Annotated in this window: 31 protein-coding genes and 1 riboswitch (1 of these 32 cut by a window edge); of the genes, 21 read left to right on the top strand and 10 right to left on the bottom strand. The window is 67.2% G+C overall.

What is annotated here, in order from left to right:
* Nucleotides 1–534: 534 nt before the first annotated feature.
* The 3 genes from AC13GF_RS16500 to hemH form a co-directional block, all read right to left on the bottom strand.
* Nucleotides 535–2,640, bottom strand: a complete 2,106-nt coding sequence (locus tag AC13GF_RS16500) for a methyl-accepting chemotaxis protein (RefSeq protein WP_483005331.1) — start codon at nucleotides 2,638–2,640, stop codon at nucleotides 535–537.
* 290 nt (nucleotides 2,641–2,930) lie between these two features.
* Nucleotides 2,931–3,785: an alpha/beta fold hydrolase gene (locus tag AC13GF_RS16495; RefSeq protein WP_483005330.1), complete on the bottom strand. Its 855-nt coding sequence runs from the start codon at nucleotides 3,783–3,785 to the stop codon at nucleotides 2,931–2,933.
* On the bottom strand, nucleotides 3,782–4,744 hold the full coding sequence (gene hemH / locus AC13GF_RS16490; RefSeq protein ID WP_483005329.1) for a ferrochelatase: 963 nt from the start codon (nucleotides 4,742–4,744) through the stop codon (nucleotides 3,782–3,784). The genes AC13GF_RS16495 and hemH overlap by 4 nt, the downstream gene beginning before the upstream one ends.
* 165 nt (nucleotides 4,745–4,909) lie before the next feature.
* Between hemH and AC13GF_RS16485 the strand changes: the two genes are divergently transcribed.
* The 4 genes from AC13GF_RS16485 (at nucleotide 4,910) to tatC (ending at nucleotide 7,329) form a co-directional block, all read left to right on the top strand.
* A complete protein-coding gene (locus AC13GF_RS16485; protein WP_483005328.1) occupies nucleotides 4,910–5,803 on the top strand; it encodes a lipid-binding SYLF domain-containing protein in 894 nt (297 codons plus the stop codon).
* A 75-nt stretch (nucleotides 5,804–5,878) separates the two neighbouring features.
* The gene (tatA, locus tag AC13GF_RS16480) at nucleotides 5,879–6,106 is read left to right on the top strand and encodes a Sec-independent protein translocase subunit TatA (protein ID WP_005420453.1); all 228 of its coding nucleotides are present in this window, start codon (nucleotides 5,879–5,881) and stop codon (nucleotides 6,104–6,106) included.
* A 15-nt stretch (nucleotides 6,107–6,121) separates the two neighbouring features.
* A complete protein-coding gene (gene tatB, locus AC13GF_RS16475; RefSeq protein ID WP_483005327.1) occupies nucleotides 6,122–6,583 on the top strand; it encodes a Sec-independent protein translocase protein TatB in 462 nt (153 codons plus the stop codon).
* Complete coding sequence (gene tatC / locus AC13GF_RS16470; protein WP_032128455.1) at nucleotides 6,580–7,329, top strand: twin-arginine translocase subunit TatC; 750 nt, start codon at nucleotides 6,580–6,582, stop codon at nucleotides 7,327–7,329. The genes tatB and tatC overlap by 4 nt, the downstream gene beginning before the upstream one ends.
* Nucleotides 7,330–7,439: 110 nt before the next feature.
* Here the strand turns inward: tatC and AC13GF_RS16465 are convergent, their stop codons facing one another.
* Genes AC13GF_RS16465 through AC13GF_RS16455 form a run of 3 tightly spaced genes read right to left on the bottom strand, consistent with a single transcriptional unit; the run spans nucleotide 7,440 to nucleotide 10,955 of the window.
* Entirely contained in the window at nucleotides 7,440–8,351 is a 912-nt protein-coding gene (locus AC13GF_RS16465; protein WP_110714191.1) for a BPSS1780 family membrane protein, read from the bottom strand.
* 50 nt (nucleotides 8,352–8,401) lie between these two features.
* On the bottom strand, nucleotides 8,402–9,148 hold the full coding sequence (locus tag AC13GF_RS16460; RefSeq protein WP_049443849.1) for a glutamine amidotransferase: 747 nt from the start codon (nucleotides 9,146–9,148) through the stop codon (nucleotides 8,402–8,404).
* A complete protein-coding gene (locus AC13GF_RS16455) occupies nucleotides 9,120–10,955 on the bottom strand; it encodes a GspE/PulE family protein (protein WP_483005326.1) in 1,836 nt (611 codons plus the stop codon). The genes AC13GF_RS16460 and AC13GF_RS16455 overlap by 29 nt, the downstream gene beginning before the upstream one ends.
* Before the next feature lie 83 nt (nucleotides 10,956–11,038).
* Between AC13GF_RS16455 and glyQ the strand changes: the two genes are divergently transcribed.
* The 6 genes from glyQ (at nucleotide 11,039) to AC13GF_RS16425 (ending at nucleotide 25,995) form a co-directional block, all read left to right on the top strand.
* Nucleotides 11,039–11,950, top strand: a complete 912-nt coding sequence (gene glyQ, locus AC13GF_RS16450; protein ID WP_006403404.1) for a glycine--tRNA ligase subunit alpha — start codon at nucleotides 11,039–11,041, stop codon at nucleotides 11,948–11,950.
* Nucleotides 11,951–12,037: 87 nt separating this feature from the next.
* Nucleotides 12,038–14,113 (top strand): glycine--tRNA ligase subunit beta, encoded by a 2,076-nt coding sequence (gene glyS, locus AC13GF_RS16445; RefSeq protein WP_483005325.1) that lies wholly within the window; start codon nucleotides 12,038–12,040, stop codon nucleotides 14,111–14,113.
* A gap of 256 nt (nucleotides 14,114–14,369) precedes the next feature.
* A complete protein-coding gene (locus tag AC13GF_RS16440) occupies nucleotides 14,370–16,166 on the top strand; it encodes an autotransporter assembly complex protein TamA (RefSeq protein WP_099554341.1) in 1,797 nt (598 codons plus the stop codon).
* Entirely contained in the window at nucleotides 16,163–20,023 is a 3,861-nt protein-coding gene (locus AC13GF_RS16435; protein ID WP_483005324.1) for a translocation/assembly module TamB domain-containing protein, read from the top strand. Before AC13GF_RS16440 ends, AC13GF_RS16435 begins: the two co-directional genes overlap by 4 nt.
* A gap of 170 nt (nucleotides 20,024–20,193) precedes the next feature.
* The gene (locus tag AC13GF_RS16430; protein ID WP_483005323.1) at nucleotides 20,194–22,341 is read left to right on the top strand and encodes a S46 family peptidase; all 2,148 of its coding nucleotides are present in this window, start codon (nucleotides 20,194–20,196) and stop codon (nucleotides 22,339–22,341) included.
* Nucleotides 22,342–22,548: 207 nt separating this feature from the next.
* Entirely contained in the window at nucleotides 22,549–25,995 is a 3,447-nt protein-coding gene (locus AC13GF_RS16425; protein ID WP_483005322.1) for a hybrid sensor histidine kinase/response regulator, read from the top strand.
* Between the two features lie 163 nt (nucleotides 25,996–26,158).
* Here the strand turns inward: AC13GF_RS16425 and AC13GF_RS16420 are convergent, their stop codons facing one another.
* The 3 genes from AC13GF_RS16420 to acs all read right to left on the bottom strand — a co-directional run bounded on the left by AC13GF_RS16420 (nucleotide 26,159) and on the right by acs (nucleotide 29,907).
* A complete protein-coding gene (locus AC13GF_RS16420) occupies nucleotides 26,159–26,734 on the bottom strand; it encodes a manganese efflux pump MntP (protein WP_164222679.1) in 576 nt (191 codons plus the stop codon).
* A gap of 88 nt (nucleotides 26,735–26,822) precedes the next feature.
* A riboswitch (yybP-ykoY riboswitch) is annotated at nucleotides 26,823–26,912 on the bottom strand.
* A gap of 264 nt (nucleotides 26,913–27,176) precedes the next feature.
* The gene (locus AC13GF_RS16415; protein WP_006477308.1) at nucleotides 27,177–27,842 is read right to left on the bottom strand and encodes a response regulator transcription factor; all 666 of its coding nucleotides are present in this window, start codon (nucleotides 27,840–27,842) and stop codon (nucleotides 27,177–27,179) included.
* 121 nt (nucleotides 27,843–27,963) lie between these two features.
* Nucleotides 27,964–29,907 carry an acetate--CoA ligase gene (gene acs, locus AC13GF_RS16410; protein ID WP_135966351.1) on the bottom strand — a complete coding sequence of 648 codons (1,944 nt, stop codon included), beginning with the start codon at nucleotides 29,905–29,907 and terminating at the stop codon, nucleotides 27,964–27,966.
* Between the two features lie 245 nt (nucleotides 29,908–30,152).
* On the opposite strand from acs, the gene AC13GF_RS16405 reads away from it, so the two are divergent.
* The 4 genes from AC13GF_RS16405 to xth all read left to right on the top strand — a co-directional run bounded on the left by AC13GF_RS16405 (nucleotide 30,153) and on the right by xth (nucleotide 35,848).
* Nucleotides 30,153–31,580, top strand: coding sequence for a DcaP family trimeric outer membrane transporter (locus AC13GF_RS16405; protein WP_483005321.1), 1,428 nt, complete (start codon nucleotides 30,153–30,155; stop codon nucleotides 31,578–31,580).
* A gap of 94 nt (nucleotides 31,581–31,674) precedes the next feature.
* On the top strand, nucleotides 31,675–33,339 hold the full coding sequence (locus AC13GF_RS16400; RefSeq protein WP_088435990.1) for an MFS transporter: 1,665 nt from the start codon (nucleotides 31,675–31,677) through the stop codon (nucleotides 33,337–33,339).
* 213 nt (nucleotides 33,340–33,552) lie between these two features.
* Nucleotides 33,553–34,962 (top strand): coniferyl aldehyde dehydrogenase, encoded by a 1,410-nt coding sequence (locus tag AC13GF_RS16395; RefSeq protein ID WP_483005320.1) that lies wholly within the window; start codon nucleotides 33,553–33,555, stop codon nucleotides 34,960–34,962.
* A 103-nt stretch (nucleotides 34,963–35,065) separates the two neighbouring features.
* On the top strand, nucleotides 35,066–35,848 hold the full coding sequence (gene xth / locus AC13GF_RS16390) for an exodeoxyribonuclease III (RefSeq protein ID WP_279947924.1): 783 nt from the start codon (nucleotides 35,066–35,068) through the stop codon (nucleotides 35,846–35,848).
* Between the two features lie 103 nt (nucleotides 35,849–35,951).
* On the opposite strand, the gene AC13GF_RS16385 is transcribed toward xth, so the two are convergent.
* Nucleotides 35,952–36,203, bottom strand: a complete 252-nt coding sequence (locus AC13GF_RS16385) for a GlsB/YeaQ/YmgE family stress response membrane protein (RefSeq protein WP_005411656.1) — start codon at nucleotides 36,201–36,203, stop codon at nucleotides 35,952–35,954.
* 84 nt (nucleotides 36,204–36,287) lie between these two features.
* Here AC13GF_RS16385 and AC13GF_RS16380 point away from each other — a divergent pair, with 84 nt between their 5' ends.
* The 7 genes from AC13GF_RS16380 to AC13GF_RS16350 form a co-directional block, all read left to right on the top strand.
* A complete protein-coding gene (locus tag AC13GF_RS16380; protein ID WP_483005319.1) occupies nucleotides 36,288–36,887 on the top strand; it encodes a 4'-phosphopantetheinyl transferase family protein in 600 nt (199 codons plus the stop codon).
* A gap of 39 nt (nucleotides 36,888–36,926) precedes the next feature.
* Nucleotides 36,927–37,565, top strand: coding sequence for a 16S rRNA (guanine(527)-N(7))-methyltransferase RsmG (gene rsmG / locus AC13GF_RS16375; protein ID WP_483005318.1), 639 nt, complete (start codon nucleotides 36,927–36,929; stop codon nucleotides 37,563–37,565).
* Between the two features lie 112 nt (nucleotides 37,566–37,677).
* Entirely contained in the window at nucleotides 37,678–38,475 is a 798-nt protein-coding gene (locus tag AC13GF_RS16370; RefSeq protein ID WP_032976776.1) for a ParA family protein, read from the top strand.
* Nucleotides 38,475–39,398, top strand: coding sequence for a ParB/RepB/Spo0J family partition protein (locus tag AC13GF_RS16365; RefSeq protein ID WP_019338308.1), 924 nt, complete (start codon nucleotides 38,475–38,477; stop codon nucleotides 39,396–39,398). Before AC13GF_RS16370 ends, AC13GF_RS16365 begins: the two co-directional genes overlap by 1 nt.
* Before the next feature lie 125 nt (nucleotides 39,399–39,523).
* Nucleotides 39,524–40,258 carry a suppressor of fused domain protein gene (locus AC13GF_RS16360; protein WP_483005317.1) on the top strand — a complete coding sequence of 245 codons (735 nt, stop codon included), beginning with the start codon at nucleotides 39,524–39,526 and terminating at the stop codon, nucleotides 40,256–40,258.
* 44 nt (nucleotides 40,259–40,302) lie between these two features.
* On the top strand, nucleotides 40,303–41,268 hold the full coding sequence (locus AC13GF_RS16355; protein WP_483005316.1) for an NAD-dependent epimerase/dehydratase family protein: 966 nt from the start codon (nucleotides 40,303–40,305) through the stop codon (nucleotides 41,266–41,268).
* A gap of 89 nt (nucleotides 41,269–41,357) precedes the next feature.
* On the top strand, nucleotides 41,358–41,438 hold the start of the coding sequence (locus AC13GF_RS16350) for a glycosyltransferase family 2 protein (protein WP_483005315.1). It continues 642 nt past the right edge of the window; only the first 81 of its 723 coding nucleotides appear in the window; the start codon lies at nucleotides 41,358–41,360; the stop codon falls past the right edge of the window.

Here is a 41,438-nt window from a genome sequence, read left to right as displayed (position 1 = left end):
GCTGCGCCGATGGTAGTGTGGCTCAAGCCATGCGAGAGTAGGTCATCGCCAGGGTTTACACCCAAAACCCCGCTGCTCACGCAGCGGGGTTTTTCTTTGCGCGCAGTAAATGCGGGTAGTGCCGGCCGCTGGCCGGCAACCCGATGGCATTACATCGCCCGGTAGATCCACGCCATGCGTGGATACCCGCTGCGAGGAGCAGCGGTGCCAACCAAGGTTGGCCTCTACCAACAGCAGGCCCACACAGCGATCGATTGCCGGCCAGCGGCCGGCAACTTTGTGCGCGGTAAACACCGGGTAGTGCCGGCCGCTGGCCGGCAACCCGATGGCATTACATCGCCCGGTAGATCCACGCTATGCGTGGATACCCCCTGCGAGGAGCAGCGGCGTCAACCAAGGTTGGCCGCTACCAACAGCAGGCCCACACAGCAATCGGTTGCCGGCCAGCGGCCGGCACTACCAGGGGCAGGCCACGCATAAAAAGACGGCGCCCTGCGGGCGCCGTCTTGATCAGGATCGAATTGAAGGCCCGGATCAGGCGGCCCGCGAGACCTCGAGGGGTTCCTGCTGGCGGAATACCGAGACTGCTTCGGTCAATGTGCCCGCCTGCGACTGCAGCTCGCGTGCTGCCGCGGTTGCTTCTTCCACCAGCGCCGCATTCTGCTGCGTGGCCTGATCCATCTGCACCACGGTCTGGTTGATCTGCTCGATACCGATCGACTGCTCCTGCGACGCTGCGGAAATCTCGCGCATCAGGTGGCTGACATCCTCCACGCCGCCGACAATACCCTGCATGCGCTGGCCGGCGTCGGCCACCAGCTGGGCACCTTCGCCCACCTGCCGGCCCGCTTCGTCGATCAGCTTCTTGATCTCCTGTGCGGCCGCCGCCGAACGCTGTGCCAGCACGCGCACCTCGCTGGCCACCACGGCAAAGCCTCGGCCCTGCTCGCCGGCGCGTGCCGCCTCCACCGCTGCGTTCAACGCCAGGATATTGGTCTGGAAGGCAATGCCATCGATGACGCCGGTGATGTCGCCGATCCGCTTCGAGGCGCCTTCGATGGCCTGCATGGTATCGACCACCCGCTGCATGGCCGTATTGCCGTCACTGGCAGCGCTCTGCGTGGAGGCCGCCAATGCACTGGCCTCACGCGCATGGGCGGCGTTCTGGCGCACGGTGGCGGTCAGTTCCTCCATCGATGCTGCGGTCTCCTGCAGGTGCGCGGCCTGGCGCTCGCTGCGCTCGGACAATGCGCCGTTGCCGGCGGCAATCTCGCTGGCGGCGGTACTGATCGACGCCGCACATTCCTGGATCCGGCCGACCATGCGTGCCAACTGCCCGGCCGTGGCATTGGCATCGCGCTGGATGGCAGCGAAGGCGCCGTGATACTCGCCGTGCATGCGCCGATCCAGATCGCCGTTGGCCAGTGCCGAGAGCATCTGACGCACGTCGTTGACGGTGCTGCCGAGCGTATCGAGCAGCTGGTTGATGCCACCGGTCAGGCCATCGAGGAAGCTGGCGCCTTCAGTGGCCTGCAGGCGCTGGTCGAGATCACCGGCCGCTGCCGCTGCGACGATGCCGGCCACGGCGTTCTCCAGCGCGAGCTCGTGGGTGCGGTCATGCCACTCCACGGCGAAGCCCAGGCGCACGCCCTGCGCGTCGAACACCGGGGTGACCACCTGCGCGAAGTGCACCGGGCCGATCTGCACCTTGCCGTTGTGCGTGACCTGCAGACCGTTGAGGATCGCGCGGATGCGGTCCGGGTTGGCGTGGAAGCGATGGATGCTGCTGCCGACCAGGCGCTCGGCGTCGAAATCGGGGAAGGCCTGTCGCAACGTCGCCTGCTGGTTGCGCAGCAGTGCCACCACCGAGCGGTTCACGTAGCGGATCACATGGTCGTTGTCGGCGATCATCATTGCGGTGCGCGAGGCATCCAGCGCCTGGCGGATCTGCGCGTTCTCGGCATGCGACGCGGCTTCGCGTCCCCGCTGGGCCTGCACGTGGCGCGCAGTGTCGGCCAGGGCGTGGGCCAGTGAACCCGGCGCATAGGCGCCGGTATCGGCATGCGCGCCAAGATCGGCACCGGTGGCGATGTCGCGTGCAAGTGCGGCAAGCCGACGCGGGCCGTGGCCAAGGGCCTCGGTCTGCTGCCGAAGGCGCAGTGCGACCTGGCCGAGGAACAGGGTCAGGCCCGCGAACATGCCGGCCTGCAGCAGCGTCGACCACAGCGCGGCACCGCCCTGTAGCGGTGCCAGCAGGGCGAGCGTACCGACGCCACCGGCCAGCCACACCGGAAGGCGATCGCGGTGGCCCAGCAGTACGCCCAGCAGCAGGGCAATCGGCAATGCCGGTGACAGGCTGACGATCGCGCACAACACGGCCAGCTGCAGCGACAACAGCAGTGCCAGACCATTGCGGGCGATGGCCCGGCCTGCCTGGGGTCCACCCAACCACGCGGCTGGCAGCACGGCGACGGCCGCCAATGCGGCGGCCTGCACCTGCGGGCCACGCAGGGCCAGCACCAGGCCAGCCAGGGCCAGTACCGCGCTGCCGATCAGCAGGCGGCGGTCAGCGCGGTGCGCGAGCTGCTGCAGATGCGGCAGGCGGGCGGTATCGGGGGGACGGGAGGATGCAACGGACATCGGCGACTCCTGGATCAGCAAACGACAACGGCCACGCCGCGGCGCACGCAGGAGTGCGTGACCAGGGCGCGAGCCGGGAATTCGGGGAATGCGACGCGATCAGCGACGCGGAGACGGGACACCGTGGCCACATCCTGTGGGTGACGGTGCAGTGGAGCAGGCATGCGGACTTCCTTGCAGAACCAGACACACGCCGCAGGCCCGACCGGACCTGCGTGCTGCGGACGCAGGGGCCCGCAACTGATGTATCGGCCGCAGACGCGCAGAGTGAAGCGCGCCGGTGCCTTCGCTCAGCCCGCGTTGTCGTTGCTGAAGAAGCGCAGGATCACGCCTGCGATCTGTTCCGGATCTTCCATGTGCAGGTGATGGTTGCCGGGAAACACCGCCAGACGGCCATCGCGCAGATGCTGCAGGCGATCGCTGCGCATCGGTTCGGGATAGTACGACTGTGCCGGCGTGGCATAGATCACCTGCGTCGGGCAGGCGATGGCCTGCAGCAGGTTGTCGATCTGGCCTTCGCTGAGGCGGATCGCGGTGGGCAGCATCAGGCGCGGATCGCTGCACCAGCGGTAGCCGCCTTCGACCGGTTCCACGCCACGTTCGACCAGCAGGCGTGCGCAGCCTTCGCTGAGCTGGTTGGTCATCATCCGCGCGCGGATCGGCGCGGCGAGGTCGGGGAATACGCGCAGCTGCTTGCGTGCCAGGGCGCGCGTGGCATTCACATGCTCGCGCAGGCGGTTGGCGGTTTCTTCCTCGGGACCACGCAGGCCGCCGAGTGCTTCGATCGCCACCAGCCGTTCCACACGGTCGCTGACCGAGGCGGTGAGGCTGGCGATGCCGGCGCCCATCGAATGGCCGAGCAGGCTGAAACGGTCCCAGCCCAGTGCATCGGCGACGTCGAGTACGTGGCAGATCGCGGCGGCCGTGGTGTAGCTGGCACCGGCCGGCAGATGTGCACTGTGGCCATGGCCGGGCAAATCGATCGCCACCAATTGCAGCGATGACAGATGCGGCGCCAGCGGCACGAAGCTGGCCGCGTTGTCGAGCCAGCCGTGTAGGGCCAGCACGCGCGGGCCATCGCCGTGATTGCGCAGGCCGGCGACGCGCGCGCCACCGACCTCCAGTTCAAACGGTTGCAGACTCATGCCAGCGAGGCCACGGCCAGCCGCGCAAGCGCACGTGCGTGCTCCGGTTCGGCGTTGAGGCAGGGGATGTAGCGCATCGTCGCGCCGCGCTCGGCCAGCGTTTCGGTGAAGCCCATCGCTACTTCCTCCAGCGTCTCCAGGCAATCGGTGGCGAAGCCGGGGCAGACCACGTCGATCTGCTTCACACCGGATTCGGCCAGCGCCCACAGGCTGGGTTCGGCATAGGGCTGCAGCCAGCGCTCGCGGCCGAAACGCGACTGGTAACCCATCTGCCACTCGTCCCTGCCTAGCTCCAGCGCCTTGGCGATGGCCTGCGCACTGGCCTCGCAGCGCTGCGGATACGGATCGCCGGCATCGGCCAGGCGCTGCGGGATGCCATGGAAGGAGAACATCAGTTTCTGGCCGCGACCGTGCTGTTCCCAGTAGCGGCGGATCGAGCCGGCCACGGCGTCGACCCAGCCCGGATCGACCGAATAGTCGCGCACCAGGCTCACGGTCACGCCCGGATTGCGGCGCTGCCAGGCATCGACGCGGTCTTCGACCGAGGCGGTGGTGGTGGTGGAGTACTGCGGGTACAGCGGCAGCACCACGATGCGGCGCGCACCGTCGGCCGCCAGGCGGTCGAGCTCGCTGGCCAGCGCCGGTTCGCCATAGCGCATTGCATGGCGAACCTTCAGGGTCGGCAACAGCGCTTGCATGGCCTGCGCCAGCTGGCGCGTGTGCACCATCAGCGGAGAGCCTTCCGGCAGCCAGACCTGGGCGTACTTGGCTGCAGAACGGCTGCTGCGCAGCGGCAGGATCAGTCCACGCAGCAGCGGCTGCCAGAGCAATGCCGGGATCGAGACCACGCGGGGGTCGGACAGGAATTCAGCCAGGTAACGGCGTACGGCGGGGGCCGTCGGCGTCTCGGGCGTGCCTAGGTTGACCGCCAGCACGGCGGTATCGGGTGCGTCGAGCATGAGCGGTATTGTCGCCGATCCGGTGCCGCGCCGGGATGCAGGGTTCGGATTGCAGGCATAGCGCGCATCAATGTGAGCAGGGAACGCTCATTGGGGATTCATGACAACACTACTAATTTCAGTCACTTGCTATATCTTCCTATGGACTGACTTCTGGAGCCTGCCATGCGTCGCCCGATCCAAGCCCTGCTGATCGCCGCCAGCCTGCTGTCCAGCCAGGCCATGGCCGGACCGCAGGAAGACCAGCGTGCCCGCAATGCCGTGCGCGTGCTGGCTGAAATCCAGGAAATCCCTGAACAGGGTATTCCGGACAAATTGCTCGACGAAGGCCGCGCGGTCATCGTCATTCCCGACACGATCAAGGCCGGTCTGGTCATTGGCGGTCGTCGTGGCCATGGCCTGATGTCGGTACGCATGCCCAACGGCGCCTGGTCCAATCCGGTGTTCGTGAAGCTCACTGGCGGCAGCATCGGCTTCCAGGCCGGTGTGCAGTCTTCCGATGTGGTGCTGGTGTTCCGCAACGACCGCAGCCTGGACAACCTGGTCAACGGCAAGTTCACGCTGGGCGCCGATGCCGGTGTCGCCGCCGGCCCGGTCGGCCGCAATGCCGCTGCTGCCACCGACGGCCAGCTGAAGGCCGAGATCTGGTCCTGGTCCCGCGCCCGCGGCCTGTTTGCTGGCGTTGCCCTGGATGGTGCGGTGCTGCAGATCGATGATGCCGCCAATCTGGACGCCTACGGCAGCAACACCACGCCGCGCATGATCTTCGAAGGCCGCGCCGCCGGTTCGCCGTCGATGGATGTGGTCACGTTCCGCGACCGTCTGGAAGAGGCCACCTACGCCGCGCGCAACAACCGCAGTGGTAACGGCGGCAACGCGCCGCGTCCGGCAGCGGCCCCGGCGGTTGCTCCGGCGCCTGTTCAGGCAGCGCCTGCCGCCCCCGCCGAAGCCACCACCGCGCCGCTGCAGAACGTGCCGCAGACCCCGCCGCCGCAGCAGCAGGGCTTCCAGCCGGTCAACGACGGCGAAATCCGCACGGAAACGCTGGGCGGAAACTGACTTTCGTCACGCGCGCCGGCTAACACCCGGTGCGCTATGCTCGACAGCCTGATCACTAACGTAACGAGCGTCTTTATGGGCAGTTTCAGCATCTGGCATTGGTTGGTCGTGCTGGCCATCGTCCTGCTGGTGTTCGGCACCAAGCGCCTGACCAGCGGCGCCAAGGATCTCGGTTCGGCGGTCAAGGAATTCAAGAAGGGCATGCGCGACGAGGACAAGCCGAACGCGCAGCTGGGCGATGAGTCGCGCAGCCAGGACGCCTCGCGCACCGCGCAGGACGAGCACGACCGTAACGCTCGCTGATCCGGAGCGGTTGCGGTGTTCGATATCGGCTTCAGCGAACTGCTGGTGATTGCAGTGGTCGCCCTGGTGGTGCTCGGTCCCGAGCGCCTGCCCAAGGCGGCCCGCTTCGCCGGCCTGTGGGTGCGTCGTGCCCGCAATCAGTGGGATTCGGTGAAACAGGAACTGGAGCGCGAACTGCAGGCCGAGGACATCAAGCGGCAGATGCAGGACGTGCGCCAGGGCATGCAGGACACCGAGAACCAGCTGCGCGCCAGCGGTGAAGCGATCCGTCGCGAAGCGCAGGAGGCCCAGCAGCAGGGCGATACGCTGGCGCAGGAGGTTCGCGCACCGGCGCCTGCGGATCTGCCGCCGCATATGAGCGCTGCGCCCGACGCCGATGCGCCGGCATACGAGAGCGTTGCTCCCGAGCCGACGCCGGCGACGCCCCCTGAAGCCGGTGCACCGCCGCCGCAGAGCAGCCCGGAGCGCCAGCCATGAGTGAACAGGATTTCGGCGAAAGCTCGCTGGTCGAACATCTGGTGGAACTGCGCGGTCGCCTGGTGCGCGCGTTGCTGGGCCTGGGCGTGGTGCTGCTGGCGCTGCTGCCGTTTACCCAGAAGCTGTACAACGCGCTGGCCGAACCGCTGGTCTCGCAGCTGCCGAACGGGCAGACGATGATCGCCACCAATCCGGCCGGTGCCTTCTTCGCACCGCTGAAGCTGACCTTCTTCGTGGCCCTGTTCGTGGCGGTGCCGTGGCTGCTGTACCAGTTGTGGGCGTTCGTTGCCCCGGGCCTGTACGCGCGTGAGAAGCGCCTGGCGGTGCCGTTGCTGGTGTCGTCGGTGCTGCTGTTCTACGCCGGCTGTGCCTTCGCCTACTTCCTGGTGCTGCCGGCGGTATTCCACTTCCTCACCACCTTCAGCCCGGACGTGATCGCGATCACCCCGGATGCGAACGCCTATCTGGACTTCGTGCTGGCGATCTTCTTCGCCTTCGGCGGCAGCTTCGAACTGCCGGTGGCGATGGTGATCCTGGTGCTGCTGGGCTGGGTGACGCCGCAGCAGTTCAAGGAAGGCCGTGGTTACGCGATCGTCGGCATCTTCGTGGTGGCGGCGGTGCTGACCCCGCCGGACGTGGTCTCGCAACTGATGCTGGCGATCCCGATGTGCCTGCTCTACGAGCTCGGCATCCACGCCGCACGCTGGCTGGTGCCGTCGTCGGTAGTGAAGAAGCCCGCTGCCTGAAAAAGGGGACGGAGGGGATTAAGTCGTTTGCGCCACTGTGCGGCTAACGACTTAATCCCCTCCGTCCCCTTTTTCTATCCACGCATGGCGTGGATCTACCTGCGTTCTGGTCAGGCGTGGAACACGTCGCTGGAGGTCGGCGTGGTCGGAATCGGCGGGGCCGCGCGGCTGCCGCGATGCACGAACATCTGTTTCCAGGCGGCGTAGACCGCGCCGACATACAGCGGCATCAGCACCGTGGTCAGCACCAGCTGGGCGATGAAGGCCGCGGCCAGCGGGCCACCGATCAGCATCGCGATCTGGATCACGATCACGAACAGGATGTACATGCAGAACGCGGCGATCAGGCCGAGTACGGCGAACACGAACATCGCGCCGATGTTCTCGATGCAGCCCTGCAGGCTCAGGCGCAGCGCATGCATGCCGCTCTGCTTGTCGAACACCACCAGCGCCGGCTGGGTGAACATCGCCAGCGACAGTGCTACCGCGCTCAGGAACACCAGCAGCATCCACAGCGCGATGCGCTTGGCCGGGAGGTTGGCGACCAGCGCGGCGGCATCGTCTGGCTTGATCTGCTGGCCGCTGCGGCTGATCTCTTCCATCTTGGTCATGACCTCGCTGAAGGCGGTGAAGCCCTCGCGGCCGATCATCATGAACAGCAGTGCGCCCAGCAGCAGTACCGCCAGCACCTGGATCGCCAGCGGCACCAGCAGGTGGCTGACGCGGTGGTCGCGGATCGGTTGCAGCAGGTGCGAGGCCAGGCCCGGGCGGCCTTCGTCGATCTCGCCCACGGCGTACAACATGCCGCCGAACATGATCGGCGAGATGGCCAGGGTCATCAGCTGCACGGCCATGCCGGCGGCGCCGGGAATCAGCGTCGACAGCAGCGTGACCACCCAGCTCACCAGCAGCCAGGTCAGGCCGATCCGGGCCAGCTGCAGCGGCGCACGCCGGTACAGCGAGAACGTATCCAGCAACCACTGGGCGCCCGCCGAAGCCGGCAGCTTGCGAATCTCTTTCATGGACATCCGGGAAGGACAGGAGGGGGCCGGGCGGCTGCCCGTGCCGCCGATTATCCCTGTTTTGCCACCGGCTGGGCTGAAGACAGCCGCGCCTGACGGACGAAGCGGCGCAACAGCTGGCGGGCCAGCGGCGCGGCGCTGACCGCACGCTCGATGCTGCGGGCACAGCCACCGTGGCGACCGATGCAGTCGGCGCGGGCGCGCACGTAGCCGCGCATGTGGTGGGTGGCGAATTCCGGATGGAACTGCACGCCCCAGGCCTGGCGGCCCCAGCGGAAGGCGTGGCAGCCGTCCAGCGGCGAGCGTGCCAGCACTTCGGCGCCGTCGGGTGCGCGTAGCACGGTCTGCAGGTGGGTGGCGTGGGCGGCGAAATGCTGTGGCAGCCCCTGGAACAGCGGGTCCTGCGCGGCCTGCGGCTGCAGTTCCAGCTCGATCGTGCCGGACTCACGGCCGGCCGGGTTGTAGGCTACCTCGCCACCCAGCGCGTGCGCCAGCAGCTGGTGGCCGTAGCAGATGCCGAACACCGGCAGGTCTGCGTGGGCGGTCTGGCGCAGCCATGCGGCGCTGCGTTCGCTCCACTCGGCGTGGTCGGTGACGAAGGCGGCCGAGCCGGTCACCAGCACGCCAGCGAAGGCATGTGGGTCGGGCAGGGCGCCACCGTGTTCGACATCGACCACCACCGTCTCGTGCTCTTCCAGCCCGGCGGCAACGCGGATCCAGTGCGGAAAGCGCCCGTAGCGGCGCAGCGACGGTACCGGGCGGCCGGTTTCAAGGATCAGGAACGGGGCTGGGTTCATCCGGGGGCGGCAGGACTGACAGGACTTCCTCGATTGTAGTCAGCCCCTGCGCTACCTTTTCAAGCCCGGCCTGGCGGAGGGTTCGCAGCCCTTCAGCCCGTGCGGCACGGCTGAAACCGGCCAGATCCATGTCGGCGCGGATCTGCCCGCGCAGCCGCGAGCCCAATGGCAGCAACTCATACAGCCCGATGCGGCCGAGGAATCCGGTGCGCCGGCACTCCAGGCAACCGACCGGCCGACAGGGCGTGGCGGCATCTGGATATGCAGCATGGCTATCAGCCAGCACGGCCCAATCGGCGGCGCCGAGGCTGTGTGGCTGCTTGCAGTGCGGGCACAGCGTGCGCACCAGGCGCTGGGCGAGGATGCCGTTGAGGGTGCTGGCCAGCAGGTAGTGCGGCACGCCCAGGTCGAGCAGGCGGGTGACCGCCGAGGGCGCGTCGTTGGTATGCAGGGTGGACAGCACCAGATGGCCGGTCAGCGAGGCCTGCACCGCCATCTGCGCGGTTTCCAGGTCGCGGATCTCGCCGATCATGATGATGTCCGGGTCCTGCCGCAGCAGGGTGCGCACGCCGCTGGCGAAGTCCAGGTCGATGTTGGTCTGCACCTGCATCTGGTTGAACTCGGGCGCGATCATCTCGATCGGGTCCTCCACCGTGCACACGTTCACGTCCGGCGTGGCCAGCCGCTTCAGCGTGGAATACAGGGTGGTGGTCTTGCCCGAGCCGGTCGGGCCGGTCACCAGCACGATGCCGTGCGGGCGCTCGACCAGCGCATTCCAGCCGGCGGCCTCCTGCGGGCTGAAACCGAGCTGGTCGATGCTCTTGAACGCGGCATCCGGGTCGAAGATGCGCATCACGCACTTCTCGCCGAAGGCGGTGGGCATGGTCGACAGGCGCATCTCGACCTCGCGGCCACCTGGCGAGCGGGTCTTGATGCGGCCGTCCTGCGGGCGCCGGCGCTCGGCCAGATCCATGCGGCCGAGCACCTTGATGCGGCTGACCACGGCGGTCATCACTGCCGGTGGTACCTCGAACACCTTGTGCAGCACGCCGTCGATGCGGAAGCGCATGCGTCCCATCTCGCGGCGCGGCTCCAGGTGGATGTCCGACGCGCGCTGTTCATAGGCGTACTGCAGCAGCCAGTCGACGATATGCACGATGTGCTGGTCGTCGGCATTGACGTCGCCGGTGCGGCCCAGCTCCACCAGCTGCTCGAAGCTGGGCAGGGTGGTGTTGGCTTCGCCACGCACGTCGCCACGGGCGCCGCGCACCGAACGGGTCACCCCGTAGAACTCCATGGTGTAGCGGTGCAGGTCCAGCGGATTGACCACGGCCAACTCGATGCGGCGGCGGGTCAGGTGCTGCAGGTCGCGGCGCCATTCCTGCACCAGCGGCTCGCTGGTGGCCACCAGCACGCGCTCGGCATCCACCGCCAACGGCAGGAAACGGTGGCGGCGCGCGTAGGCGTGCGACACCAGCGCGGTCACCGCGGCGACGTCGACCCGGGTCGGGTCGATGCGCAGGTAGCGGCTGCCGGTACGCTGCGCCAGCCACTCGGTGAGGCGTTCCAGGGTCAGCTCGCCACCACCGTTGGCGGCCAGCTTGAGGTTGGACAGCAGCACCAGCGGGTGCACTTCACTGGCATTGCGCGCGCCCTGTGCGGAAAACCGCATGCGCTCGCGGTCCTGCTCGGCCACCAGGTCATCGGCGACCAGGGCCGCGGCAATCTGCTCGAACTGCAGGCGACCCCACGGCAGCGGTACGCCGCCAGCCTCGCCGGGCGTGCCCACCGGCAGCCGATGTTCCATCTGCCTGCTCCTCCCGGGTACGGAATGCCCCGCAGGTCGGCCGTTATACTAACGCACCCCCTTGCCGGCCAAGACTCGTACGCATGTCCGCGACCCCGACCGTTCCGATCACCTTCCAGGGCTTGATCCAGACCCTGAACCAGTTCTGGGCCCAGCAGGGCTGCGTGCTCATCCAGCCGCTCGACCTGGAGGTGGGCGCCGGTACCTTCCACCCGGCCACCTTCCTGCGCGCGATCGGTCCGGAAAGCTGGAACGCGGCCTACGTGCAGCCCTCGCGCCGCCCGACTGATGGCCGCTACGGCGAGAACCCGAACCGCCTGCAGCGCTACTACCAGTACCAGGTGGCGATGAAGCCGGCGCCGGACAACATCCAGCAGCTGTACCTGGATTCGCTGAAGGCACTGGGCATCGACCCGCTGGTGCACGACCTGCGCTTCGTCGAGGACAACTGGGAATCGCCGACGCTGGGCGCCTGGGGCCTGGGCTGGGAAGTCTGGCTCAACGGCATGGAAGTGACCCAGTTCACCTACTTCCAGCAGGCCGGTGGCCTGGAGTGCCGCCCGGTGCTGGGCGAGATCACCTACGGTCTCGAGCGCCTGTGCATGTACCTGCAGAACTGCGACAACGTCTACGACCTGGTCTGGACCTATGGCCCGGACGGCCAGCCGGTGACCTACGGTGACGTCTACCACCAGAACGAGGTGGAGCAGAGCACCTACAACTTCGAATACGCCGACGTGGAAGAAATGTTCCACCGTTTCGACGCCTGCGAGCGTGAAGCGCAGAAGCTGGTGGAAGTGAACCTGCCGCTGCCGGCCTACGAGCAGGTGATGAAGGCCAGCCACACCTTCAACCTGCTCGATGCGCGCCGCGCGATCAGCGTGACCGAGCGCCAGCGCTACATCCTGCGCGTGCGCGCGCTGGCCCAGGCGGTGGCCAAGGCGTACTACGAGCAGCGCGAGAAGCTGGGCTTCCCGGGTGCGAAGAAGGCCTGACGGCCCTCCCGCACCGACCCGCTTTTCATCAACTACCCGGGGCGCCGGACGCGTTGCGCGCTGCGCCCCCACCACAGGATCGAACCGATGAGCCAACTGTCCCCCCTGCTGATCGAACTGGGCACCGAGGAGCTGCCGGTCAAGGCGCTGCCGGGCCTGGCCCAGGCGTTCTTCGACGGTGTTGTCGAAGGCCTGCGCAAGCGCGGTGTCGCGCTGGAACTGGGCGATGCGCGCCCGCTGTCGACCCCGCGCCGCCTGGCCGTGCTGCTGCCGGGCGTCGGCCTGGAACAGCCGGAACAGCACAGCGAAGTGCTGGGCCCGTACCTGAACATCGCGCTGGACGCCGAAGGCCAGCCGACCAAGGCCCTGCAGGGCTTCGCCGCCAAGGCCGGGATCGACTGGACCGCACTGGAGAAGACCACCGACAACAAGGGTGAGCGCTTCGTGCACCGTGCGGTGACCCCGGGCGCGACCACCGCCAGCCTGCTGCCGGAGATCCTGCGCGAGGCGATTGCGGCGATGCCGATTCCCAAGCCGATGCGCTGGGGTGACCACGCCTGGGGCTTTGCGCGCCCGGCGCACTGGCTGGTGCTGCTGCACGGCGCCAACGTGGTCGAAGCCGAGCTGTTCGGCCTGCAGGCCGGCCGCGTCAGCCGTGGCCATCGCTTCCACCACGACCAGGCCGTGTCGCTGGCACAGCCGCAGGACTACGTTGAAGCCCTGCGCGCTGCGTTCGTGCTGGTCGACCCGAGCGAGCGCCGCGCGCGCATCGTCGCCGAGGTCGAGGCCGCTGCGGCCAAGGCCGGCGGCAGCGCCCGCATCACCGAGGACAACCTAGAGCAGGTGGTGAACCTGGTCGAGTGGCCGTCGGCGGTGTTGTGCAGCTTCGAACGCGCGTTCCTGGCGGTACCGCAGGAAGCGCTGATCGAGACGATGGAGATCAACCAGAAATTCTTCCCGGTGCTGGATGACAGCGGCAAGCTGACCGAGCAGTTCATCGGCATCGCCAACATCGAATCGAAGGACGTGGCCGAAGTGGCCAAGGGCTACGAGCGCGTGATCCGCCCGCGCTTCGCCGATGCCAAGTTCTTCTTCGACGAGGACCTGAAGCAGGGCCTGGTATCGATGGGCGAGGGCCTGAAGACGGTGACCTACCAGGCCAAGCTGGGCAGCGTGGCCGACAAGGTGGCACGCGTGGCCGCCCTGGCCGAAGTGATCGCACCCCAGGTCGGCGCCGACGCCGCGCAGGCCAAGCGGGCTGCCGAGCTGGCCAAGAACGACCTGCAGTCGCGCATGGTCAACGAATTCCCGGAACTGCAGGGCATCGCCGGCCGCCACTACGCCGTGACCGGTGGTGAATCGCAGGAGGTGGCGCTGGCCATCGACGAGGCCTACCAGCCGCGCTTCGGCGGTGACGACATCGCGCTGTCGCCGCTGGGCAAGGTGCTGGCCATTGCCGAGCGCGTGGACACGCTGGCCGGTGGTTTTGCCGCAGGCTTGAAGCCGACCGGCAACAAGGACCCGTTCGCCCTGCGCCGCAACGCGCTGGGCCTGGCCCGCACGATCATCGAAAGCGGCTTCGAGCTGGACCTGCGCGCGCTGCTGGCCAGCGCCAACGCCGGCCTGGCCGCGCGCAACGTGCAGGCCGACGTCGGTGAACTGTACGACTTCATCCTCGACCGCCTGAAGGGCTACTACGCTGACAAGGGCGTGCCGGCCACGCACTTCAACGCCGTGGCCGAGCTGAAGCCGGCCTCACTGTACGACTTCGACCGCCGCGTGGATGCGATCGGCACCTTCGCCGCGCTGCCGGAAGCCGAGGCACTGGCAGCGGCCAACAAGCGCATCCGCAACATCCTGCGCAAGGCCGAGGGCGACATTCCGGCCCAGATCGACCCGGCACTGCTGCAGGAAGATGCCGAGCGCGCGCTGGCTGAGGCGGTCACCGCAGCGATCGACGACACCGGCGCCAGCCTGCAGCAGAAGGATTACGTGGCCGTGCTGGCCCGTCTGGCCCGCCTGCGCCCGCAGGTCGACGCCTTCTTCGATGGCGTGATGGTCAATGCCGAGGATCCGGCGCTGCGTGGCAACCGCCTGGCGCTGCTGACGATGCTGGGCGAGCGCCTGGGCAAGGTGGCAGCGATCGAGCATCTGTCGAGCTGACGCCCGTATCGGTAGTGCCGGCCGCTGGCCGGCGTTGCCACCACGTATCGAATCGATGTGTGGGTTGCCGGCCAGCGGCCGGCACTACCGGATCACCGTCGGCGGATGTCCATCGGGGTCATTGCCGGCATCGCGCACGATGCCGGCATCCTCGGCTGCGATCACGACGATCGCCACAAAGGCGCGTATTTTGACCGCCACTTAACAACCGATCCCCAATGACGTGATGCATTTCGCATCGTCACCTCCGGTCGGTATGCTGTGCCGCATGCAGCCAAAGAAATACGCCCTGCCGCTGATGGTCCTGTCGCTGGCCGCCACCTCCGTGGCCCACGCGCGCGGCACCATCGACAAGGTGGACATCAAGGGATTGGACAAGGGCGACGACGCCGCAATCATCGAGAACATCCAGGAATCGCTGTCGCTGTACGACACGATCGGCAAGGAACAGGGCGAATCGCGCCTGGAGTACCTGCTGTCACAGGCCGAGCGTCAGACCCGCCAGGCACTGGAACCGTTCGGGTACTACAACCCGGTGATCAAGGTCGAGGCGCCGCGCGAGGACGAGCACGTCCGCGTGCTGATCCATGTCGACAAGGGCACCCCGGTCACCGTCCGCCGCGAACACATCGACATCACCGGACCGGCGATGTACGACCAGTACCTGCAGGACGACCTGGCCGCGTTCAAGCCCCGCAAGGGCCAGCGTTTCGAGCACACGCAGTACGAAGCCAGCAAGATCACCGTCACCCGTCGCCTGGCCGAACGTGGCTATTTCGATGCCGACTACACCCAGCGCCAGGTGCAGATCACCCGTGCCGACAATGCGGCCGACATCGACCTGACCTGGGACAGCGGCCGCCGCTACAACATGGGCCCGGTGCGTTTCGAGCAGGATTACTTCGTCGACAAGCTGTTCGACCCGCTGGTGTACTGGGAACAGGGTAGCTACTTCCACGAGGGCAAGCTGGACCGGCTGCGCGAGTCGCTGACCAAGCTGGACTACTTCAGCGTGATCGACATCCAGCCACGGCCCGACCAGGCCGATGCGAATGGCGAAGTGCCGGTGGATGTGAAGCTGACCCGTGCCAAGCGCACCATCTATACCGCGGGTCTGAGCTACGGCAGCGAGAGTGGCCCGGGTGTGCGCGGTGGCATCGAGCGGCGGTGGCTGAACAACCGCGGCCACAAGATGAACACGCAGCTGGACTATGCGCAGAAGCGCAAGAGCCTGGTCACCAGCTACCGCATTCCGGCCTTCAACTGGCTTGATGGCTGGTACACCTTCGCTGCCAGCGCCTACGACGAGCAGACCGACTACATCGACCTGCGCAACTTCAAGCTGATCGCCAGCCGCAGCGGCGAGATCAACGAACACTGGACCGCGATCGCCTCGATCAACGCGCTGCGCGAGCGCTGGCGCTATGCCTCCGGCACCGAATTCACCGACGCGGTCTACAACACCTCGACGCTGGTCTACCCGCAGCTGGTCGCCGACTACGTCAACGTCGATGACGAACTGTTCCCGCGCAAGGGCATCAGCGGTACCGCGACGATGCGCGCCGGTGTGGAGGGCGCGGGTTCGGACACCAGCTTCGTGCAGGCCAACGCCGTGCTGCGCTGGTACATCCCGGTGGGCGAAAGCAACCGCCTGATCCTGCGCGGCGAGGGTGGCACCACCTGGACCAGCGACCTGGTGGCGATGCCGCCGAGCCTGCGCTACTTCGCCGGTGGCGACCGCAGCATCCGCGGCTATGCCTACCGCGAGGTGGGCCCGCGGACCCCGGCACCGGACAAGTACGCGCTGGGCGCCAAGAACCTGGTGATCGGCTCGGCCGAGTATGAACACTACTTCAATGGTGGCCCCTGGGGTGCGGCGGTGTTCGTCGATACCGGCAGCGCCTTCGACAACACCATTGATCTGCACACCGGCGTCGGCTTCGGCGTGCGCTGGAAATCGCCGGTGGGCCCGGTGCGCGTGGATATCGCGCATGGCCTGAACAACCCGGATTCGCAGTTCCAGCTGTACCTCAACATCGGAGCGGACCTGTGAGTACGCCCGCACCCACTCCGAACCCGACCACGCCGCCGCGCGTGCGCTTCTACCGCCGCCGCCGCTTCTGGGCCTGGTCCGGTGTGGGCGTGCTGGGCCTGGTGCTGCTGGCCCTGCTGGCGGTGTACTGGCTGCTGCAGACCGTGGCCGGCCGTGACGTGCTGCTGGCACAGGTGGTCGCACGGCTGCCGGTGGGCGCCAGCTTCACCTGGGACAAGGTGGAAGGCCCGGTGGCCGGCCCGCTGACCCTGTACAACGTCGACTTCCGCTACGACGACATCCATTTCCATGCCGAGCGTGCGCACCTGGAGCCGGACCTGCGCCCGCTGCTGGGCCGCAAGCTGCTGCTGGACAAGCTGGAGCTGACCAACGCGACGCTGAACCTGGCCAAGAGTGACGAGCCGTTCAAGCTGCCGTCGTGGCCGGATTCGCTGCCGCAGATCGAGATGCCGCTGGCGATCCAGGCCGATGCCATCGCCATCGACGGCTTCCGCATCAGCCAGGCCAACGAGCCGGTGATCGACATCAGCCGGGTGCGTGGTGGCATCGAGATCGCCAACGGCGAGTTCCAGGCGCACAAGCTGGTGGTGGACAGCGACATGGGCAATTTCACCGCCCAGGGCCGCTACATCCCGGCCAAGGACTACGACACCGACGTGACCGTCACCGCGGTGCTGCCGGCGCCGCGTGGCCGCACGGCCGCCACCGTCGGCCTGGTCGCCCGTGGTGACCTGTCGCACATGGAAGTGGCCGTAGCCGGGCGCGCGCCGAAGCCGTTGCACGCGATGCTGGTGTTCGATGGCCGCACCGATCCGAGCTGGAGCGCCAGCATCCGCAGTGACGAGCTGGATCTGGCGCTGCTGTCGCCGGCACTGGCCAGCTCGGCGATCGCGCCGCTGGCGCTGGACTTCACCGCTGCCGGCAAGGGCGGCAACGCCAACCTGCGCGGCAAGGTGAAGCAGGGCGATCAGGAACTGGAACTGGCACCGTCGGTGGTGTCGCTGCAGGACCAGGTACTGAAGGTCTCGCCGCTGCTGGTGAAGGGCCTTGGTGGCGAAGCACGGCTTGAGGGCACCGCCGATTTCAGCCAGGAAGACCAGCAGAAGCTCAACTTCTCGGTGGTCGCACATGATCTGACCTACGTGCCAGCGGCGGACCCGAACACCGCCGGCAGTGCACCGGTGCCGGTCACCTTGAAGGAAGCACGCTTCGGCCTGGCCGGAACCCTGAAGGCCTGGGCCGCGATCGGCCGCGCCGAGGTCGAGCGTGACGCGCAGAAGGCGCAGCTGCACTTCGATGTGCGCGGCAACGACCAGGCCGCGTCGATCCACCAGCTGCAGGCGCAGACGCCGGGTGGCCAGCTGCAGGTGGAAGGCAAGGTGGCGTGGGCACCGCAGCTGGACTGGGATGCCAAGGCCACGCTGAAGGACTTCGACCCCGGCTATTTCGTGCCGGGCTGGAATGGCCGCCTGTCCGGCAACCTGGCCTCCAAGGGCCGCCAGCTGCCGCCGCCGGCAAACGCGCCGCCGGGCACCGCCGGCACGCTGGAAGCCACCGTCGATCTACCCTCGCTGAAGGGCGTGCTGCGCCAGCGCAATCTCGATGCGCAGGGCAAGTTCGCGCTGCAGGGCGCGCAGGGCCAGGGTGACCTGAAGCTGGCGCTGGGCAGCAGCCGGGTGACCGCTTCGGGCAAGGTCGGTGATCGCCTCGACATCGATGCGCGCTTCGAGCCACTGCAGCTGAGCGATCTGCTGCCGGGCGCCGATGGCGGCCTGCGTGGGCAGGTACAGGTGAAGGGCCCGCGCGATGCGCCGGACATCACCGCCGACCTGGTCGGCAACAACCTCAACTGGGACGGCTACGGCGCCGAGAGCGTGAGCATCAAGGGCCACCTGCCGTGGCGCGGCGACAGCGGCACGCTGGCGATCCAGGGCCAGCAGGTCAATGCCGGCATGCTGCTGGAACGCTTGAACGTGGATGCGCAGGGCAGTGTCTCCAACCTGCGCCTGGCCGCGCAGACCCGCAACGAAATGGGCGCGATCGAGCTGCAGGGCAGCGTCCGCCAACAGGGCGCGCAGTGGCGCGGCGAGCTGGCCGCGCTGCGCATCGCACCGGTGAAGGGTGATGCCTGGTCGCTGCGTGCACCGGCGGCGTTCGCGATCAATGGCAGCAACTACACGCTGGGCGAAGCCTGCCTGGCCGCTGCCAGCAGCGGCACACTGTGCGCACAGGCCAACTGGCCGCGCGAGGGCCTGGTGGTGCGCAGTGATGCACTGCCACTGGCGCTGGTGCAGCCGTGGTTGCCACCGCAGTCCGGCCGCCGCATCTACCTGCGTGGCGATGTCAGCCTGGACGCGCAGATCCGCCCGCGCGGCAATGCCTGGGAAGGCCATGTGGAAGTGCGCTCGAAGGAAGGCGGCGTACGCCTGGGCGAGAATCGCAACACTGTGGGGGACACCACCCGCGGCGAGCTGGTGCGCTATGACCAGTTCTCGCTCAAGCTCGACATGACCCCGGCCAGCATCAAGGGCTATCTGGGCATGGGCTTCCAGGGCAACGGCTTCGTCGATGCCAGGATGCAGACCGGCTGGGAAGCCAGCGCGCCGTTGAACGGCGAGCTCTATCTCAACATGTCGCGGCTGTACTGGCTGGAGCTGTTCTCGCCGGACATCGTGCGCCCGACCGGCCTGATCGAAGGCCACGTCAGCCTGCGCGGCACGCGCGGCCAGCCCTCGCTGGGCGGCGACGCGCAGTTGAGCAATTTCAAGGGTGAATTCCCGGCGCTGGGCCTGACCTTCGACCAGGGCAAGGGCAGCTTCGTGGCCCAGCCCGACGGTTCGGCCAAGATCACCGCGCAGGCCAATTCGGGCCAGGGCACGCTGTATGTCGATGGTGGCCTGTCGTGGTTTGGTGATGCACAGCCGCTGCAGTTGAAGATCCACGGCGACAACGTGCTGCTGTCCAACACCAGCGAGCTGCGCATCGTCGCCAACCCCAACCTCGACTTCACCCTGGCCAAGGCGGCGATGGAACTGCGCGGTACCGTGCACGTGCCCGAAGCCGACATCGACCTTGAGCGCCTGGACCGTGGCACCTCGGTGTCCGAAGACGTGGTGGTGCTGGACCCGGCTGATCCGGAAGAGTCGCGCACCTCGCCGTTGGACATGGAGCTGGTTGTCAGCCTAGGTGACAAGGTCAAGATGACCGGCTTCGGCCTGAAGGGCGCGCTGACCGGCAAGATGCAGGTCTGGGCCAAGCCTGGCCGTGAAATGACCGCCAATGGCGGGCTGGAAGTGAGTGGACGCTACAAGGCGTATGGGCAGGACCTGACCATCACCCGTGGCAACCTCACCTGGAACTACAACGCGGTGTCCGACCCGCGCATCAACATCCGTGCCGAGCGCCGGATCGGTGATGTCACTGCTGGTATCGACGTAACCGGGCGTGCGCAGCAGCCGCGTGCGGACGTGTGGTCCGATCCGGCGATGTCGCAGTCCGAAGCACTGGCCTACCTGGTGCTGGGCCGCAGCCTGACCGGCGCCAGCAGCGACCAGACCCAGCAGGTCAACGCGGCCTCGGCGGCATTGTCGGCCGGCAGCGGCCTGCTGGCCTCGCAGCTGGGTGCCAAGCTGGGCCTGGACGACGCCGGCGTGAGCCAGTCGCGCGCGCTGGGTGGTTCGGTGATCGGTGTCGGCAAGTACATCTCGCCCAAGCTGTACGTCGGCTACGGCGTGTCGCTGGTCGGTGCCGGTTCGGTGATCACGCTGAAGTACCTGCTGCGTCGCGGCTTTGATGTGGAAGTGGAGTCGAGCACGGTGGAAAACCGTGGGTCGATCAACTGGCGGCGGGAGAAATAACGATGCGGTAGTGCCGGCCGCAGGCCGGCAACTGCACCGTATCTCCCGAGTTCCGTGGGTTGCCGGCCAGCGGCCGGCACTACCGTGCGCGTCGCCCCAACCATCGGCCGTTGCCCCATCCGCCCCCAGCGGCTATGGTCCCGGGCTGTTCTGTCGTACCGGATTGCCTCATGTCACCACGCAAAGCCCTTCCCACCGCCCTGGCCCTGGGCCTGACCCTCGCCGCCGGTGCCCACGCCGATGAAGGCATGTGGATGCCGACCCAGCTGCCGGAACTGGCCAAGCCGCTGCAGGCTGCAGGTTTCAAGGGCAATCCGGCCGACCTGGCCAACGTCACTGCGCCGCCGCTGAGCGCGGTGGTGCGTGCCGGTGGCGGCACCGGCTCGTTCGTGTCCGCCGACGGCCTGCTGCTGACCAACCACCACGTGGCGATGGGCGTGATCCAGTACAACAGCTCGCCCGAGCACGACCTGATCAATGGTGGCTTCATCGCCAGGGACCGCGCAGATGAGCGCCCGGCCAACCCGGACTTCCGCGTGCTGGTCACCGTCGGCTTCGACAAGGTGACCGACCAGGTGCTGGCGCAGGCGCGTGGCAAGACCGGCCGCGCCTACTTCGATGCCGTCGATGCGGCCAGCAAGCAGATCGTGGCCGAGTGCGAGAAGGACGGCAGCGTGCGCTGCTCGGTGGCCAACATGTACTACGGCACCGACTTCTACCGCATCGCCCAGCTGGAACTGAGCGACGTGCGTCTGGTGTACGCGCCGCCGCGTGCGATCGGCAATTACGGCGATGAGATCGACAACTTCATGTGGCCGCGCCACACCGGCGATTTCACCCTGCTGCGCGCCTACGTGGGCAAGGACGGCAAGCCGGCCGCCTACAGCAAGGACAACGTGCCCTACCGGGCGCCGGCGCACCTGCAGATGTCGGTGGAAGGCCCGAAGGAAGGCGACTACGCGATGCTGGCCGGTTACCCGGGCATCACCTACCGCCACCGTACCGCGGCCGAATTCGCCGGCCAGATCGATACCGTGCTGCCGCGCCGCGTATCGGTGTTCCAGCAGATGATCGACACCATCGAGGCCGCCAGCGCCAAGGATGCGCAGGCGCGCACCCGCTACGCCTCGCAGCTGCAGTCGCTGAAGAACAACCGCAAGCGTGCCGCCGGTGAGCTGGAAGGCCTGCTGCGCAGCGACGCGAAGGCCCAGCGTGCCGCCGACGAGACGGCGATGCTGGCTGCCACCGACCGCAAGTACCAGGGCGACATCAAGGCGCTGCTGGCCAACCTGTCGCAGGGCGCGGCGGTGGGCGAGCGTGACCTGCTGCTGGACCAGATGGCCGCGCAGAGCCAGCTGCTGCGCTCTGCGCTGCTGCTGGAGCGCCTGCGCATCGAATCGGCCAAGCCGGACGCGCAGCGCGAGAGCGGTTTCCAGCAGCGCGACCAGGCGATGATCGAAGGCGTGCTCAAGCAGGTCCAGCGCCGCTACGCGCCGGAGGTCGAGAAGGCGCTGCTGACCACCCTGCTGACCCGCTACCAGCAGCTGCCGGACGCGCAGCGCGTGGCCGAGTTCGACGCGGCCTTCGGCCGTACCCCGCAGCAGCTGGCCAAGGCATTGGACACCCTGTATGCCGGCACCCAGCTGGGTGACGAGGCGCAGCGCCTGTCGCGCTTCGCTGCTGCACGCGAAGGCAAGGCGCTGGCTGCCGATCCACTGATCGCCGTGGCCGGCCCGCTGGTGGCCGCGCAGCTGCGCATCGAGAACGAAAGCAAGACCCGCGAAGGCGAGCAGCTGCGCCTGCGCCCGGCCTACATGCAGGCGCTGTTCGCCTGGCGTGCCAAGCAGGGCCGCGCCGTGTACCCGGATGCCAACCGCACCCTGCGCATCAGCTACGGCAAGGTGGAGGCGCTGCACCCGCGTGATGGCGTGACCTACTCGCCGGTGACCACCGTGGCCGGCATCGTCGAGAAGAACACCAACGCCTATCCGTTCGATGCCCCCAAGCCGTTGCTGGCAGCCATCGCCAAGGGCGACTTCGGCAGCACCGCCGATCCGGCGCTGAAGACCCAGACGGTCAACTTCCTGACCAACCTGGATACCACCGGCGGCAACTCCGGCTCGCCGGTGCTCAACGCCAAGGGCGAACTGATCGGCCTGAACTTCGACAGCAACTGGGAATCGGTCAGTGCCAGCTGGTGGTTCGACCCGCGCTACAAGCGTGCCGTGCACGTGGACATGCGCTACCTGCGCTGGCTGCTGGCCAAGGTCTATCCGGCGCCGGAGCTGCTGAAGGAAATGGGCGTGCCGGCCCAATAACGCCGGTGCCTGGCAGGTGCCCACCGCTTCCTGGTGGGTGCCCATTGATTCCCGGTAGGTGCCCACTGTTAGTGGGCACGGATGTCCCCGTCACGACCAACGGTCGTGACCCACCAGACGGACCAACGGTCGTGACCCACCGCCATGACCTACCCTCACGACCAACGGTCGTGATCTACTGGCCCCTGCCCTGAGGGAAACGCACGCGTGGTCTCCAGCTGGATCCTGCTGCTGGTCTCGGTTGCCTATGCCGCGCTGCTGTTCGGCGTGGCGTGGTGGGGCGACCGTCGGCCGATGTACCCCGACCGGCCGTGGCTGCGGCCGGTGGTCTACAGCCTGGCGCTGGCCGTGTACTGCTCGTCGTGGACCTTCTACGGCGCGGTCGGCACCGCCGTGCGCAACGGCGTGGGCTACCTGCCGATCTACATCGGCCCGCTGCTGCTGCTGCTGTTCGGCTGGCGCATCATCGAGCGCCTGGCGCTGATCGCACGCAGCCAGAACGTGGTCTCCATCGCCGATTTCATTTCCTCGCGCTTCGGCCGCTCGCGGCGGTTGGCGGCACTGGTGGCGATCATCGCGCTGATCGGCATCATTCCGTACCTGGCCCTGCAGTACAAAGCGGTGGCGATGAGCCTGCAGGTGTTGACCGGCAACACCGGCCCGACCGGCTTCTTCACCGATCCGGCGCTTTACGTGGCGCTGCTGATGGCGTTGTTCGCCACCCTGTTCGGTACCCGCCAGGTCGATGCCACCGAGCACCACCACGGCATGATGCTGGCCATTGCGCTGGAGTCGGTGATCAAGCTGGTGGCGATGGTGGCGGTGGGTGTATTCGCCTACGTCTGGCTCAGCGACCGCAACGAGGCAGTGGTGGAGTCGGTGCATACGCTGTTCACCGGATTGCCGCCAGTGGGTTTCATCTCGCAGACCCTGCTCAGCTTCCTCGCCATCATCTGCCTGCCGCGCCAGTTCCATGTGGCGGTGGTCGAATGCGGTGATGTGCGCGATGTACGCCGTGCACGCTGGATGTTTGGTGGCTATCTGGTGCTGATTTCGGCGATGGTGCTGCCGATCGCCACGGCCGGTGTCAGCCTGTTCGGCGTGGGCAGCGGCGTTGCCGATGACTCGATGGTGCTGGCGCTGCCGTTGGCGGAAGGCCGCAACGCGCTGGCGCTGATCGCCTATGTGGGCGGCTTCTCCGCGGCCACCGGCATGGTCATTGTCTCGTCCATCGCGCTGGCCACCATGGTCAGCAACGACCTGGTGATGCCGGTGCTGCTGCGTCGCAGTGGCGACCACCAGGAAGCGGCCGACGTCGCCTCGCGGGTGCTTTGGATCCGACGCCTTGCGATCCTGCTGCTGGCGCTGATGGCGTACAGCTACTACCGCAGCAGCAGCAATGACAGCACCCTGGCCTCCTACGGCCTGATGGCGTTTGCAGCGGTGGCGCAGTTCGCGCCGGGCCTGATTGGCGGCCTGTACTGGCGCGGTGCCAGCCGCCGCGGTGTCGAGACCGGCATGCTGCTGGGCTTTGCCACCTGGTTGTATACGCTGTTGCTGCCGGCGATGACCATGGCCGGCTGGATGGATGCTGGCTGGGTGCAGGACGGCCCGTTCGGCATCACCTGGCTGCGCCCGCAGCAGCTGTTCGGCATGACCGGGTGGGACCCGCTGACCCATGGCACGTTCTGGTCGCTGCTGGTCAATGCGGCGACGATGATGCTGGTGTCGGCACGCTGGCGGCCGGGCGTCGACGAGCGCCTGCGCGCCGCACCCTTCCTCGACCCGTATGCCGAACGCCCGTCGGTGGCGGGTGGTTGGCCCGGTCACGTGCATGTGGGCGACCTGCTGGCGCTGGCCTCGCGTGTGGTCGGCGAGCGCCATGCGCGGCGCTCGTTCTTCGAGCAGGCGCAGTCGCTGGGCCGTGAGCTGCAATCTTCGGCGCCTGCGGACCGCCCCTGGGTGCAGTTCACCGAGCGCCTGCTGGCCGCGTCGATTGGTGCGGCCTCGGCGCGCCTGCTGCTGACCAGCCTGCTGCGCGGCTCGGGCATGGACCTGGGCGAAGTGGTGGCGGTGCTGGACGAAGCCGGACAGGAACTGCGCTTCAACCGCGAGATCCTGTCGACCACACTGGAGAACATCAGCGCCGGGGTCAGCGTGGTCGATCCGGACATGCGGCTGACCGCGTGGAATCGTCGCTACCAGGACATGTTCGGCTACCCCGACGGCATGCTCTACGTGGGCCGCCCGGTGGCCGACCTGATCCGCTACAACGCCGAGCGCGGCGAGCTGGGCGAGGGCGATATCGAAGTGCAGATCAACCGCCGCATCGGCTACATGCGTGCCGGTTCACCGCACGTGTTCGAGCGCACCCGCAGCGACGGCAAGGTGATCGAGATGCGTGGCCAGGCGCTGCCCGGCGGCGGTTACGTGACCAGCTACAACGACATCACCGACTACAAGCACGCGGAAAAAGCACTGCTGGAAGCCAACGAGACGCTGGAACAGCGCGTGGCCGAGCGTTCGCATGAGGCCGAGGTCGCACAGCAGTCGAAGACCCGCTTCCTGGCGGCGATCAGCCATGACGTGCTGCAGCCGTTGAATGCGGCGCGCCTGTTTGCTTCCGCGCTGCGCGACAGTGATCACGTGAGCGACGAGCAGAAGCATCTGGCCGAACGCGTGGATGCGTCGCTGCGCGCGGCCGAAGAACTGCTCGATGGCCTGCTGGATGTATCGCGTCTGGATGCCGGTGGCCTGCATCCGGTGATCGGCGAGTTCGACGTGAGCGCGCTGATGCGCGAGTTGGCCGCGCAGTACACCCCGGTCGCCGCCGGCCGTGGCCTGCGCCTGGACCTGTTCGCGCGCCCGGCGTGGGTGCGCAGTGACCGCCGCCTGCTGCGCCGCGTGCTGCAGAACTTCATGGCCAATGCGCTGCGCTACACCCGCCAGGGCCGCATCGTGCTGGCCGTACGCCAGCGCGGTGACGAGGTGGAGCTGCAGGTCTGGGATACCGGCCCCGGTATTCCCGAGCATCACATGCGGCAGATCTTCGAAGAGTTCCACCGCTACCAGCAACCGTTCGATTGGGGTGAGCAGGGGTTGGGGCTGGGCCTGTCGATCTGCCAGCGCATCTCGCGCCTGCTCGACCATCGCCTCAATGCACGCAGTCGCGTGGGTCGTGGTTCGATGTTCTCGATCATCCTGCCGCGGGTGGCGCCGCTGCCGGGCTACACCGAGTTGGCCACGCCGGTACAGGCCGTGACTGCACCATTGCGCAGCGATTCGCTGGCCGGCCTGCGCGTGCTGTGCGTGGACAACGACGAAGAGATTCTCGACGGCATGCGCGCCCTGCTCGGCCGCTGGCAGGTGCAGGTGATCACCGCTGCCACCGTCGACCAGGCGCTGGAGAAGATCGCCGAGCGCCCGCAGGTGATGCTGGTGGATTACCACCTGCACGATCGCATGGACGGCCTGGACGCGCTGGTGGCACTGCGCGAGGCAGCCGGTTACCCGCTACCGGGTGCGCTGCTGACCGCCGATGGCCGCGACGAGCTGAAGCGGATGGCACGCGAACGCGGTTACCGCGTGCTGACCAAGCCAATCAAGCCGGCCTCGCTGCGGGCCTTCCTGGGCGCACTGCGCGACGCGCAGTAGTGCCGGCCGCTGGCCGGCAACCACGACGTGAAACCATGCCAGGCAAGCCTGGCATCTACCAAAGCTTCATCGGCCTGGCAGTAGATCCACGCCATGCGTGGATGTGACGTCAGGTAGTGCCGGCCGCTGGCCGGCAACCACGCAATCGCTCGCTTTCGACGCGTTACCCCACGCCGTGCAGGTGCTCGTAGAGAATCGTCGCGCCGATGATCACCAGGATCACGCCGCCGATGATCTCGGCACGCTTGCCGACCATGCTGCCCAGCACGCGGCCGAGCATGATGCCGGCGGTGACCATGGTCAGCGTGCACAGGCCGATGACCGCGGCCATCACGCCGATATGCACGTCCATGAAGGCCAGGCCGATGCCCACCGCCATCGCGTCGATGCTGGTGGCGAATCCGGTCAGCGCCAGCTTCCAGAAGCCGTGGTGCTGCGAGGGATCTTCATCTGCCTCGCCGCTGTCCGGACGCAGGCCGTTGTAGATCATGTGGATGCCCAGCGCGCCGAGCAGGCCGAAGGCGATCCAGTGGTCGAAGGCTTCGACGTACTGCAGCGCGGCGCGGCCGAGCAGCCAGCCGATGATGGGCGTGATCGCCTCGATGACGCCGAAGATGATGCCGGCACGCAGTGCATCGCGGAACACCGGCTTGCGCATGGCCGCACCCTTGCCGATCGCCGCGGCGAAGGCATCGGTGGACATGGCAAAGCCGATCAGGAGGATCGAAATGGGGGACATGGGCGGCTGCTGAGGTCGGGCTAGGACGGACGCACGGCCTGCGCTCGCGCCCAACCTGACGTTGCGCGCGCGGGCCGCTGGTCTCGCCAACCATCATGGTTGTCCACGCCACGGCGCACTGGCCGAGTATGTTGACGTGGACGATTCCTGCGTAGGAATCCGGCTACTCCCCAAGGGGACGCGAAGCTTAGCACCGCGATTCGCGCGTGGCGCATTTCCAGCGAAACGCGCAGGCAGGGCTGGTTTGTATAGCGATGGCTATAACAGGGCGAAGCAAAGGCGTGCCAAGCAAGCTTGGCACCCACCGGAGATGCGGTGGTGCCGGCCGCTGGCCGGCTTGCGTAATGCCGAGAGCGTGCCAAGCAAGCTTGGCACCTACCAATGTGGTTTCAGGTGATTTCACGCGTTTCAGGCCAATGCCGGCCAGCGGCCGGCACTACCTTCAGTCTTCTTCCGGCGGCAGCACGATGGCGTCGTCGTCGATCGCCAGCTTGCCGGCCATCAGCACGGCCTGGGTGCGGTTGGTCACGCCCAGCTTGCGCAGGATGGCGGTGACGTGGGCCTTGATCGTCGCTTCGGAGACGTTGAGGTCGTAGGCGATCTGCTTGTTCAAGCGGCCTGCGCCCAGCATCTGCAGCACGCGGAACTGCTGCGGGGTCAGCTCACGCAGGCGCTGGCCGACTTCGCGTTCTTCGCTGCCGGTGGGCGGCACGTTGTGCGCTTCCGGCGGTGCCCAGGTCTCGCCATCGAGGATGGTGCCCAGTGCGTGGCCGATGGTGTCCGAATCCGCAGACTTCGGAATGAAGCCCAGCGCGCCGTGGTCGAGCGCGCGGCGCATCACCGTGGCTTCTTCGCGCGCGGACACCACCACCACCGGCAGATGCGGGTGCAGCGAGCGCATGTGCACCAGCGCGTTGAAACCCTGCGCACCGGGCATGTTGAGATCCATCAGGACCAGGTCGGCGTCGTTGTGCTGGTCGGCCAGCGCGTACAGCGCTTCCACGCTGTCGGCCTCGAACAGCTGCACGCCAGGGATGACCCGCTGCACGGCCCCACGCAGGGCTTCGCGGAACAGCGGGTGGTCATCGGCAATCAGGAGGGTGGTCATGGGTCGAGCTTATCGATCAGGAAAAAGAGCGACGTGATGGCAGGTGCAGGACGGGTCGGACACGGCCGGGTCCCTCCTCCCGGCCACGTCCCTGGCGCGTCCTGCGCCTGCAGTCACGCCATCAGCGCACCTTGCGCTCGTCCACCAGCGACGCCACCACCGACGGATCGGCCAGGGTCGAGGTGTCGCCAAGCTGGTCCGGTGCGTTCTCGGCGATCTTGCGCAGGATGCGGCGCATGATCTTGCCCGAGCGGGTCTTCGGCAGGCCCGGCGCCCACTGCAGGTGGTCCGGCGTGGCGATCGGGCCGATCTCCTTGCGCACCCAGGCAACCAGTTCCTTCTGCAACTCGTCGCTCGGTGCCTCTTCGGCCACCAGGGTGACGTAGGCGTAGATACCCTGGCCCTTCACGTCGTGCGGGAAGCCGACCACGGCCGCTTCGGCCACCTTCGGGTGCGAGACCAGCGCGCTTTCCACTTCGGCGGTGCCGATGCGGTGGCCGGACACATTGATCACGTCATCGACGCGGCCGGTGATCCAGTAGTAGCCGTCTTCGTCGCGGCGGCAACCGTCGCCGGTGAAGTAGCTGCCCGGGTAGGTGCGGAAATACGTATCGATGAAACGCTGGTGGTCGCCGTACACCGTGCGCATCTGGCCCGGCCAGGAATCACGGATGATCAGGTTGCCCTCGGTCGGGCCGTCCTGGATCTCGCCATCGGCATTGACCAGCGCCGGCTGCACGCCGAAGAAGGGCAGGGTGGCCGACCCCGGCTTGAGGTCCATCGCGCCGGCCAGCGGCGAGATCAGGATGCCGCCGGTCTCGGTCTGCCACCAGGTATCGACGATCGGGCAGCGGCTGTCGCCGACCACCTCGTAGTACCAGCGCCAGGCTTCCGGATTGATCGGTTCGCCGACACTGCCGAGCAGGCGCAGCGACGCGCGCGAGGTCTTCTTCACCGGCTCCTCGCCTTCGCGCATCAGTGCACGGATGGCGGTCGGGGCGGTGTAGAAGATGGTCACCTTGTGCTTGTCGATGACGTTCCAGAAGCGCGAGGTGTCCGGGTAGTTCGGTACGCCTTCGAACATCAGCGAGGTCGCGCCGTTGGCCAGCGGCCCGTACACGATGTAGCTGTGGCCGGTGACCCAGCCGACGTCGGCGGTGCACCAGTAGATGTCGTCCTCGCGCAGGTCGAACACCGCTTCATGAGTGTAGGCCGCGTACAGCAGGTAACCGCCGGTGGTGTGCAGCACGCCCTTCGGCTTGCCGGTGGAACCGGAGGTGTAGAGGATGAACAGCGGGTCTTCCGCGTTCATGCGTTCCGGCTCGCAGGTAGCCGGCTGGCTGTCCACCACATCGTGGAACCAGCGGTCGCGCGGGGCCTGCATGTCCACCGCGCCGCCGGTGTGGCGCACCACCAGCACGGTTTCAACCGTGTTCGTGCCCGGCAGCTTCAGCGCGGCATCGACGTTGGCCTTCAGCGGAATCTTGCGGCCACCGCGCAGGCCCTCGTCGGCGGTGATGATCAGCTTGCTCTGGCAGTCACTGACGCGGTCGGCGATCGAGTTCGGCGCGAAGCCACCGAACACCACCGAGTGGATCGCACCGATGCGCGCGCAGGCCAGCATGGCCACCGCGGCGTCGACGATCATCGGCAGGTAGATGGTGACCCGGTCGCCCTTCTTGACGCCGAGGTTGCGCAGCGCGTTGCCGAGGCGGCAGGTGCGCTCGTACAGCTCGCGATAGGTCACGTGCTGGGCCGGTGCATCCGGACCGTCCGGCTCGAACAGCAGGGCGGTCTTGTCGCCGCGCGTTTCCAGCTGGCGATCCAGGCAGTTCACGCTGGCATTGAGCTCACCATCCTCGAACCACTTGATGTGGAAGTCGGACAGGTCGTAGCTGACGTTCTTGATCTTGGTCGGCTTGCGCATCCATTGCAGGCGCTCGGCGGCCTTGCCCCAGAAACCATCCGGGTCGGTCACCGACGCCTGGTACTGCTGTTCGTACGACGTCTTGTCGATGCGTGCCTTGGCGGCGAACTGCGGATCGACGGGGTAGATATCAGCCATGGCACCCTCACTTGCACGTTGACTTTGTATGTGCGGTCGCAGCATCGCGGCGACCGATCCCCTTCAGTTTGCCCCATCCACCCCCGGCCGCGTCACCACCTTGGTTAGACCATGGTCGAAAGTGAGCGCCCAGCAGGGCCGGGTTCGACCAATGGCCAATAGCCGCTGTGCGTGAACGCCCCGCAGTCTCGGCTCGACCGTGCCCCACGCGCGGCATCACCTTGCCACTTGGGAGAGAGGGCAACATGAGCCACCGTACGTTGAAAGCCGTGCGCAAACCTTTGGCGGCCTGCCTGTTGGTCGCCCTGGTCGCACCGGGCATGGCGTTCGCAGAGACCGCCAAGGAGAAAGCACTGGAAGCACGCGTTGCCGAACTGGAACGCCAGGTCCAGCTGCTGCTGTCTTCGCAGCAACAACAACAGACCCAGATCAGCCAGACCCAGCAGGCGGTGACCGAAGTCCGCACGGTGCAGGCCGAGCAGAAGCCGGTCGCACAGGTGCCGGCCGGCAAGCAGCCGATCCAGGTCACCACCATCACCCCGGGCGCCGCGCCGGGTACCACGGTCAAGATCGGCGGCTTCATCAAGGCCGACTTCCTGGCCACCCAGACCAGCGATGGCCAGTTGGCCGACGACGCTACCGGCCGCTCGCTGTACCTGCCGGGCCAGACCCCGGTGGAAGGCGCCGGTGGCAGCGGCAAGCGTTCGGGCACCGACTTCAATGCCCACGCCAAGTTCTCGCGCTTCAACCTGGGCATCGACAACGTGAGCGAATCGGGCAACAAGGCCGGTGCGTTCTTCGAGATGGACTTCTTCGGCAACTCGCTGGGCAACCAGACCGCCACCAATACCTACGGTGTGACCCTGCGCCACGCCTACATGTACTGGAACAACTGGATGGCCGGCCAGACCTGGTCCAACTTCATGGACGCGGCCGCACTGCCGGAAGCGGTCGACTTCGTCGGCCCCACCGACGGCGTGATCTTCGTGCGCCAGGCTCAGGTGCGCTACACCCAGGGCGGCTTCAGCGTCGCGCTGGAAAACCCGGAAACCACCACCCTCACCGGTACCCGCAATCCGGTCACCGGCGCGTGGACCAACGCCAGCGCCAACTCCGACCGTGGCAGCCTGCCCGATCTGACCATGCGCTATGGCTGGAAGGGCGACTGGGGCACCTTCGGTGTCGGCGGCATCGTCCGTCAGCTGAAGGTCGACAACCAGGCCACCGGTGCCAAGGCCGACAAGGTGGCTGGCGGCCTGACCCTGGGCGGCAAGTGGGTGATGGGTGACAGCGATTCGCTGCACTACCAGCTGACCGGCGGCGAAGGCATCGCCCGCTACATCGGCCTGGGCATCACCGCCGACAGTGCCTACGACGTGGCCCGCGACGAGCTCAACCCGACCGGCGTGCTTGCCGGCTACGTGGGCTGGCGGCATTCGTTCTCGTCGAAGCTGCGCACCAACCTGATCTACGCGCGCAGCGACTACGACAACGACAGCATCCTCGGCCCGCTGGTGACCAAGAGCGTGCAGAGCATCCGCGGCAACATCTTCTACTCGCCGCTGCCCAAGGTCGATATCGGTGCCGAGCTGATGTACGGCCGTCGCGAAGTGGAGAACGGCAACAAGGGTGACATCACCCGATTGCAGTTCACCACGAAATACAGCTTCTAAATGAGTGCCGACCAAGGTCGGCACCTACAGAGATTGTGTGCCGACCAACGGTCGGCACCCACCAACAACGATTGCTTCGGAGGGGAAGCGTCTTATGTCCAGCACTGCATCAAGCCCGCACAATGCGGCGGGCACCCTGACCAAGGGCCACAAGAAAGTCATTTTCGCCTCGAGCCTCGGCACGGTGTTCGAATGGTATGACTTCTTCCTGTACGGCTCGCTCGCGGCCATCATCGCCAAGCAGTTCTTCAGTGGCGTCAATGAAACCACGGGCATGATCTTCGCCCTGCTGGCGTTCGCCGCCGGCTTCTTCGTGCGTCCGTTCGGCGCGGCCTTCTTCGGCAGCCTCGGCGACCGCATCGGCCGCAAATACACGTTCCTGGTCACCATCCTGATCATGGGCATCTCGACCTTCCTGGTCGGCGTGCTGCCCAACTACGCTTCGATCGGTTTCGCCGCACCGGTGATCCTGATCATCCTGCGCCTGGCCCAGGGCCTGGCGATGGGCGGTGAGTACGGCGGTGCCGCCACCTACGTGGCTGAGCACGCGCCGGACGACAAGCGTGGCCTGTACACCAGCTTCATCCAGTGCACCGCCACGCTCGGCCTGTTCATGTCGCTGCTGATCATCCTGGCCTGCCGTTACTTCCTCGGCAACGAAGCCTTCGAAGCCTGGGGCTGGCGCATTCCGTTCCTGGTCTCGATCCTGCTGCTGGGCGTGTCCGTGTGGATCCGCCTGCAGCTGAGCGAGTCGCCGCTGTTCCAGCAGATGAAGTCCGAGGGCAAGGGTTCCAAGACCCCGTTCCGTGACAGCCTGAAGGGCGGCAACCTGAAGCTGATGCTGCTGGTCCTGCTCGGCGCCGCGGCCGGCCAGGCCGTGGTCTGGTACGGCGGCCAGTTCTATGCGCTGTTCTTCCTCAGCAGCATGCTGAAGGTCGATGCCACCACCTCCTACCTGCTGATCGCGGCCGCGCTGGCGCTGGGCGTGCCGTTCTTCATCTTCTTCGGCTGGCTGTCCGACCGCATCGGCCGCAAGAAGATCATCCTGGCCGGCTGCCTGCTGGCGGCTGTTACCTACATCCCGATCTTCAAGGGCCTGACCCACTTCGCCAACCCGGCCATCGAAGAAGCCCGCAGCAGTTCGCCGGCCCTGGTTGTGGCCGATCCGAACACCTGCTCGTTCCAGTTCGATCCGGTGGGCCTGCGCAAGTTCACCAGCTCCTGCGACGTGGCCACTGCCGCGCTGACCAAGGCCGGTGTGCCGTACGACGTGCAGCCTGCCGCCGCCGGTTCGCTGGCGATGGTGAACGTGGGCAGTGCCAGCGTTACCTCGTATGAGGCCGCCGGCCTGACCAAGGAAGAAGGCAAGGCCAAGGCCGATGCGTTCGGTGCGGAACTGAAGACCGCCCTGACCACCGCCGGCTACCCGGCCAAGGCCGATGGCGCCCGCATCAACATCGCCGGCACCATTTTCATGCTGTGGCTGCTGGTGCTGTACGTGACCATGGTCTACGGCCCGATCGCCGCCTACCTGGTCGAACTGTTCCCGACCCGCATCCGATACACCTCGATGTCGCTGCCGTACCACATCGGCAACGGCTGGTTCGGTGGCTTCCTGCCGGCGATCTCGTTCGCGCTGGTGGCCGGTACCGGCAACCTGTACTACGGCCTGTGGTACCCCATCATCATCGCGCTGATGTCGGTGGTGATCGGTGGCCTGTTCCTGCGCGAGACCAAGGACGTGGATATCACCAAGTAACCGGTGTGCCGACCAACGGTCGGCACCCATCGGGTTTCAGGGGCCGCGGTGCAGACCGCGGCCTTTCTGTTTGTGGGCCGTGCCCACTCGGCTCGCATTCCGGTAGTGCCGGCCGCTGGCCGGCAACCTCATGAATCTCCGCGGACATGAAGCCGTTGCCGGCCAGCGGCCGGCACTACCATTGCGTTGCGCAGCACGCCGTATAGTCAGCCTATGACCACCACCACGCCGGCAGACCTCCCCGCCATCCTGCACACCCTGCGCAGCACCTGGCAGGCCCAGCGCCCTTCGCTCGACCAGCGCGAGAATGACCTGCGCCGCCTGCGCGAGGCATTGAAGCCGCGCTTGGACGAAATGGCGCAGGCCATCGCCGAGGACTTCGGCCATCGCGCCCACGTTGAATCGAAACTGGCCGATGGGATGAGTGTGCTGTCGGCCATCGACCACCTGCGCCGCCACCTGCGGCGCTGGTCGAAGCCGCAGCGCGTCGGTGCCGGTTGGCGGCTGTGGCCGGCGCGCGCGCAGCTGCGGCCGACGCCGCTGGGCGTGGTCGGGGTGATCTCGCCCTGGAACTACCCGGTCACGCTGGCGCTGGTGCCGCTGGTCACCGCGATTGCCGCCGGCAACCACGTGCTGTTGAAGCCCTCCGAACACACGCCGCGCACCAGCGCGTTCCTGTCCGATCTGCTGGCCAGCGTGTTCCCGCCCGATCGGGTGGCGGTGGTGCAGGGCGGGGCGGACGTGGCGGCGGCGGTGTCGTCGCTGCCGCTGGACCATCTGCTGTTCACCGGCTCGACGGCCGTCGGTCGCAAGGTGATGGCGGCCGCGGCCGAGCATCTGGTACCGGTCACGCTGGAACTGGGCGGCAAGTCGCCGGCGATTGTCTGTCGCGATTTCCCGCTGGATAAAGCCGCAGCGCGGCTGGCCACTGGCAAGTGGTTCAACGCCGGGCAGACCTGCATCGCGCCGGATTACGTGCTGATCGATACCGTGCGCCAGCGTGAGTTCGTGCAGGCGCTGCAGCAGCAGATACACGAGCGCTACGGTGATTTCAGCAGCGCCGACGACTACACGCGCATCATCAACGAAGGCCAGTACCGGCGCCTGCAGGGCTATCTGACGCAGGCGCGCGAACGCGGTGTGCCGGTCATTCCGCTGGCGCAGGTGGATGACGCGCGCGCCGACCGCGAGCGCCTGCTGGTGCCGACCGTGGTGCTGGACCCGCCGGACGACCTGGACCTGATGCGCGAGGAGATCTTCGGGCCGATCCTGCCGGTACGCGCCTATCCGGATCTGGAGGCGGCGCTGGCCGAGGTGCTGTCCCGTGACCGGCCGCTGGCGCTGTATCCCTTCAGCCACGACACGGCGACGGTGGAACGCATCCTCGGCCAGGTGGTGGCCGGTGGGGTGACGGTGAATGACACCCTGCTGCACTTCGCCGCCGATGGCCTGCCGTTCGGTGGGGTGGGGGCCAGCGGCATGGGCGCGTACCACGGCCGTGCCGGGTTCGATGCGATGAGCAAGCGGCTGCCGGTGCTGTGGCAGTCGCGCTGGGCGGCCAGTGACCGGCTGCGGCCGCCATATTCGAAGATTGCGGGGTTGTTGAAGCTGCTGCTTCGGTAGTGTCGGCCGCTGGCCGGCAAATGCAGGGTCTCGCCGAGGGTTCATGGGGTTGCCGGCCAGCGGCCGGCACTACCGGGCCAGCCCACCCGGTTAGAATGCCCCCATGAAGATCGCCTCGTGGAACGTCAATTCGCTCAATGTCCGCCTGCCGCACCTGGAGCAGTGGCTCAAGGAGTTCGGCCCGGACATCGTCGGTATCCAGGAAACCAAGCTGGAGGACCACAAGTTCCCCGATTCGGCGCTGATCGCCGCGGGCTATCGCAGCGTGTTCGCCGGCCAGAAGACCTACAACGGCGTGGCGCTGCTGTCGCGTGAGCCGGCGCAGGACGTGCAGATCGGCATTCCCGGTTTCGAGGACGAGCAGAAGCGTGTCATCGCTGGTACCTTCGGCGACCTGCGGGTGATCAACCTGTACGTGGTCAACGGCCAGGACATCGGCACCGACAAGTACGACTACAAGCTGCGCTGGCTCGAGGCGGTGCACGCCTGGATTGCCGAAGAACTGCAGCGCCACCCGAAGCTGATCGTGATGGGCGATTTCAACATCGCCCCGGACGCACGCGACGTGCACGACCCGGAGGTGTGGAACGAAAACCACATCCTGACCTCCACCGCCGAGCGCGGCGCACTCAACAAGCTGCTGCAGCTGGGCCTGCACGATGGCTTCCGCCTGCACAATGACGAGGCGGGCACCTTCAGCTGGTGGGATTACCGTGCAGCCGGCTTCCGCCGCAACCTGGGCCTGCGCATCGACCTGACCCTGGTCTCCGACGCGCTGAAGGGCAGTGCGGTGGCCTCGGGCATCGACCGTGAGCCGCGTACCTGGGAACGCCCGAGCGACCATGCGCCGGCGTGGGTGGAAGTAGAGTCGAGCTTGCTCGACTGATCTCCCATGCAGTCGAGCAAGCTCGACTCTACAGAACGGGGCCCGACGATTGCCGGGCCCGTTGTGATGCGTCTGCCGGCCAGCGGCCGGCACGACTGCCGCGTCAGCGTATGCTCTTGCGGGTGAACAGGTTGACGATCGCCAGCAGGATCACCGCACCGATCAGCGAGAACAGGAAGGTGCGGATGGTGATCGCTTCGTTGATGCCGCCGCCGAACAGCCAGCCGGAAATCAGCGCGCCGACGATGCCGACCACGATGTTGAGGATGATGCCCTGCTGGGCATCGCGCTTCATGATGATGCTGGCCAGCCAGCCTACGATGCCGCCGACGATCAGCCAGATGATGATGCCCATGATCGAACCTCCGGTGGGGAACTGTGACCAGTTGACGCGCAGGGCTGTGAACCCGTCGTGGAATTGCGTGATGGGCGCGTGCGGATGAGCCTGCCAGCCACCCTCGATGGCCCGTGGCGCTTCGGTCCGGTGACGGTCTGGCGCTGCCCGCACGTGCCGGGCCACCGCGGTGAGCCGCAGGCGCGGCAGGTGCTGGCGCAGGCATTGGGTACCGCCCCGGAGACGCTGCCGCTGGTCCGCGATGACAAGGGCCGGCCGGAACTGAGCGGCGCACTGGCCCATTACGGCACCGGCTGGAGCCACAGCGGCGAGGTGCTGCTGGTGGCGCTGGGCGAAGGCGTGCGGCTGGGCGTGGACCTGGAGCTGCTGCGGCCGCGGCCGCGCCTGCTGGAGATCGTGCAGCGCTTCTTCCACCCCGAGGAGGTGGCCTGGCTGCAGAGCCTGGACGAGGCCGGGCGCGAGCACTGGTTCTTCCGCGTGTGGTGCGTCAAGGAGGCCATCCTGAAGGCGCATGGCCAGGGCATCTCGTTCGGCCTGCACCGGCTGCAGCTGGCGCCGGGGGCCGATGGTGCCCTGCATCTGCGCTGGTGCGACCCGGAACTGGGCGAGGCCGCGCGCTGGCACCTGCACGAATGGCAGGCCAGCGGCCAGTTCCGTGCGGCATTGGCCTGGTATCCGCACTGAAGCGGGGAATCAGCGCGCAAAACCGGCGATAATGGCGGCATGAGCGAACACCCACTTCCCGCCAGCGTGGATGCCACGCTGGAACAGGGCCTGGCCAGCATGGGCCTGGACGCCGCGCTGGCGCCGCCGCTGCTGCGCTACCTGGCCCTGCTGCACCGCTGGAACGGCACCTACAACCTCACCGCCATCCGCGACCCGCAGGAGATGGTCACCCGCCACCTGCTCGATTCGCTGGCAATGCAGCCGTTCGTGGCTGATGGCAGCCTGGCCGACCTCGGTACCGGCCCCGGGCTGCCCGGCATCCCGCTGGCGATCGCCTGCCCGGGCCTGCAGGTCACCCTGGTCGAGAGCAACGGCAAGAAGGCGCGCTTCATGCGCGAGGCCGTGCGCCAGCTCGGCCTGGACAACGCCCGCGTGGCCGAATCGCGCGCCGAGGCGCTGGACGAGGCCGGCCGTTACGACCAGCTGACCGCGCGCGCGATGGACACCCTGGCCGGCATCGTCCGCGTCGGCGGCCACCTGCTGCGCCCCGGCGGCGTGCTGCTGGCCATGAAGGGCGTCTACCCGCATGAGGAGATCGCGGACCTGCCGGCTGGCTGGCAGGTGCGTGAGGTGACCCCGCTGAGCGTGCCCGGCCTGGCCGGCGAACGCCATCTGGTCACTGTTACAGGTCCCTGATTCCCGCCGCCAGCCCCTTGTGGAACAACGGGTTGGCGATTCACGATTTCCGCAAGGGGCCGGTTGTACGCATAATGACCGGTCCCAGCACACGTCGACGAGGCACACCCGCATGGCCCGCATCATCGCCATCGCCAACCAGAAGGGTGGCGTCGGCAAGACCACGACCGCCGTCAACCTGGCCGCTTCCCTGGCCAACGCACCCAAGCGCGTGCTGTTGGTCGACCTGGATTCGCAGGGCAACGCGACCATGGGCAGTGGCGTGGACAAGCGTGAGCTGGTCTCCTCCACCTACGATCTGCTGCTGGGCGAGTCCAGCGCCGCCGATGTGCGCGTGCAGACCGCCGAAGGTTACGACCTGCTGCCCGGTAACATCGACCTGACCGCGGCCGAGATCCAGCTGATGGCGCAGAGCGAGCGCGAGCAGCGGCTGAAGCGCGCGCTGGCACCGATCCGCGACGAGTACGACTACATCCTGATCGACTGTCCGCCGGCGCTGTCGCTGCTGACGCTCAACGCACTGGCCGCCGCCGATTCGGTGATCGTGCCGATGCAGTGCGAGTACTACGCGCTGGAAGGCCTGAGCGCGCTGGTGGAAACCATCGAAGCGCTGCGTGCCAACCTCAACCCGGCGCTGGAGATCGAAGGCGTGCTGCGCACCATGTTCGACGTGCGCAACAACCTGGCCAACGCGGTCTCGGCCGAGCTCACCGAGCACTTCGGTGACCGCGTGTTCCGCACCATCGTGCCGCGCAACGTGCGCCTGGCCGAGGCGCCCAGCCATGGCCAGAGCATCGTCGGCTACGACCGCGCCTCGCGCGGTGGCGTGGCCTACCTGGGCCTGGCCGGCGAGATCATCCGCCGCAACAACGAACGCAACAAGGCCAGCAAGGCCGTGGAGACCGTCTGATGACCAGCAGCAAGCCGGCAGCCAAGAAGCGAGGCCTCGGCCGTGGCCTGGACGCGCTGCTGGGTCCCAAGGGGGCGGTCAGCCAGGTGCAGGCCACCACCGCGGTGATCGAGCCGCTGCCGGGTGAAGTGCTGCGCAAGCTGGCCGTGGGCCAGCTGCAGCCGGGCAAGTACCAGCCGCGCCGGGAGATGGACGAGGGCAAGCTGTCCGAGCTGGCCGACTCGATCAAGTCGCAGGGCGTGATCCAGCCGATCCTGGTGCGCCAGCTGCCGGCGGGCAACTACGAAATCGTCGCCGGTGAGCGCCGCTGGCGCGCATCGCAGCTGGCCGGCCTGGACGAAGTGCCGGTGGTGGTGCGCGAGCTGGAAGACCGCACCGTCATCGCGATGGCGCTGATCGAGAACATCCAGCGCGAAGATCTCAACCCGCTGGAAGAAGCCGAGGCGCTGCAGCGCCTGATCAGCGAATTCACCCTGACCCATGCCGAGGCCGCCGAGGCCGTCGGCCGCTCGCGCGCAGCGGTGTCCAACCTGCTGCGCCTGCTGGAGCTGCCGGTGGCGATCCGCCTGCTGCTGGAAACCCGCCGCCTGGAAATGGGCCACGCCCGCGCGCTGCTGACCCTGGCCCCCGAGCTGGCCGGCAAGCTGGCGCAGGAAGCGGCCGATGAGGGTTGGTCGGTGCGTGAAGTCGAGCGCCGTGCGCAGGCCTTCGCCGCCGGCAAGGTGCCGAGCAACCGCCCGGTGGCCACGCCGAAGGTGCAGCAGGCCGACATCGCCTCGCTGGAAACCGAACTGTCCGAAGCGCTGGGTGCCAAGGTGGCGATCAGCCACGGCCGTGGCGGCAAGGGCAAGCTGATCATCCACTACACCGATCTGGACACCCTGGACGGCGTGCTGGAAAAACTGCGTACGCGCCAGGGCTGAGCCCGGCGCAGCGCCAGGGGTGCGGCCTGTTCCCGCCGCGTCCTGCAGATGACAGGGAACGCACCGCCGCGCGTGCCGGGGGATGCACTGCTCTCCGGTCCGTGGCCTCATCCAGGGAACAGGACATGAGCAACGCATTCGAAGACGTCAGCCCGGACGGCACCCAGATACTGGTACATCGCCGCGAAAAGGACTTCGCGCTCGCCATCGGCGAAGAACAGCACATCGAGGCAATCAGCGCCCACCTCGAACGCCATCTGGGCCCGGTGTCCGGTGTCTTCCACGAGATCATCTCCGACCTGGTGCACATCGACGTGCACGTGGTGCCGGCCAATGAACACTGCCCGTACCTGCGCCTGGTCACCTCCGGCATGAGCGACCTGCCGATGACCGTGCCCGCCGAGGTGGATGAAGACGTACCGCGCTACATGGAGCTGATGGTGACGCTGCCGGCCGACTGGCCGATCACGCAGGACGCCTTCGAGGACGAACGCAACTACTGGCCGGTGCGCCTGCTGAAGGGCATGGCGCGGCTGCCGCACGAATACGACACCTGGCTGGGCTTCGGCCACACCATTCCCAACGGCCATCCCAGCGAGCCCTACGCGCCGGGCGTGGGTTTCGACGGTGCCATCGTGCTGTCGCCGGTGACCGCCCCGGAGGACTTCGCCACGCTGGCGCTGGAGAACGGCAGGACCATCAGCTTCATGAGCCTGGTTCCGCTGTACCCGGAAGAGATGGACCTGAAGCTGAAGAAGGGCGCCGAGGCGCTGCTCGACCGCTTCGATGCGAAGAACATCCAGGACGTGATCGAACCCGGCCGCACCAACGTGGCGAAGAAGCGTTTCGGTTTGTTCTGAGACCGGTAACATCGGGGCCTGAACTTCGTTTCCAGGCCCCTGTCATGACCATCCTGCTCACCGGCGCTGCCGGCTTCATCGGTGCCTCCACCGCCCGCGCGCTGCTGGAGGCCGGCCAGCCCGTGGTCGGCCTGGACAACTTCAACGACTACTACGACCCGCAGATCAAGCGCGACCGCGTGGCCGCGCTGTGCCCGGCGCTGGACCTGCGTACCCTGGACCTGACCGACCAGCAGGGCCTGGCGGCACTGTTCGACGAAGTGCAGCCGACTGCGGTGATCCACCTGGCCGCGCAGGCCGGCGTGCGCTATTCGCTGGAAAACCCGCACGCCTACGTCGACAGCAACCTGGTCGGCTTCGTCAACATGCTCGAACTGTGCCGCCACCGTGGCGTGCAGCACCTGGTCTATGCCTCCAGCAGCTCGGTCTACGGCGATTCGGCCACACCGCCGTTCTCCGAGGACCAGCGCGTGGACCAGCCGCGCTCGCTGTACGCAGCGACCAAGGCGGCCAATGAGCTGATGGCCTACACCTACGCGCAGCTGTACGGCCTGCATGCCACCGGCCTGCGCTTCTTCACCGTGTATGGCCCGTGGGGCCGGCCGGACATGGCACCGCTGCTGTTCTCGCGCGCGGTGCTGGCCGGGCGGCCGATCGACGTGTTCAACGAAGGCCGCATGCAGCGTGATTTCACACATGTCTCCGACATCGTGTCGGGTATTCTCGGCGCGCTCGCGCATCCGGCCGATGGTCCGGTACCGCACCGGGTGTTCAACCTCGGCAACCATACGCCGGTCGAGCTGGAGCGCTTCATCAGCGTGATCGAGCAGGCCGCCGGTCGCCCCGCGCAGAAGGTCTACAAGCCGATGCAGCCGGGCGACATGGTGCGCACGATGGCCGATACCCGGCGCGCCCATGACGCATTCGGCTTCGACGCGGTGACCCCGATCGAAGAAGGGTTGCCCCCCGTCGTGCAATGGTGCCGCGAGTATTTTGGCGATCGCGCCTGAGGACGGATCCTCACACAGCCGGATTCATCTTCGGATAACCTCGGCTTCGGAGAATGCGCGGTCTTTGTCCCCCTTTGGCCGAGTGCCTTATGAGCCAACCCGAGCTTTCCGTTGTCGTCCCGGTGTTCAACGAACGCGACAATGTCGCCCCGCTGGTTGCCGAAATCACC

The organism is Stenotrophomonas sp. 22LJNL06-5-1 (assembly GCF_056861455.1).
This window is presented reverse-complemented; position numbering and strand designations above follow the sequence as displayed.

What these genes read in the sequence shown, in the direction of transcription:
- AC13GF_RS16500 (WP_483005331.1), bottom strand. Translation starts at nt 2,640, where the DNA reads ATGTCCGTTGCATCCTCCCGTCCCCCCGATACCGCCCGCCTGCCGCAT.
- AC13GF_RS16495 (WP_483005330.1), bottom strand. Translation starts at nt 3,785, where the DNA reads ATGAGTCTGCAACCGTTTGAACTGGAGGTCGGTGGCGCGCGCGTCGCC.
- hemH (WP_483005329.1), bottom strand. Translation starts at nt 4,744, where the DNA reads ATGCTCGACGCACCCGATACCGCCGTGCTGGCGGTCAACCTAGGCACG.
- AC13GF_RS16485 (WP_483005328.1), top strand. Translation starts at nt 4,910, where the DNA reads ATGCGTCGCCCGATCCAAGCCCTGCTGATCGCCGCCAGCCTGCTGTCC.
- tatA (WP_005420453.1), top strand. Translation starts at nt 5,879, where the DNA reads ATGGGCAGTTTCAGCATCTGGCATTGGTTGGTCGTGCTGGCCATCGTC.
- tatC (WP_032128455.1), top strand. Translation starts at nt 6,580, where the DNA reads ATGAGTGAACAGGATTTCGGCGAAAGCTCGCTGGTCGAACATCTGGTG.
- AC13GF_RS16465 (WP_110714191.1), bottom strand. Translation starts at nt 8,351, where the DNA reads ATGAAAGAGATTCGCAAGCTGCCGGCTTCGGCGGGCGCCCAGTGGTTG.
- AC13GF_RS16460 (WP_049443849.1), bottom strand. Translation starts at nt 9,148, where the DNA reads ATGAACCCAGCCCCGTTCCTGATCCTTGAAACCGGCCGCCCGGTACCG.
- AC13GF_RS16455 (WP_483005326.1), bottom strand. Translation starts at nt 10,955, where the DNA reads ATGGAACATCGGCTGCCGGTGGGCACGCCCGGCGAGGCTGGCGGCGTA.
- glyQ (WP_006403404.1), top strand. Translation starts at nt 11,039, where the DNA reads ATGTCCGCGACCCCGACCGTTCCGATCACCTTCCAGGGCTTGATCCAG.
- glyS (WP_483005325.1), top strand. Translation starts at nt 12,038, where the DNA reads ATGAGCCAACTGTCCCCCCTGCTGATCGAACTGGGCACCGAGGAGCTG.
- AC13GF_RS16440 (WP_099554341.1), top strand. Translation starts at nt 14,370, where the DNA reads ATGCTGTGCCGCATGCAGCCAAAGAAATACGCCCTGCCGCTGATGGTC.
- AC13GF_RS16430 (WP_483005323.1), top strand. Translation starts at nt 20,194, where the DNA reads ATGTCACCACGCAAAGCCCTTCCCACCGCCCTGGCCCTGGGCCTGACC.
- AC13GF_RS16420 (WP_164222679.1), bottom strand. Translation starts at nt 26,734, where the DNA reads ATGTCCCCCATTTCGATCCTCCTGATCGGCTTTGCCATGTCCACCGAT.
- AC13GF_RS16415 (WP_006477308.1), bottom strand. Translation starts at nt 27,842, where the DNA reads ATGACCACCCTCCTGATTGCCGATGACCACCCGCTGTTCCGCGAAGCC.
- acs (WP_135966351.1), bottom strand. Translation starts at nt 29,907, where the DNA reads ATGGCTGATATCTACCCCGTCGATCCGCAGTTCGCCGCCAAGGCACGC.
- AC13GF_RS16405 (WP_483005321.1), top strand. Translation starts at nt 30,153, where the DNA reads ATGAGCCACCGTACGTTGAAAGCCGTGCGCAAACCTTTGGCGGCCTGC.
- AC13GF_RS16400 (WP_088435990.1), top strand. Translation starts at nt 31,675, where the DNA reads ATGTCCAGCACTGCATCAAGCCCGCACAATGCGGCGGGCACCCTGACC.
- AC13GF_RS16395 (WP_483005320.1), top strand. Translation starts at nt 33,553, where the DNA reads ATGACCACCACCACGCCGGCAGACCTCCCCGCCATCCTGCACACCCTG.
- xth (WP_279947924.1), top strand. Translation starts at nt 35,066, where the DNA reads ATGAAGATCGCCTCGTGGAACGTCAATTCGCTCAATGTCCGCCTGCCG.
- AC13GF_RS16385 (WP_005411656.1), bottom strand. Translation starts at nt 36,203, where the DNA reads ATGGGCATCATCATCTGGCTGATCGTCGGCGGCATCGTAGGCTGGCTG.
- AC13GF_RS16380 (WP_483005319.1), top strand. Translation starts at nt 36,288, where the DNA reads ATGAGCCTGCCAGCCACCCTCGATGGCCCGTGGCGCTTCGGTCCGGTG.
- rsmG (WP_483005318.1), top strand. Translation starts at nt 36,927, where the DNA reads ATGAGCGAACACCCACTTCCCGCCAGCGTGGATGCCACGCTGGAACAG.
- AC13GF_RS16370 (WP_032976776.1), top strand. Translation starts at nt 37,678, where the DNA reads ATGGCCCGCATCATCGCCATCGCCAACCAGAAGGGTGGCGTCGGCAAG.
- AC13GF_RS16365 (WP_019338308.1), top strand. Translation starts at nt 38,475, where the DNA reads ATGACCAGCAGCAAGCCGGCAGCCAAGAAGCGAGGCCTCGGCCGTGGC.
- AC13GF_RS16360 (WP_483005317.1), top strand. Translation starts at nt 39,524, where the DNA reads ATGAGCAACGCATTCGAAGACGTCAGCCCGGACGGCACCCAGATACTG.
- AC13GF_RS16355 (WP_483005316.1), top strand. Translation starts at nt 40,303, where the DNA reads ATGACCATCCTGCTCACCGGCGCTGCCGGCTTCATCGGTGCCTCCACC.